Origin of the sequence: Roseomonas elaeocarpi (genome assembly GCF_042433915.1) — a bacterium.
GTDB classification, from domain to species: Bacteria; Pseudomonadota; Alphaproteobacteria; order Acetobacterales; family Acetobacteraceae; genus Roseomonas; species Roseomonas elaeocarpi.
Map to the genome: position 1 here is coordinate 1 of NZ_JBHLUN010000007.1, position 57,671 is coordinate 57,671.

Genomic DNA, 57,671 nt, shown 5'->3' on the forward strand with positions numbered 1-57,671 from the left:
GCCCGTGGACCTGCACCTGCGCGGGCTGGAGGCGATGGGCGCGCGCATCGACCTGGCGGAGGGCTATATCGGCGCTTCCGTCGAGGGGCGGCTCAAGGGCGCGCGCATCGTGTTCCCGCAGGTCTCAGTGGGCGCCACCGAGAACCTGCTGATGGCGGCCACGCTGGCCGATGGCACCACCGAGCTGATCAACGCCGCGCGCGAGCCCGAGATCGGCGACCTCGCCGCCTGCCTGATCCGCATGGGCGCGCGCATCGAGGGTATCGGCACCGACCGGCTGACGGTCACGGGTGTGACGCGGCTGGGCGGCGCCACCCACCCGATCCTGCCCGACCGCATCGAGGCCGGCACCTTCGCCTGCGCCGCCGCGATCACCGGCGGCGACCTCCTGCTGGAGGGCTCGGCGGTGTCGCACCTGGGCGCCTGCGCGCGGGTGCTGAGCGAGGCGGGCGTGGACCTCAGTGACGAGGCGGGCGGCCTGCGCGTGCGCCGCACCGGGGGCTTGCGCGGCGTGGACGTGATGACCGAGCCCTTTCCAGGGTTCGCCACCGACATGCAGGCGCAGACCATGGCGCTGATGAGCGTGGCCGATGGTGCCTCGATGGTCACCGAGACGATCTTCGAGAACCGCTTCATGCACGTGCCGGAGCTGGTCCGCATGGGCGCGCGCATCAACGTCCATGGCTCGTCGGCCATCGTGCGCGGCGTGGAGCGCCTCTCGGGCGCACCCGTCATGGCCACCGACCTGCGCGCCTCGGTGTCGCTGATCCTGGCAGGCCTTGCCGCCCGCGGCGAGACCACGGTGAGCCGCGTCTACCACCTCGACCGCGGCTACGAGGCCGTCGAGCACAAGCTCGCCGGCGTGGGCGCCAACATCGAAAGAGTGCGGGGGGAGTGAGAGGGTAAGGTCGGCTTCTCGGGCGCGCCGGTGGCCAGCCCCGGGAAGGGGGGAGAAGGAATTCTCCCCCTCCCCGGACCCCTCCGCCCCCATCTTTTTCCGGGACGCTGCCGCAGGAGCGTGGTGAGCGTCGTGCGCTCCGGCTCATTGAGCCGGAGCGAGGGACGCGTCAGCTAGGGCCGACAGTAAGCTTCGCTTCTTTTCAGCAGCGCCGGCGGCCGCCGTACCGCGACCGGCTTTCACCCTTCCCGCGGCAGCGTTCCGAAAAAAAGATGAGTGGGGGTTCGGGGGAGAGAATTCCTTCTCTCCCCCGGGACAGCACGACGCCGGACGGCTTGCTGTCCCAGACCTTTCCGCCCGAAACCCCAGCGCCGTTTTCGTGACGCGGGGAGGCATCAGGCCGTCCGGTCAGCGCGCGAGGCGGCGGGCGAGCTTCCGGCTGAATTCGCCGCGCGGCGGGTCGGTCAGGCGGGCCAGGGCGAAGGGGCCGTGACGGACGCGGGCGCGCCAGTCGCTGAAGCTCTCGAACCCCGCCCGGCCGTGATAGCGCCCGTGGCCGGAGCCGCCGACGCCGCCGAAGGGCAGGGCCGGGAAGGCCACGTGGTCGATGACGCGGTTGGTGACGATGGCGCCGGAGCGCGTTTCGTGCGCCAGGCGCGCCTCCTCCGCCGCGGTGGCGCCGAAGAGCGACAGCGCCAGCGGAGCGGGGCGCGCCGCCAGCCAGCGCAGCGCCGCGTCGAGGTCCGTGCATTCCACCGCGCCCAGCACCGGGCCGAAGCGTTCCTCCGCCCCGTCGCCGCCCAGCCGCAGCGGAGTCGGGCCGGGGGCGAGGGGTTCGGTGCCCTCCGCCTGCGCCGCCTGCCGCGCGCGCTGCACCGGGGCGACCTGGCTGTCGGCTGCGATGCCGGTGGCGAGGCAGGCCGCGCGGAAGGCCTCGCGGCGGTGGCCCACCAGCAGCACCGTGTCGGGCGCCACGCAGGTCTGGCCGGCATTCACCGCCTTGGCCACCAGGATCGCCCGCGCCGCGCGCGCGAGGTCGGCGCCCGGCAGAACGAGCGCGGTGCATTGCCCGCCGAGCTCCAGCGTCAGCGGCACGAGGTTCGCCGCCGCCGCCGCCGCGATGCGCCGGCCCGTGGCGGTGCCACCGGTGAAGACGAGGTGATCCCAGGGCTGCGCCGCGAAATCGGCCGCGACGGCGGCGTCGCCCTGCACCACCTGCGCCACGGCGGGGCCCCAGGCTTCGTGCAGGATCTCGGCCAGCAGGGCGGCGGTGCGGGGGGCATGCTCGCTGGGCTTGAGGGCGACGCGGTTGCCGGCGGCCACCGCCTCGAGCGCCGGCCAGAGGGCGAGCTGCACGGGGTAGTTCCAGGGCGCCATCACCGCCACCACGCCCTTGGGCACCGGCTCCACCCAGCTGAGGCAGGGCTGAAAGGCGAAGGGGGCGAGCACGAAGCGCGGCCGGGCCCACCAGCGGAGCCAGCGGCGGGCGCGGCGGGCGGCCTGCAGCACCACCAGCACGTCGGCCAGTAGCGTGTCCTCGGGCGAGCGGCCGCCGTAGTCGGCGTCGAGGGCGGCCACCACGTCTTCCGCCCGGCGCGACAGGGTGTCGGCCAGGGCGCGCAGCAGGCGGCGGCGCTCGGGGATGGTGAGGCGGCCGGGGATCGCGCGGAGTGCGGCCAGCGCCTCGGCGGGCGAGGGGCCGGCGGGCGGCAGGGCCGGTGCCACGCCGGCCGGGGATGCCGACGCCGTGCTGGTGGAGGATCGGGCTCCGTTCGCGGTGCCTTCGCGCGCTCCGGACGCTGCGACGGCGGCCTCATCCGGTCCGGCGGATGCCGCGTCAGGCTCGCCCGAGCCGGCGGTCGTCACGGCATCGGGCGTGGTGCAGGGCCGACCCGGCAAGGGGGCGGCCGCGGAACCTCCCGCCGCCTGCGCGCTCATGCCTCGTTGCTGGCGGAGTAGGCGCGGCCCTTCCAGCCTTCCTTGCGCCCCATGGCAGCGCGGATCAGCGCCGTCCACTGGATGGCCAGCGCCACCAGGATCGCGGCCGGGTGCAGCGGAATGGTCCAGGACGGCTCTCGCCCGCGCCAGGTCACCAGCGAGCGGAAAGCGTAGCTGGCCACCAGCGCCACCGCGGCGCCGGGGGCGGGCAGCAGCAGCCAGGGCAGGACGTGGCCGCCGAACAGCAGCACCGTCCAGACCGGCAGGCCCGACGGCGTCGCCATGCCCTCTCGCGCGTTCTTCAGGAAGCCGCGCCAGGCCTCGCGGAAGTTCCGGTACATGCGGCAGGAGGCCAGCGTGGCGCCGTCCACCACCTCGGTCCGGTGCCCTTGCGTGCGCAGGCGCCGCGCCAGGGCGAGGCCGTCATGCAGCACGCCGCGCACCGCGGCATGGCCGCCGGCATCGGTGTAGGCGTGGCGGTCGATCAGGATCAACTGGCCGCAGGCCGCGGCGAGCGAGGGGTGCGCGGTGAAGGCGCGGCCGCCGCCGGGCAGGTAGCCCTGGAGCAGGAGGTTGATCACCGGCACCGTCAGCGCCTCACCCAGCGTGCCGATCTCCTGCCGCGGCACGCCGGTCACCAGCGCGATGCCGTGCTGCTGCGCGTGCGCGGCCATGGCGCCGGCGGCGTGGGGGAGGAGGCGGACATCGGCGTCGATGAACAGCAGGTGCGTGCCGCGCGCGGCCTCGCCCAGCCGGGCGCAGGCATGGACCTTGCCGGTCCAGCCGGGCGGCAGCGGCGGGGCGCGCAGGAGGCGCAGGCGCGGATCTTCAGCGGCCAGGCGCTCCACGATCGCGGCCGTGCCGTCGCGCGAGCCGTCGTCGATCACCACGACCTCGACCGCGACACCCGTGGAGGCGAGGGCGGCTCGGACGCAGTTCTCGATGTTGGCGGCCTCGTCGCGCGCCGGGATCAGCACCGACACCAGCGAACCGTCGAGCGCCCGGTCGCGCAGCACCGGCTGGTGCCACAGGTTCACGGCGGCCATCAGCAGCGGCAGCAGCGCCAGGATCAGCGCCACCGCGATCAGCAGGGTGGTCACGGCGCGTCGTGCCGCGCGTCGAAGCTTCGGCCCGTGACCGTCGCGCGCAGGTGACGCCACAGGTCGTAGATGCCGCCCATTCCTTCCCGCCCCTGTACCAGCACGGTGAAGCGCTCGGTGTCGCGCGACAGCGCATCGGCGGCAAGCCGGTCCATGGTCACGGTCAGGGCATCGCGCAGCCGCTCCGCCCGTGCCTCACGGCCGAGGGCGAGGAGGTCGGCGGCCAGGATCGGCGTGCCGAAACCGGCCAGCATCTCGGGCTTGCGCTCGCTCCAGAAGGGGTATTCCAGCGCCAGCGGCAGGAAGCGGGCATTCGGCGCGATCTCGGCCAGGCGGACGAGGCCGGGCGTGATGCCGACCGGGCGTTCCCGCACGTCCTGGAAGCGGCCCGGGGCGTTCATCCACAGCGCGTGGGCCGGGTCCGCCAGCACGCGCCCGGCCACGCGCAGGAAGGCGACGGCGCCGCGCGAGGAGCCGGTCTCGATGCCGAAAACGCCGATGCGGCGCATGAAGCTGTAGCGGCGCAGCGCCGCGGCCTCCATCGGGATGAACATGCGCCGTTCCGGCAGGGCGCGGGCGGCCAGCATCATGAAGGCGACGCCATCCCACCAGGACGGGTGGTTGGCGAAGACCACCAGCGGGGCGTCCGGCGGCCCGGGATCGGGCAGGCCCCAGCGCGGCAGCCGCAGCGCCCGGACGTGGCGGCGCAGGAAGCGGCTGAACATCAGATGGAAAAAGTTGAACCGCCGCGCGTCGAAGAGGGTGACCGGGTCGTCCTTGCCCGGGGCCGGAGAGGACGAGGGTGAGGAAATGGAGGCCGGAGTGGGGGAGGGTGATCGGTACCGCGCGCCCGACGCGCCGTCGGGAGACGTGCCTGAGGAAGTGCCGACGGGAACCGGGCCGGTGGGGGACACGGTTTGGGGCGCGACGGGCGACACGATAGGCGACGCGACGGGCACCGTGGCCGAAGACGCTCCGGCAGCTGCGGGCGGCGCCCCGTTCGCGGCGGGGCGGGCGATCGGCGGGAAAGGCGCGGCGGCGGCACGGCCATCGGGCGCCGTGTGCGCCGCCCCCAGGCGCCTGTCCCGCGACCGCCCGAGCAGCACGGCCCGTTACTCGGCGGCCTGCGGCACGCGGACCGGGATGTCGCCCTCGCGCCGGCCGGCATGGTCGGCTTCCTCGCTCATGCCGCGGCCGCCGAGGTCCGCATCCATCGCGTCGGCGGCGATCCAGCCCGACATCATCACCATCGGCATGCCCGGCCCCGGATGCGCCGCGCCACCCGCGAGGTAGAGGCCCTTCACCGCCTTGGAACGGTTGCCCGGCTTGAAGGCGCCGAGGAAGGTGCCGTGCGAGGCGAGCCCGTAGATCGCCCCGTTGAGCACCTTGTAGCGCTCGTGGATGTCCTGCGGGGTGAGGGCGCGCTCCACCACGATGCGCTCCTCGATGTCCTCCAGCCCCGCGGTGCGCTTGAGCTTGTCGAGGATCACCTGCCGGTAGGCCGGGAACATCTTCTGCCAGTCCTGCCCTTCGCGGAGGTAGGGCGTGTGCACCAGCACGTAGAGCGCCTCGCCCCCTTCCGGTGCCACGCCCGGATCGCTGCCCGAGGGCGCGGCGAGGTAGGCGGTGGGATCGGGCGCCGGGATGCCCTTCTTGTAGATCGCGTCGAACTCTTCCTCGGCATCGCGCGAGAACACGAAGTCATGGTGCGCGAGGTGGTCGTAGCGCTTGTTCAGCCCGAGGTAGAGCACCACGCCGGAACAGGCCGGCTCGAAGCCCTTCTTGGCGTACTTCCGGCCCGTGTCGCCGCCCACCAGCTCCTTGTAGGTGCGGATGGCGTCCATGTTGGAGATCACGGCGTCGCAGGGGATGCGCTCCGAGCCCACCATCACGGCCTTCACCGCGCCGTCCACCACCTCGAAGCCGGTGACCTCCGAATTGGGGCGCAGGTCGGCGCCGAGGTCGCCCGCCAGCTTCGCCAGCCCTTCCGCCACGGCGCGGGTGCCGCCCACCGGGTACCAGACGCCCTCGCTCGCCTGCATGTCGCCGATCGAGCACAGCACCGCCGGCGCCATGTAGGGGTTGGAGCCGACATACTGGCAGTAGTGGTCCAGCATCTGCGCCAGCCGCTCATCCGGGACGTGGCCGCGGATCACCTTGGCGACGTTCTGGCCCATGCGCAGGCTGAGCACGTCCTTCATGGTGCCGGGCTGGAGGTTGTCCTTCCAGTTGATGGTGTCGAAGAGGTCCTCCACCGGCTTCCAGAAGAAGAACTTCTCGGATACGCCGTGCAGGTGCTTCGCGACCTTCTGGAAGCGCTCGTAGCCCGTGCCCAGGCCGCGACCCGGCGCGAAGGCTTCCATCGCGCGCGCCATCGGCTCGACACCTTCGAGCAGGTCGATCTGCGTGTTGTCGTCAAAGAAGCAGCGCCACTGCGGGTCGAGGCGGATCAGCGGCAGCTCGGTCTGCTGGTCCCGGCCGGCTTCCGCGAAGATGCGGCGCAGGACGCGCGGCACCGTCAGGATCGTCGGCCCCATGTCGAAGCGGAACTGCCCGCTGCCGTCCGGCGCGTCGAGGTGCAGCACCGCCGCCTTGCCGCCCAGCCAGGGGTTCTTGTCCAGCACCGTCACCTGGTGCCCGCGCGCCTGCGCCACCGCCGCCGCCGCGAGCCCACCCAGGCCGGAGCCCACCACCACCACGCGCGCCATCGCCGCTTACTCCCCCACTCAGGCCGGCACGGCGGCGTCGAGCGCCCCGTGCATCCGCGTATCGACACCGTGCAGTCCGAGGTCGCGCAGGCACAGGTCAGTGCTGATGCGCGCCCCCTCGTAGATCACCGGCAGGCCCGAGCCCGGATGCGTGCCGCCGCCCACCAGATAAACGCCCTCGGCATCGCCGAAGCGGTTGCCGGGGCGGAAGCAGAGCATCTGGCCGAGGTCATGCGCCAGGTTGAAGGTCGCGCCGTAGCCCACCGAGAACTCGTCCTGCCAGTCCTGCGGCGTGACCATGCGTTCGTAGCGGATGCGCGGACGCAGGTCGCCGACGCCCAGCTTGGCCACGCGGTCGAGCGCCAGTTCGCGGTAGCGCGCGGCCTCCACGCTCCAATCGGCGCCGCCGCGCAGGTTGGGCACCGGGATCAGCAGGTAGAGCGCCGAGTGGCCCGGCGGCGCCATGCCGCTGTCCGAGGCGCCGGCGTTCTGCAGGTAGACCGAAGGGACATCGGGGATGATGCCGTCGCCGATCTCGCGCAGGTTGCGGGCGTAGTCCTCGGCCAGCAGGATCGTGTGATGGGCGAGTTCCGGGAAGGTGCCCTCGACGCCCAGGTAGAGCATGAAGGTCGAGCAGGAATAGCGCGCCTTCTCGATCTTGCGGTCCGACCACTTGCGGCGCAGCGCGTCGGGGATGAGGCGCGGCACGGCATGGGCGAAGTCGGCGTTCAGCACCACCGCGTCGGAAGCGTGGCGGCGGCCGCCGACCTCGACGCCGCGCGCCTTGCGGCCCTCGAAGGCCAGGGCCTCCACGGGGCTGTTGAGCCGGATCTCCACGCCCAGGCGCTCCGCCACGCGTGCCATCGCCAGTGCCACCGCGCCGCAGCCGCCGCGCGGGTGGAAGACGCCGTGCTCGTATTCCAGGAAGCTCAGGATGGTGAAGAGGCTGGGGCAGCGATACGGGCTCATCCCCAGGTATTTCGTCTGGAACGAGAAAGCGAGGCGCGTGCGCGGGTCGCGAAAGAAGCGCCGCATGTCGCCATCGACGGAGCGGTTCGGCCTGAGGTGCGGCAGGGCGCCCATCATGTCGCGCCGCATCACGTCGGCTGGGCTGTTGAAGGCGCGTTCCAGCACCGGGCGGAAGGCCGCGAGCTTGCGGCGATTGTCGGCCAGGAAGCGGGTGAGGTTGCGCGCGTCGTGCGGGTCGAGCTTGCTGATCTCCGCTTCCATGCGCGCGAGGTCGGGCGTGGCATCCACGGTGACGCCGCCCGCGCCTTCCTCGAACAGGAGGCGGTACTGCGGATCGAGGCGGATCATCTCCACTTCTTCGCGCAGCGTCGCGCCGCACTCGCTGAAGATTTCCTCCAGGATGCGCGGGTACAGGAAGAAGGTGGGGCCGAGGTCGAAACGGTAGCCGCCCGGGGCGTCCAGCAGCCGGTTGCGGCCGCCCACCACCCCGTCCCTTTCCCACACCGTGACGCGCACCCCGCGCGAGGCCAGCAGCATCGCGGCGGCCAGCCCACCGGGGCCCGCGCCGATCACCGCGACCTCGGGCCGGTCGCGTCGGATCGAGGGGGCGTAGAGGGGGGCGTTCATCGCGGGCAAGTCGATCCGGGCGGGGGTGTCACAGGCTGATGAAGCATGTTCGTCCGATGCGCGACTTCGCAAGGATCACAGCTTCGCGTGCCGATGATGCGCCGCCGTTACGACAGGCTACCCTACGCCTCCTCGAACAGGGCGCGGAGCGAGGCGGGCGGGGGTGCCGTGCCGGCCGCCCAGGCCGCGATCCCGGGTGCCTCCTCGGGCCGCAGCGCGCCGAGTGCTGCGGCCTGGCCCAGCACCGGGCCGAACTTGAAGCCGTGGCCGCTGGTACCGCAGACCACGGTGGCGCGGGCGCCCAGCGGCTCCACCACGATGCGCTCCTCCGGCGCGACGTCGTAGTAGCAGGCGCGGGCGCCGAGCACGCGGTGGCGCGCCGCGTCGCGCAGGCGCGGGCGGGCGAGGGTCAGGATCTCCTCCGCCTCGGCCGCGCTGGCGTCACGCCGGTCCTCCGCATCGCCGCGGCAGGAAAAGCGGTGGTCGCCCACCTTCAGCGCGGTGCCCGCCACCGGCGGCACGGCGTAGAAGCCGCCCGCCGCCGACAGGTCCAGCAGCATCGGCGCCGCGGCCCAGCGGGCGCGCTGTTCCTCCGGCGGTTCGAGGTAGACCACCACCTGCCGCGAGGGCGTGGCGCGGGGGCGCAGCTCCGGCCGCAGCCGGGCGGTCCAGGGGCCGGCGGCGAGGACGAGGCGGTCGGCCTCGATCACCTCTCCCCCGTCCAGGGTCAGGCGGGCGCGTTCTCCGTCGACCTCGCGAACGGTGGCGGTGCGGAAGGCGACGCCCAGCGCCGCGAGGTGCCGCGCCAGCGCGGCCACGATGCGGTCGGCCAGCAGCACGCCGCCAGTGGGCACCCAGAGCGCCGCGGCGAGCCCGTCGGGGCGCAGCATGGGGAAGCGGTCGGCGAGGCCGGCGGGGGCGAGGTCCTCTGCCAAGTAGCCGTCGCCCAGCAGCGTCTCGCGGCTGCGGGCGAGCCAGTCGGCGGGGGAGGCGGCGGTGCCGTCCTGCGGGCCGAGGGCGGCGAGGTCGGGGTTGCCGGGACCGGAGTTGTTAAGGTCGGAATGGCCTGGGCCTGGGCCTGGGCCTGGGCCTGGGCCTGGGCCGGGGCCGGGGCCGGGGCCGGGGCCGGGGCCGGGGCGAGGGTCAGGGCCAGGACTGGCGGGTACGAGGGCGCCCGGCGCAGCGGTGCCGGCGGTGGGGCGGTGCGCCGGGGGCGCGGCGGCCGGGGTGCCCGGCGCCTCCCACCCGCTGGCGGCACGGTGCTCCGCGTTCTGCGGCGCGACCGGCACGTCCGACAGGGCCAGGGTTCCGGTGGGGTGGTAGGGCGCCTCGCCGATCTCGCGGAACAGGGCGGTCCAGGCGCGGTGCGCCTCGTCCACCATGCGCATGTAGCCGCGCTCGGCGCCGTAGGCGTGGCGGATCAGCCGGTGCTGGTCCACCGAGGCCCCGGCCGGGTTTGGCAGGGCGGACTGGTCCACCACGGTGACGGCGCAGCCCTGGCGGTGCAGCGCCCGGGCGGTGCAAAGGCCCATGATGCCGCCGCCCAGCACCACGACGCGCGGGGCGCCAAGGCCAGGACGGGGGCCGGGTGCCGGCGGACGCGGCGTCATCGCGGGATCAGCAGCCGCAGCCCGTAGGCCACCGCACCCACCACCACGACGCCCAGGACCCAGAGCAGCACGAACCAGCCGAGGCGCCGCCAGCCGCTGCCGGCTCCGCTCCCGGCGTTCGCCGGCGCGCCGTCGCCCTGGCCGCGCGGCCAGCCGGCACCGTCAGTGGTATCCGCCATCAACCGTCACCTTGCCCCGGAACAGGTAGTACACGTAGCCCGTGTAGCACAGGATGATCGGGATCAGCACCGCGGCCCCCGCCAGCAGGAAGACCTGCGAGGAGCGCGGCGCCGCGGCATCCCAGATGGTGATCGAGGGCGGCACGATGTGCGGATACATGCTGACGCCGAGGCCCAGGTAGGTCAGCAGGAACATCAGCAGCATCAGCACGAAGGGCTTGGCATCGGCCCAGAGCCCGTTCTTGTCGGCCCGCTCCACCGCGCGGAAATAGCCCCATGTCAGCGCCGCCAGGATCACCGGCACGGGTGCCGCGTAGAGCATGTTGGGGAAGCTCAGCCAGCGGGCGCGGAAGCTGGCCTGCAGGAAGGGCATGGTCACCGACACGGCCAGGATGAAGACCAGCAGCACCACGCCCATGGAGCGCGCCTGGGCGCGGGCGCGGTCATGCAGGCTGCCCTCCGTCTTCCACATCAGCCAGCAGGAGCCCAGCACGCCGTAGCCGGTGATCAGCGCCAGGGCGGTCAGGATCGAGAAGGGCGTCAGCCAGTCCCACCAGCCGCCGGCATAGGCGCCGTTCTCCACCCGGATGCCTTGCACGAAGGCGCCCAGCGCCACGCCCTGCGAAAAGGTCGCGACGTAGGAGCCCCAGGAAAAGGCGCGGTCCCACCAGCGCTGCTGCCAGTCATTGGCGGCGCGGAAGCGCATCTCGAAGGAAACGCCGCGGAACACCAGCGCCAGCAGCATCAGGATCAGCGGCATGTAGAGCGCGGGCAGAATGGTGGCGTAGGCCAGCGGAAACACCGGCAGCAGGCCCACGCCGCCTAGCACCAGCCAGGTCTCGTTGCCGTCCCAGACGGGGGCCACGGTGTTCACCGCCACGTCGCGCTCCTCCTTGGAGCGCAGCACCGGGAACAGGATCCCGATGCCGAGGTCGAAGCCGTCGAGGCAGACGTAAAGGAACACGGCGGCGGCGATCAGCACCGCCCAGATCGTCGCCAGGGTGTGCGCGTCGAGCATCGGTTCTCACTCCGCCGGCTGGATCTGGGGACGCGGGTCGACGCCGTGCCGCGTCGAGGGAGCGGGCGTGGTGCCGGCCGAGCGGATCGGCTTGTCGGTCGGCGGCCCCGCCTCGTGCGCCTTGGGTGCCTGCGCGAACAGGCGGAACAGGAACCAGATGCCGGCGCCGAAGACCACGAAGTACACCAGCGCGAAGGCCGCGAGCGAGGCCGCCACCGCGGGCGCCGCGATCGGCGCCACGCTGTCGGCGGTGCGCAGCAACCCGTAGACCGTGAAGGGCTGGCGCCCGGCCTCGGTCACGATCCAGCCGCAGGTCACGGCGATGAGGCCGGCGGGGCCCATCGCCACCGCGGCGCGGTGCAGCCAGGGGTTCTCGTAGAAGCGGCCGCGAAGCCGCATCACCAGGCTCGCGGCGCCCAGCGTGATCATCAGCACGCCCAGCCCCACCATGATGCGGAAGGCGAAGAAGACCAGCGGGATGTTGGTGGGCCAGTGGTCGCGCGGCAGGTCCTTCAGCCCCGGAACGTGGCCGTTCCAGCTGTGCGTCAGGTACAGGCTGGCGACGTGCGGCACCTCGATGGCGAGGCGCGTGCGCTCCTGCTCGGCCGAGGGGATGCCGAACAGCACCAGCGGCGCGCCGTCATGGCTCTCGAAATGGCCTTCCATGGCCGCGAGCTTGGCAGGCTGGTGCTCGAAGGTGTTGCCGCCATGCAGGTCGCCCAGCACCAGCTGCAGGGGTGCGAGGACGCAGAGCAGCCACATCGCCATGGAGAACATCAGCCGGGCGCGCGGATTGGCATCCCGCGTGCCGAGCGCCTCGTTGCGCCGCTCACGCAGGACGTGGAAGGCGCCGACCGCGCCCACGATCAGCCCGGTGGTGAGGTAGGCGCCGGTGACGGTGTGGGCGTAGCGGAACGGGAAGGAGGGGTTGAAGATGATCGCCCACCAGTCCTCCGGGTGGAAGGAGCCGTCGGCCGCCACGCTGTAGCCCGCCGGCGTGTGCAGCCAGGAATTGGCCGACAGGATCCAGAAGGCGGACATGCTGGTGCCGAAGGCGACGAGGCAGGTGGCGGCGAAGTGCAGCCGCTTGCCCACGCGCTCGAGCCCGAACAGCATCACGCCGAGGAAGCCGGCCTCCAGGAAGAAGGCGGTCAGCACCTCGTAGCCCATCAGCGGCCCGATGATCGGCCCTGCCTTCTGCGACAGCACCGACCAGTTGGTGCCGAACTGGTAGGACATGACGATGCCCGACACGACGCCCATGGCGAAGGCGATGGCGAAGATCTTCAGCCAGTAGCGGAACACGTCGAGGTACACGGCGCGCCCCGTCCACAGCCACAGCCCTTCCAGCACCGCCAGGTAGGAGGCGAGGCCGATGGTGAAGGCCGGAAACAGGAAGTGCCAGACCACCACGAAGGCGAACTGGAAGCGCGCCAGGTCGAGCGCGCTGGGAAGGAGGGAGTCGATCATCGGCGTTGCCTCCGCGGAAGCAGGTCACCCGGACGGGTCCGGGATGCGCAAGTGAAAATCGTGGGGCGCGGCGGGGTGGGGCGCCCCCGTCGCCGCGCCGGGATGGCGGAGTGGCGCGTCATGACCGTTCCCCGTCCGCCGGCGACGCCCGGCGCCCGCGGCCGAGCGAGATGATCTTGTCCTTGGCGTCCAGCAGCCGCGTCACGCGCGTGCCCAGCGCCAGCAGGGCCGCCAGCCGGTCGGTGTCCACCTGCCGCATGTCCTCGTACCAGGTGGTCAGCCGGTCGATCAGGCCGTGCATCTCGGCCATGCGGGCCTGGGCGTGCTGCTCGGCGGCGCTGTCGGGCTGCTGCATCAGCAGCTCCCGCAGCACCGACAGGGTCGGATCGACCTCGCGCTTCTTCCGTTCCTCGGCGAGCGTGCGGAGGATCTGCCAAACGTCGTCGGGCGTGGTGAAGAAGTCGCGCCGGTCGCCCGGCTGGTGGCGCAGCAGCACGAGGTTCCAGGCCTGCAGCTCCCGCAGGCCCATCGACACGTTGGAGCGCGACACGCCCAGCGCTTCCACGATCTGGTCGGCCGAGAGCGGCGCGTCCGAGACGTAGAGCAGGGCGTAGATCTGCCCGACCGTACGGTTGATGCCCCATCGGCTGCCCATCTCACCGAAGTGCAGCACGAAGGACTGGATCAGCGGCGGGAGGTTCACGTTCCGATGGTTCCCGTAATTTCAGAAATTTCTGAAATAACGATATTGGCCGAAGGAGCCGGAATGCAAGTTCCCGCTCCGTCAGACCGGCATCAAATCGGTGGCAGTTGTCCCGTGGCGCCGGCCCGCCGCGGGGCCGCACCGGGCCTTCCGGCCGTCAAAGAATGTGGGAAGCGCCGTTGCTGCCGATGGGCTCGCCCCGGGGATGAGGGCGGCGGTAAAGGTTCCGTCACTGCCGGAACCGTCGCGCCGCCGGGCGCGCAGCGCGGTCCCGGCGCAAGGGGCGGCGAGGACACGCGCGAAACTGTTTGGAGCCGCCGCGGCCCCGGGGTGTTCAGGCCGGCCGCCGCGTCGGTGCCGTGGCGGCGGGCGGGTTCAGCCCATCCAGCCGGCCGGGGCCCAGAGCAGGGCCGTCAGCACCAGGCCGGTGACGGCCACGATGCTTTGCAGCACCGACCAGACCAGCACGGTCTGGCCCAGACGCAGGCCGAAGAATTCCCGCACCATCCAGAAGCCCGCGTCGTTGACGTGGCAGAAGAACACCGAGCCGGAGCCGATCGAGAGCACCAAGAGCGAGGTCTGCGCCGCCGTCAGCCCGAAATCGCCCACCAGCGGCGCCATCAGCCCCGCGACGGCGGTCGTGGCCACGGTGGCAGAGCCCGTGGCCTGGCGCAGGCAGACGGCGATCAGCCAGGCCAGCAGCACCAGCGGGATGCCGGTGTCGTGGGCGATCTTGCCGAGTGTGCCGGTGATGCCGGCCTCCACCAGCACCTGCTTGAAGCCGCCGCCGGCGCCGATGGTCAGCAGCAGGATGGCGATCGGCGGCAGGGCGGCGCGCATGGCCTCGCCCACCTCGGCGCGGCTGGCGCCGCGGCCCCAGCCCAGCGCCAGCGCCGCCACCACGACGCTGATCGCCAGCGCCATGATCGGTTCGCCCACCGTGAGCAGGGCCGCGCGGACGGGGCCTTCCCCCAGGGCGATCTGTGCCACGGTGCGGCACAGCATCAGCGCCACCGGCAGCAGCAACACGGTCAGCGAGAGCGTGAAGGAGGGGCGCGCCGCACCGCCGACCCAGGCGGCGTCGTGCCCGCCGTCCCGCGCGGCGCCGTCCCGCCCGGCCTCCAGCAGCGCCGGGTGTCGGCCGATGAACCGGCCGTAAAGGGGGCCGGCCAGCGCCACCGCCGGCACCGCGATCACGAGGCCCAGCACCAGCGTCAGGCCCAGGTCGGCGTGCAGCTGCGCGATGCCGATCAGTGGTCCGGGATGGGGCGGCACCAGGGCGTGCAGCGTGGTCATGCCGGCCAGCGCCGGGATCGCGACCTGCATCACCGGCAACCGGGTCTTTTGGGCCAGCGAGAAAATGATCGGGATCATGAGCACCAGCCCGACCTCGAAGAAGAGGGGCAGGCCGATCAGCATGGCCACCAGCGCCAGCAGCCAGGGCAGGCTTCGCGCGGTCGCGTGCTGCAGCACGCCGTCCACGATGCGGTCGGCCGCGCCGCCCGCGGTCAGGATGCTGCCCAGCATGGCGCCCAGCGCGATCACCACGCCGATGTCGCCCAGTACGCCGCCGGCCCCATGCTCGAAGGCCGGGGTCAGCTTCTCGAAGGGCAGGCCGACGACGGCCGCGAAGACGCCGGCGCCCAGCATGATCGCGAGGAAGGCGGCGATCCGGCCCCAGGCGATCAGCAGCACGATCACGCCCAGGGCAAGGGCCACGGCGGCGAGAAGCAGGGTATCGCCGCCGTTCCAGGCTGCCGTCATCACGTCCACTCCGCTGGGATGCAGGGGTCATCCTGCGCCGGCGGAGGAGCGTCAAATCAGGGCAGCAATGCGCGCGGGCCGGTTGTCAGTCCACCAGAACACGGATGCGCATCGGGTGGGGCGGGAAGGCGCCGCCCGGTGCATCCGCCGGACCGCGGCCCCCGCCCGGTGCGTCAGGCCGCCGCGGCGAGCGGCGCGGGGGTTGCCCCGGCCGCGACCTGTTCCACCACGCCCACGAGGCGGGCCAGGTCGCCGTCCACGCGGTGCACCATGTCGGCCGGCATGGCGTCGAGCTCGACCTGGAGGCGCACCAGCGCGCCTTCGCGCCGCAGCGACATCCGGTCGGGCAGCAGGCCGCGCTTGCTGAAGGCTTCCAGCGCGCGGGGGAGGAAACCGACGGAGGGCTCCGCCAGGAGGTTGAAGGCGGCGGGGCGAACGGGTTCGGACATGGAAAGGACCTCGGGGATCATCGGCGGGGAGGGTGGGGACGCAGTATCCCGGCCGCCTCCGCCCCTTCCGCGCGGGAAGGGTCCCTTCGGGGAACCTTGCGCAGAGGCGGTCAGGCGACCGGGCGCGTAATTCGCCGAATGATGATCCGAAGCGTCATGCCCCCAGCCTAGGCACCAGCCGGGGTGGCCTGCAACCCCCCTTCTTCCGCCGCAGCCTCCTCGGTGGATTTGCGCCAGGGCGAGGGGATCAGGATGCCCAGCTCCTCGAAGCGGGCCTGGATGCGGCGGTTGAGCTCGCGCGCCACGGGGGCGCGCTGCGACGGGTCGGTCTTGAGGCGGGCGCGCAGCACCACGCCGGTCTCGGCCAGCTTCTCCACGCCCATCACGTCCATCTCATCGCGGATGGCATGGCCCCAGCGCGGCTCGGCGCGCATCTCCTTGGCGATCTCGCGCAGCACGCGCCCGACGCGGTCGGTGTCCTCGCCGTAGGGCAGCGAGAATTCCAGCATCGCGAAGGCGAAGTCGCGGGTCATGTTGGTGACCGAGGTCACGGCGCTGAAGGGGATGATGTGCACCGCCCCGTCCACCGCGCGCAGCCGGATGGAGCGGATGGAAAGCCGCTCCACCACGCCGGTCAGGGCGGGCGAGCCCAGCGTCACTGTGTCGCCCACCGCCACCGCATCCTCCAGCAAGAGGAACAGGCCGGTGACCACGTCCTTGACCAGGGTCTGCGAGCCGAAGCCGATGGCGACACCCACCACCGAGGCGCCGGCGATCAGCGGCGCCACGTTGACGCCGATCTCGCTGAGGATGTTCAGCATGAGGAAGATGACGATCACGATCATCAGCGCCGTGCGCATCATCGGCAGCAGCGTGCGCACGCGGGCCGAGCGCGCGGCCTGGCCTTCGCGGGAGGCCTTGGCCAGCTGTCGCGCGATGGCGGCGTTGGCGACCTCCCACACCGCCAGCGCGATGGCCAGCGTCAGGCCGATCGACACCAGCCCGCCGATCACCCGCGCGCCCAGGCGCCCCTGCGTGAACCAGGCAAAGGCGCCGATGCCCCAGGCTTCCAGCAGCACCAGCCCCGCGACCAGGGTGATCAGGCCGCTGAGCACACCGTGCAGGATGGGGGTGTAGCGGTTGGCCCGTTCCTCCAGCCCCGGGTAGCGGTGCGAGAATTCCGGTCCGACGTGGAAGCCGCGGTCCACCAGCCGCCGCACGGCGTAGTCCAGCCCCTTGGCCACCGCCAGGATCAGCAGCGTGGCCGCGGTGCCGCGCAGGAGGCGGCCGAAGCCGTCCTCGATCTCCAGCGCCCAGACGCCCCACAGCGCCAGCAGCCACAGGATGGCGACCACGTGCCAGATCTCGGCCAGGCGGTTGCGCAGGGCGCGCCCGGCGCGGCGGCTGCGGCCCGGTTCCTCGCCATCGAGCAGCGGCGGGGCGCGCAGCAGGTCGGCCACGGCGCGGCGGTTCTGCAGCACCACGATCACCAGCAGCAGCGACACCAGCAGCATCACCACGCGAATGATGCCGTCATACACCGCCCAGGGCACGCCGAACTGCAGCACCGCCTCGGCCACGCCGTAGCCGAACACCGCCAACCCCACGATGCGGCGCAGCCACACGGTGATGTAGGCCGCGGTCTCGTCGGTCATGCGGATCAGCCGCAGATGCGCCGAGGCCGGCGAGAACAGCATACGCGAGGCGATCATGATGGCGCGCACGAGCACGTAGGCGTTGTTTAGCGTCAGCATGATGAGCTGCGTGGTGGGCAGCGGGTGCACCACCTCGATCAGCCCGTAGCTCACCACCGCGAAGCCGCAGACCGGCACGAGGTCGAGCAGCAGGCGCGCCAGCACGATCGGCACGCGGCGCAGCCAGCTCCACTTGGCACCGGGCTCCGGCGCCAGCGTGTCGAGGCGGCGGCGCGGGCGGTGGAGGGCGTGAAAGATCCCGACCTCGGCCAGGATGCCGAGGCCGAACACCAGCGCGAGCTTCCAGGACGCGTCGGCGATGCGCGTACGGCTGACCGGGTCGCGCGCCACGCCCGAGGCCCAGGAGGCCACGGCCGGCAGGTCCGACAGGACGCGGGTGCCCGCGGTCACCTGCTGCGCCGCGTGCTGCAGCCGCTCCGACAGGCTGGACAGGAGCTGCGACACCAAGGTGCTGGGCACCACGATCGCGGGCGCCGCCGGCGCAGGGGCGGGTGCGGGTGCGGCGGCGGTGTTGCCGGGCGGCGTTTCCGGGGGCGGCGCGTCGGCGGCCGGCGCGGCCTGGCCCGTGCCCGCCTGCGCCGGGGCTGCCGGGGCGGCGCCGTTCTGCGCCGGGGCCGTGCCGGTGGGCGCCGCGGCGGCCTGGGCAGGGGCGGCGGGTTGGGCCGCGGGGCCTTCCCGATGGGCGCGGGCGTTGCGCTCGGCGGCGGCCAGGGTTTCCAGGCTGCGGATCAGCTCGGCGCGGCGGTTCTCGTTGCGCAGGATGTCCAGCATCCGCTCGGCCTCGCCCGGCGCGGCGCCGGGCTGGGCGGCCGGGGGAACCGTGGCGGGCGCGGCCGCCGTCTGGGCCCGTGCCGTACCGGTGGCGCCGGGCCAGGGGTTCGCGGCGAGGAGGAGCAGCGGGAGCAGCAGGAGAAGCCTGTGCGGAAGGCGGCGCATCATGCGGCCTTGGACCCCGGCGGCGGCGCTCGGTCAATCCGCCTTCGCTGCGCCGGTCCGGGGTTGTCGCGCGGCCGGTGTCGCCTGGGTGGCAGGGCACCGGCGCATGGCCGGCCGTGCCGCCGGTGCCGTCGGTCCGTGCCGGCTGCGGCGGAAGGAAAATCCGTTGCGCCACCGCTCCGGCACCCCAGATGGCAGGGCATGATCACGCTGCTCACCATCCTTGTCGGCATCGCCATGCTGGCGACGCTGGGCGTCCTGTTCGCGGGCATGCTGGGCATGGTGCGGGGCAATGGGGACGGGGCGCGCTCCAACGCGCTGATGCGCTGGCGCGTGATCCTGCAGGGCGTGGCGCTGGGGCTCTTCGCGCTGCTCCTGCTGCTGATGCGCAGCCGCTAGGGATCGCGGCGCCGGCCGGGCGCGCAGGGCCGCTCACGCGCCCGCCGGGGCTTCGCGCCGGCCGTCGGGCGATGCACCGGGGCGGCCGGGTCAGCGGGTCCGGAACAGGGTCGGCCAGTCGCCGGGTGCCGCGCCGCCGCACTGGTTCTGGTAGCTCAGCGCCGTCAGCCGGAACGCGCCGCGGCTCCAGACCCAGCTCTCGCTCGATCCGCAATCGGCGAGGCCGCGGCCCTTCGACACCGTCGTCAGGGTGCCGCTCGCCGGGTCGAACTCCGGGTCCACCATGTCCGGCCCCTCCGTCGCGTCCTCGGGCAGGCCGGGCAGCGCGAGCTTCACCGGGACGGGCGATCCGCCGCCGCGCGGCAGCACGGCCACCACCGAGGAACCCTGGTAGGCCGCCATGTAGCAGGGGCGGATGGCCAGCGCCCGCGTCGCGTCGAGCGCGAAGACCTCCGGCGGGTCGCGGACGTCGCAGCTCTCGAAGGCGACCGATCGCAGGCTGCGGGCCTGGCGCAGCAGGCTCGCCGTTTCGGCGCGCGTCAGCGGCGGGGGCGGGGTCCAGGCCGGTGCGGCCGGAACCGGGGGCGCCGCGGGCACCGCCGCCGTGCCCCGGGGCGCGATCAGGGCCGTCGCCGTTCCGGGCCGGCCTTGCACGGCGTCCACCAGCAGCACGGCCGCCGTGAACCCGTCCAGCGGCACGGTGCGCGGGGCGTCGTCCCCGGAGGGGGCCGCGTCGAGGGCGATGGACTGGGCGTTGCGGGCGGCCGCGACGAAGGCATCGACCGCGGCCGGATCGCTGGTGGACACGGCGCCGTCCTTGCTCGTCCAGGCCGGGGCGGGAAGCGGGAAAGGCTTGCCGTCGAGCCGGAGGGCGGCGGGATCGACCGGGTCCTCGGCTGCCAGCGTCAGGGTGGGCGGGGCATCGCCGGCCGGCCGGATCAGGTCGAGCTGCGCGCTGGTGGCCTCGTCGAAGCCGCGGGCGACGCAGGCGCGGGTGTTGTCGCAGGCCACGAACCAGTGGCCGAACTGGCGGTAAACCGGAACCGCGGGCGGCGGCGCCGCGGCCGGCAGGAACAGGATCGTGGCAAGCAGCAGCAAGCGGCGCATGGTCGGGTGGTCCTCGGCAGCGGTGGACACGGTGTTCCGCTTCGCCGCGTCGTGACAACAGGGCAGGGCGAGGCCGGGCGCGTGGCCCTCGCCTTGCCAGGGCCGGATCGCGCCCTTTATGTTCGGGCGCAAATCTGCCTCACGCGGTGCTGGCCCGACCCGTCGCGGTGGCCGGGGCCGGTCACGCCTCCTCCGCCGGGGTCACGGTCCGCCACGGACCTGGCCCCCGCCTTCGTTTGCTGGAACGGTCCGATCACATGAAGCTGCTGGTGCCCGTCAAGCGGGTGGTCGACTACAACGTCAAGGTCCGCGTGAAGGCGGACGGCTCGGGCGTCGAAACGGCCAACGTGAAGATGTCGATGAACCCCTTCGACGAGATCGCGGTCGAGGAAGCGGTGCGCCTGAAGGAGCGGGGCATTGCCACCGAGATCGTGGTGGTCTCGGTCGGCCCCACCCAGGCGCAGGAACAGATCCGCACCGCGCTGGCCATGGGCGCCGACCGCGGCATCCTGGTGGAACACCCTGAGACGGTGGAGCCGCTCGCGGTGGCCAAGATCCTCAAGGCCCTGGTGGCGCGCGAGCAGCCGGGCCTGGTGGTGATGGGCAAGCAGGCGATCGACGACGACATGAACGCCACCGGCCAGATGCTGGCGGCGCTGCTGAGCTGGGGCCAGGGCACCTTCGCGTCCAGCGTCGAGGTCGCGGGCGACACCGCCACGGTGAAGCGCGAGGTCGATGGCGGGGCGGAAACGGTGCAGCTGCGGCTGCCGGCGGTGGTGACGGCCGACCTGCGTCTGAACGAGCCGCGCTACGCTTCGCTGCCCAACATCATGAAGGCGCGCAAGAAGCCGATCGAGACGATCAGGCCGGCCGACCTCGGCGTCGACCCGGCCCCGCGCCTGACGCTGCTCAAGGTCGAGGAGCCGCCGACGCGCCAGGCCGGCGTGAAGGTCGCCAGCGTGGCGGAGCTAGTGGCGAAGCTGAAGACCGAAGCCAAGGTGATCTGATCATGACCGTTCTCGTACTGGCCGATCACGACGGCACCGCGATTTCCCAGCCCACGCGCTCGGCCGTCGCGGCCGCGATGCCGTTGGGCGAGGTCCACCTGCTGGTGGTGGGCCCCGCAGCCCTGGCCACCCCGGCCGCCGCGATCACTGGCGTGGCCCGGGTGCTGGTGGCCGAGGATGCCGGGCACTTGCTGGCCGAGCCCACCGCGGCGCTGATCGTGTCGCTGGCCGCGGGCTACACGCACCTGCTCGCCCCGGCCTCGGCGGTGGGCAAGAACGTGATGCCGCGCGTGGCGGCGCTGCTCGACGTGCAGCCGGTCAGCGACATCTCGGGCGTGGTGGACGGCAACACCTTCGTGCGGCCGATCTATGCCGGCAACGCGCTGGCGACCGTGCGCTCGGCCGATGCGGTGAAGGTGCTGACGGTGCGCGCCGCCTCCTTCGACCCGGTGGATGCCGCCGGCGGCGCGGCCGCGGTGGAAACGGTGGCCGTGCCCGCCGATCCCGGCCTGTCCACCTTCGCGGGCGCCGAGATCAGCAAGGGCGAGCGGCCCGACCTGACCGCGGCGCGGATCGTGGTGTCGGGCGGGCGGGCGCTGGGCTCGGCCGAGAACTTCCACCTGCTGGACAAGGTGGCCGACCGGTTGGGTGCCGCGGTCGGCGCCTCGCGCGCCGCGGTGGATGCGGGCTACGCCCCCAACGACCACCAGGTGGGCCAGACCGGCAAGATCGTGGCGCCGGAGCTCTACATGGCCTTCGGCATCTCGGGCGCGATCCAGCACCTGGCCGGCATGAAGGACAGCAAGGTCATCGTGGCGGTCAACAAGGACGCCGAGGCGCCGATCTTCCAGGTGGCCGATTACGGGCTGGTGGGCGACCTGTTCACCGTGCTGCCCGAACTCGACGCCGAGCTGGCGAAGGGCTGAGCGCCGTGAGCGGCACCACCCGGGAGGAGTCCGCGGCGCCCGCCCCAGAGGTCCGGACGTTGGGCGTCGTGGGCGCGGGGCAGATGGGCGGCGGCATCGCCCACGTCGCCGCGGCCTCGGGGCTGGAGGTGGTGCTGTTCGACGTCCAGGTCGGGGCGCTCGACAAGGCGCGCGCCACGGTGGCGCGCAACATGGAGCGGCAGGTCGCCAAGGGCACGCTCGACGCCGCGGCGCGCGACGCGGCGCTGGGGCGCATCGCCCTGGCGCCCGAGATGGCGGCGCTGGGTGCCTGCGACCTGGTGGTGGAGGCCGCGACCGAGCGCGAGGAGCTGAAGGCGCGGATCTACCGCGACCTCGCAGCCCACCTGCGCGCCGACGCGATCCTGGCCACCAACACCAGCAGCATCTCGGTCACCCGGCTGGCGGCGGCCACCGACCGGCCGGAACGCTTCGTGGGGATGCACTTCTTCAATCCCGTGCCGGTGATGCAGCTGGTCGAGGTGATCCGCGGCATCGCCACCGCCGACGCGACCGTGGCGGCGGTGGAAGCGCTGGCGGCGCGGATGGGCAAGACCACGGCGGTGGCCGAGGATTTCCCGGGCTTCATCGTCAACCGCATCCTGTTGCCGATGATCAACGAGGCGGCCACGGCGCTGAACGAGGGCGTGGGCACGGTGGCCGCGATCGACACGGCCATGAAGCTCGGCACCAACCAGCCGATGGGGCCGCTGCAGCTGGCCGACTTCATCGGCCTCGACACCTGCCTGGCGATCCTGCGTGTCTTGCAGGAAGGCACGGGCGACCCGCGCTACCGCCCCAGCCCGCTGCTGGTGAAGTACGTCGATGCCGGCTGGCTCGGCCGCAAGTCGGGCCGGGGCTTCTACGACTACCGCGAGGACCCGCCGCGCCCGACCCGCTGAGGGGAGGGGCGCCGCCGGGAAGGGCGGCCCAGGGTCCAGGGGTGCCGCGATCCGGGACACTGAGATCAGGGGCGCCGGGAAGATGCCGGCCGCGTGGCCGGCACCGCGCCCTTCAGCCGGGGCCGCGCTTCAGGTGAAGCTGACCTTGGCGTTCTCGCCGCCCTGGGGCGGCTCACCCGTGGTCACGGCCTTCACGTAGCCCCAGGCGTGCAGCACCTTGGAGGACGGCGCGTCCCAGTACTCGGCGCCCTCGACCTCCACCGCGATCACCACCAGCGAGGGGTCCTCCGGGCCTTCGGGGAACCAGACGCGCATCCCCTCGCTCCAGAGCGACTTCTGCTTGGCCAGGTCCTTGAAGGCGCGCGCCTTGCCGAAGAGGCTCACGTAGTCCTGGCTGGCGGGCTCGGCGTAGCTCAGCAGGACGCGCGGCTCGGCGCCGATCTCCTCCACCACCGGCGAGCCGTCCTTGGCGAAGAACCACAGGGTCGACTCGAAGCTTTCCTGCTGCGCCCACATGGGGCGTCCCCGGAGGCGGCCGGCGCCGTCGAGGGTCACCATGGTGGCGACCTTGATGGACTTAATCATGTCCCAGACCTTGTTCTGGGCCGCGCGGTCGTGACGGGTGTCGGTCATGGTCGCTCTGTCTCCTCTGGAGCGGCTCCGGCGGACGGGCGGTCGCACCGGGCGCGGGTTCCCACGCTCCGTGACCCTGCTGCCCTGACGCCGCTGCTCTGGGCGCTAACGCCGCCCCCCGCGCGGGGTTGTGCGCCCGGCCCGATGAGTGGGCGGGGGCGATCTTAAGCGGGTGTTCACCGGGACGGCGTCACATGCCGCCTGCATGAAGCAAGAACAGCTCCTTCAGACCCTGGCGCGGCACAAGGATGCCCGCTGGCGGCCCGCGACCTTTGCCGAACGGGGAGCCTGCGTCACCTTCACCACCCCCACGCTGCTGGGAAGCCGCGTCCACATGAACGACGACGCGGTGGGCACAGGTGGGCTGGAGCTGATGGTGCCCAATCCTTCGGGCGGCGAGGGCGTCTACGTCCTGCCCTGGGGGGCACTGCCCGATATCTACGCGCTGACGCTGCACGACCGGCACGCCTGGCGCCGGCTGGCGCAGACGGGCTCGGTGACACCGCCGCAGGTCCGCGCCGTGCTGCGCGAGGTCGCGGTCGCGGGCTATGCCGGGCGTGCCGCGGCGCGCGCCGCGGCCGCGGCGGCGGAAGCGGAGCAGGCCTCGCGCGAGGTCACCCGGCGCGCCCTGATCTACCGGCTGCTGCAGCAGTCGGGCGCGCGCTTTCCCGACCAGCCCGGCGCCGCCGGCGGCGGGCTCGCCGCGGCGCTGGAGCGGATGACCTCGGTGGCCGCCTGGCCCGAGCAGATCTACGCCGCGATCGGCACGCTGGCGGAACTGCTGGAGCCGCTGGGCCTGCCGGAGGACCGCGCCGGCGGCCGCCTGCCGCAGCGGCTGCTGGACCTCCATGCCATGTCCAAGGCCATGCGCGCCGCCACCACGAACACCGAGGATGAGCGCAACTGCGTGCTGTTCATGACCGACGCGGTGCGCCACCTCATCTCGCTGGCGCGGCCGGCGCTGACCGCCGGGCGCACCCTGATGGAGGATGCGGCGGATCTGTTGGCGCAGTGGCTGCGTGACCCGGTGCCCGTGCAGCGCAAGGCGGCCCAGGCGGAATGGCTGCTCGATGGGTGGGAGCTGGTGCTGGCGCTGTGGCAGGTCGGTGGCCTCGCCTCGCTGCGTGACCTGGTGAGGCTGGTGCCGATGATGCCGGTGGAGGCGGAGGAGCTGGTGCCCCTTGCGGAGCGCGTGAACCTGCCCTGGGCCGACGAGTTCCAGCGCCGCATGATGACGCAGGGGCGCGACTGGCGCGCTTCCGCCGTGCTCGACGTCAACCGGCGCAACGAGCGGCTGCGCGCGGTGGCCGCCTGATGTCGCAGGGGGAAAGCGGGACGGCGCCCGTGAAGGAGGCCGCGCGGGAGCCGGTGCTGTCGCGCGCCGACGTGATGGCGCTGTCGGCCGCGGTGGCGGAAAGCCCGCCCGAGCAGCTGACCCGCATCGTCGCGGTGCTCGACGCCATGCCGGACCGCGAGGCCGCCAACGCGGTGCTGGACGTGGCGCGCACCCGGCTGCGCACGCTCGACCCGCGCCGGCGGCTGACGCTGCCGCGGCTGATCTTTCTGCCGCTCGACGGCGCCATCGTGGATGCCCGTCTCTGGCGCCCGGGCGAGAGCCGGCTGCCGCGCTCGATCCTCCTGCCGCTGGCCAGCGCCATCCTGCCCATGCTGGGCGACGATGCCCGCCGCTTCGCCGAGGCCCTGGCCGGGCTGCACCGCGACGAGCACCCGCGCATCCTGCAGATCGGCGAGCAGGTCTGGCCGCGCGCGGCCGAGGCGCTGCGCCGCGTGACCGAGCCGCCGGCGGACTGGCCCTGGGGCAAGGAACACTTCATCCCCTTCGCCCGCTTCTCCGCCACGGTGCTGGTGCAGGGCGCCGCGATCATGCGGGCCGTGCATGCCGCCAGCGGCGGGCCGCCGGACATCCTGGTCCGCTACGCGCTGATGGGAGTGTCGCGCTCAGGTGTTGAGCCGATGCTGGCTGCCATGGCCACGCTGCTGACCGTGTCCCGACGGCCGGCCACCGTCTGCGCCATCGCCGGCAGCCTCTCGTCACGCTCCAGCGTGCCGGCGCAGGCACTGCTGGTGGAAAGCGTCGAGCGGCGGGTGGCGGAGCTGAACTACCTGAAGATGGAGCTGCTGCCGGAGCGGCTGGAGATCCTGGCCGCCATCCTGGAGAACATCAGCGAGGTCATGGGCGCGCGCGCCCCGCAGTGGCGCCGGCGGCTGCTGGGCTGGCGCCACGCGGTGGAAGCCTCGTGCCGCACGACCTATGGCGAGTACGGCGCGGCGCAGATCCTGGAGCCCGCGCAGCGCTTCCGCGACGGCAGCCCCACGGATGCCGAGGTCACGACGCTGGAAGAAAGCGCCCTGGCGCTGCGCCGCTTCGAAATGGCGTCGCGGCTGCTGGGCAGCGACGCCGCCTGCAGCAACGCCCGCCGCACCCTGCTGGGCGACCTCACGGACCTCGCGGTGGGGGTGGCGCCCGGCGCCAGGGTGGAGATCGCCCGGGTGGTGGAGATCCTGGCCGGGCCGGAGCTGGGCTGGGATTTCCTGGAGATCGGCCCCTGGCCGTGAGGCGGCTGGTCCTCAGGCGCCTGATTTCGAGGTGGCGGGCGCGCTTTCCATCCCGTCCCGCCATCGGCGGGGCAGGGTGCCCGGCCGCTGGGGACGCGTCGCCGGCGGACGGCCTCAGGCGCCCAGGCGGATGACGCGCAGCAGGACGCGCCGGCCGCGCGTGTAGTTGAAGCCTTCCACGCTTCCCACGACCTCCAACCGCTCGCCCGCCGCGGCCGCCGCGGCGTCGAGCCCCGGCTGCTCGCGCGCCTCGACGGCCAGGAGGCGGGTTTCGCCGCGCGCCCGGCCTTCGCCCAGGAAGCGCGCGGCCTCGGCGCCGTCGTCCAGCAGGCGGACGGGCGTGCCGAGCGCGAAGACGGCGGAGGGCTCGTGGAAGCCCAGCAGCCCGACGCGCCCGCGCGGCACCCCGCCCGGCACGGTTGCCGCCGCCCGGTCCAGCGCCGCCGCCAGGTGCGGCGCCACCCAGGGCGCCTCGAGGCGCGGCAGCGTCGCCTGCATCACCACCCATTGCAGCGGAATGGCCCAGAGCACCGCGGCGAGGCCGGCGCGTGCCCAGCCGCCCTCGCGGGCATGGTGGAGGACGCGCCAGGCCAGCACCGCCGCGAAGGGGATGCCCAGCAGGCTCCAGCCGTCGACGCGGTGGTCCGCGAGCCAGAACACGGCCGGCGCCGCCACCGCGAGGCCCGCCGCCACGCCGAGCAGCGCCAGCCAGCCCAGCCCCGCCAGCCAGCGCGGCGGGACGCGGCGCAGCGGGTCCATGGCCCAGGTGGCGCCCAGCAGCATCAGCGCGGGAAACACCGGCAGGACGTAGTGCGGCAGCTTGGTGGACACCGCCTCGAACACGATCCAGTTCGGCACCGCCCAGGCCAGCAGGAAGCGCGTCGCCGGCTGCAGCCGCGCCTTCCAGGCGCCGGGGATGGCGCGCAGCACCAGGAAGGCACCCGGAAAGGCTGTCAGCCCGAAGATCAGCAGGTAGGTGCCGGGCGGCGCGCCGTGCGCCTCGGCGGAACTGCCCACCTTGCCCAGCATGTCGTGGCCCACGGCCTCGGCAAAGAAGCGCCCCTCGGTGGCAACCCCGATCGCCACCAGCCAGGGCACGCAGACCAGCAGCGCCAGCGGCAACCCCCAGAGCGGGCGCAGCGCCCGGAACCAGGGTGCGCGACGATCGGTGACAAGGAGCGTGATTCCCGTCAGCAGCGGGATCATCGGCCCGATCGGGCCCTTCAGCAGGATGCCGATCCCCAGCACCACCCAGAACGCCGCCGCGTGCCGGCGGGTGAAGGTGTCGGGCGACAGGTAGGCGCGGCCCAGCAGCCCCATGGTGGTCGCCACGGTGGCGAGCAGCGCCGCGTCGGTCTTGGCGATATGCGCCTCGACGCAGAGCAGCACCGCCGAGGCCAGGAGTGCGGCCCCCAGGAAGGCGGCGCGTCGTCCCACCAGCGCGCGGCCGAACTGGAAGGTGGCCAGCACCGCCAGCCAGGCACCGAGCGCCGAGGGGATCCGGTAGGTCCAGATGCTGTCCTGAACCGGGAGGCCCGCCGCCCCCAGCACCTCCGCCGAGGCGGCCTGCGCCCAGTAGATGCCCACCGGCTTCTTGTTGCGCTCTTCTTCCTGGTTGCGGATGCGCACCCAGTCGCCGCTCTCGACCATCTGGCGCGAGGCCTGGGCGAAGCGGCTCTCGTCGCGGTCGCCGGGCGGCAGGGTGAAGAAGCCCGGCAGCCAGAGCAGCAGGCAGAGCAGCGTCAGCCACAGCCGCGGGCGTCGGGTTTCCGGCAGCCTGTCGAGGAATTGCGGCACGGCGTGAGTCGCTTCCGTTGCGCGCGCCGCGGCGGCCGGTCCGGCACGGGTGCGGCGCGAGGGGACTGAAACTGCCCGGGCGCGCCTCCACGCGGGGTGAATGGCGGGTCCCGGCGGGCGGCGGGCGCGGCGGCCTCTAGCACGCGGACGCGCGGGGGGACATACGGGGCGTGACATGGCCAACCCTTCCGACACTCCCCCCGGCAAACCCCCGGGCAACCCCCCGGGCGGTTCCCGCCCGCCCCGCCGTTCCGGCCCCGGCGCCGCCCCCGGTGAGAACCGTGGCGGCGGCGGCCGGTCCGGCGGCGGGCGATCCGCGCCGGGGCGACGCGCAGAACCTGCCAACCCCGTGCGCCAGGGCGCGGCCGCGCTGATCGAGGCGGTGCTGGAACGGCGTCGCCCGCTGGAAGAAGCGCTGGACGCCCTGCCGGCGATGGAAGCGCGCGACCGGGCGGCGGCGCACCGCATCGCCTCGGCGGTGCTGCGCCGCCTCGGTTCGATCGACGCGGTGCTGGAGCCGCTCTTGCGGCGCGAGCCGCCCGACATCGCCCGCGCGGCCATGCGCATCGGCGTGGCGGAGCTGCTGGTGCTGGGCACCCCCGCCCACGCCGCCGTGTCGGCCGCCGTGGCGCTGGTGCCTCAGCCCTTGCGCGGCCTGGTCAACGCCGTGCTGCGCCGCGTGGCGGCGGAAGGGGCGGAGGCCATCGAGGCGCTGGACGGGGAACGGCTCGACACGCCGGGCTGGCTCTGGGGCTCCTGGCACGCGGCCTACGGCCCGGCGGTGCGCGCCATCGCCCGCGCCCACCGGCTGCCGGCGCCGCTCGACCTCAGCCTCCTGCCCGGTGCCGCGGTGCCCGAAGGCGGGGTGCTGCTGCCCACCGGCACGGTGCGGCTGCCCGCCGGCACCCGCTTCACCGATCTCGCGGGTGCGGGGGAAGCGCGTTTCTGGGCGCAGGATGCCGCGGCCGCCCTGCCGGCGCGCCTCCTGGCGGCCCGCGCGGGCGAGCGCGTGGCCGATATCGGCGCGGCGCCGGGCGGCAAGACGGCGCAGCTCGCCTCGGCGGGGGCGCGGGTGACCTCGGTGGAAAAGGACGCCCGCCGCGCCGAGCGGCTGCAGGCCAACCTCGCGCGCCTGGGGCTGGAGGCCGAGATCGCCGTCACCGACGCCACCGCCTGGCGCCCGGCCGAGCCCTTCGACGCCATCCTGCTCGACGCGCCTTGCTCCGCCACCGGCACCATGCGCCGGCACCCGGACGTGCCCTTCCTCAAGCGTCCCACTGACGTGGCCTCGCTGGTGGCGTTGCAGCGGCCGCTGATCCAGGCGGCGGCGGCGGCGCTGCGCCCCGGCGGGCGGCTGGTTTTCGCGACCTGCTCCCTCCAGCCGGAGGAAGGCGAAGGGCAGGTGGGCTTCGCTGCCTCGCTCGGCCTCCGGCCCGACCCGGTGACCCCCGATGAACTGCCCGGTCTGGCCGAGGCGCTGACGCCGGAGGGGCATGTCCGCACCCGTCCCGACCTTTGGGCGGAGCATGGCGGGCTGGACGGGTTCTTCGTGGCGCGGTTCCGCAAGCCGGAGTGATTGGGGGCAGGCTGGTCCGGGCGAGCCCGCAGGGTGTCCGCCCGGCCGGTCGCGTGTCAGTCGGGCCGGCGGCCCCTCTGCCCCGCCGCGCCCGGCCACGGCGGGGCGAGCCGGAACCTCCCCACCCGGCGGCGCGCGGGTGCGGCGCGTCGCCACACCTTGTTGATGCGCGGTTAAAGGCGATGTCACGAGGTTGCCCCGCCCGGCACCCGCTGGCAAAACTCGCCACCGTGTCCAGACCAGTCCGCATCGCCCCGTCGCTTCTCGCCGCCGATTTCGCCCGGCTGGGCGAGGAAGTGCGCGCCGTGGAGGCCGCCGGCGCCGACTGGCTGCACCTCGACATCATGGACGGCCATTTCGTGCCGAACATCTCCTACGGCCCGCAGATCCTGAAGGCCCTTCGGCCGCATTGCGGCCTGCCCTTCGACGTGCACCTGATGATCGCGCCTGTGGACCCCTACCTCGCGGCTTTTGCCGAGGCCGGGGCCGCGGTGATCTCGGTGCATGCCGAGGCCGGGCCGCACCTCCACCGGTCGCTGCAATCCATCCGCGCGCTGGGCTGCAAGGCGGGCGTCGTGCTGAACCCGGCGACGCCGGCCGCGGCCATCGAGCCGGTCTTGGACATGCTGGACCTCGTGCTGGTGATGACGGTCAATCCCGGCTTCGGCGGGCAGTCCTTTCTCCGCTCCCAGCTACCAAAGATCGCCGCGATCCGGCGCATGATCGACGCCTCCGGCCGCGAGATCGCGCTGGAGGTCGATGGTGGGGTTACTGCGGAGACCGCGCGCCCCTGCATCGAGGCCGGGGCCGACACGCTGGTGGCCGGCACCGCGGTCTTCGCCAAGCCCGATTACCGCGCGGCCATCGAGGCCATTCGGGGGGACGCGATCCGAGGCACCGGCAGCCGGGGAGTGGCCGCATGAGCGACTGGATGCGCGGCGCCCGGCGCACCATCGCGGGGCTGAAGCCGATCCGCGTTCCCGACGCCCCGGCGCGGGCCTTCCGGGACCTGTGGCCCGGCGACGCGGCGCGGGGGCAGCGGCTGCTCAAGGGCGAGTTCGAGTATCTCGGCACCACCCGCGCCCTGTTGCCGGCCGAGGCGGCGCGCAGCGTTCCGGGTGCTGCCGAGGAAATGCGCGGCGGCAGCCTTGCCTGGCGCTCGGCGTTGCATGGCTTCGCCTGGCTGCGCGACCTGCGCGCGCTGGGCACCGACAGCGCCCGGCTGCGCGCCCGCGCGCTCACCCAGGACTGGCTGGGCCGCACCGGGGCCGAGCCGCTGGCGGCAGCGCCCGAGATCACCGGCGCGCGGCTCTCCGCCTGGCTGGGCCACTGGGACTTCCTGGCCGCCACCGCCGAGGACGGCTTCCGCCGGATGCTGATGCAGCGCCTGGCGCATGATGCGCGCGGGCTGGTGGCGTCGCTGCCGGCCGATTGCGGTCATCGCGGCGCGCTGGTGGCGCTGAAGGGCGCGCTGGCCGCGGCGGTCGCGCTGGAAGAGGAAGCCTGGCTCGCCCGCTGCCTGCGCGTCCTGCCGGGCGAGCTGGAGCGGCAGTTCCTCCATGACGGTTGCCATGTCGAGCGCTCGCCCGCCATGCACCTGGCGGCGCTGCAGGACCTGATCGAGCTGCGCAACCTCCTTCATGGCGCCGAGCTGGAAGCCCCGGCGCACCTGGCGCTGGCGCTCGACCGCGCCGGGCCGGCGCTGCGGGTGTTCCGCCACGGCGACGGCGGGCTCGCCGCCTTCAACGGCACCAGGGGCGAGGCGGCGACGCTGCTCGACCTCGTGCTGACGCAGGCGCAGACGCGCGGCCGCGCGCCGCTGATCCTCCATGAGGGCGGGTTCCAGCGCCTCCAGGCCGGGCGGACGCTGGTGATCGCCGATTGCGGCGCGCCCCCACCGGGCCGGACCAACGCCACGCCGGGTGCCCTGCCGCGCGGCGCCGACCGCCTCCATCACGCCGGCACGCTGAGCTTCGAGATGTCGGTCGGGCGCGACCGTCTCATCGTCAACTGCGGCGCGGCGCCCGCCGCCGAGGGCGAGTGGCGCGACGCGCTGCGCTCCACCGCCGCGCATTCGACCCTGGTGCTGGCCGACACCAACAGCGCCGAGCTGCGCGAAGAGGGCCTCGGCCGACGTCCCGAACATGTCGAGGCCGACCGGCAGGAGGCCGAGGGCGCGCAGTGGCTCGACGCCACGCATGACGGCTGGAAGCGCACCCTGGACGCGATCCATCGCCGCCGGCTCTGGCTGTCGGAAACCGGCGATGACCTGCGCGGCGAGGACGTGGTGGAGGGCGAGAACCCGCCCGGCTTCACGATCCGCTTCCACCTACACCCGGCGGTCGAGGCCTCGGTCGTCGACGAGGGCAAGGGCGTGATGTTCCGCCTGCCCTCGGGCAGCCAGTGGCGGCTGCGCGCCGAAGGGGCCAGCCTGTCGCTGGAAGAAAGCCTCTACGTGGCGGGCGAGCCGCGCCCGACCCAGCAGGTGGTGCTGGAGGCCGAGACCGGCACCACCAGCGTGCAATGGGCCATCCGCCGCGTGGCGGCCGCGGAGGGGTGAGCGGGCGGGCAGCCCCGGCGGTGGCCCCAGGGCTGAAACCCAGGTTGGAGCCGGGGGTGGTACCGGAGGCGAACGCTGTGCCGGCCGGCGCGCCGGTGCTGTTCGTGGCCAACGTCGATTTCGCGCTGCGCCACTTCCTGCTGCCGCTGATGCGCGAGGCGCGCGCGCGCGGCTACGAGCCGATCGGCGCCTGCGCGGAAGGCCCCCTGTTGGAGGTGGTGCGCGCGGAAGGCTTCCGCGTCGTGGCCGTGCCGATGGCGCGATCGCTGTCGGTGGGGGCGAACTGGCGGGCGCTGCGGGCGCTGCGGCGGCTGATCCGCGAGGTGCGGCCGGCGCTGGTGCACGGGCATTTCCCGATCAGCGGGCTGCTGGCGCGGGTCGCAGCGCGGCTCGAGGGCGTGCCGCGCGTGGCCTATACGGGGCACGGCTTCCTGTTCAACCAGCCGGGGCCGCTCTGGCGCCGCTGGCTGTCGCTGTCGCTGGAATGGTTCGGCGGCAAGCTCACCGACGTGTTCATGACGGTCAGCGAGGAGGAAGCGCGTGATGCCCGCCGCCTCGGCATCGCGCGCCACGCGGTCAGTTGCGGCAACGGCCGCGACCCGGCCGTGTTCCACCCCGACCCGGAGGCGAGGGCGGCGCTGCGGGCCGAGTTCCGCACGCCCGCCGAGGCCTGCGTCGTGGTGGCGGTGTCGCGCCTGGTCCGCCACAAGGGCTACCCGGAGCTGCTGGCCGCCATGGAGGCGGTGCCAGGTGCCACGCTCTGGGTGGTGGGGGAGCGGCTGAGCAGCGACCACGGCGAGGACATGGAGCCCTTCTTCGCCCATGCCGGGCGTATGCTGGGGCCGCGCCTGCGCCGGCTGGGCTATCGGCACGACGTGGCGCGGGTGCTGGCGGCGGCCGATATCTTCACCCTGCCCAGCCATTTCGAGGGCCTGCCCATGTCGGTGATCGAGGCGATGCTGTCCGGCCTGCCGGTGGTCAGCACCGATATCCGCGGCCCGCGCGAGATGGTGGTGGAGGGCGAGACCGGCTTCCTGGTGCCGCCGCACGAGGCCGAGCCGCTGGCCGAGGCCCTGGCGCGCCTCGCGGGGGATCCGGCGCTGCGGGCACGCATGGGCGAGGCCGGGCGGGCGCGGGCCCTGCAACTCTACACCGAGCGCCACGTCGTGGGCCGCACGCTGGACCTGCTGGGGCTGCCGCCCCGCGCGGGTGCGGCGTGAGCAGCGTGGGCACGACGGGCAGGGCAACCGGTGCGGAAGGCACCGTCGGGGCCGCTGCCGCGCCGGCCGGGCCGGGCCGTGCGTTGAACCCTGCCGACCCAGGGTGTGCGTTGAACGGTGCGCCGGGCTCCGCGTCCGACCCCGCGCCCGACCGCGGCCCGGATCTTGGGCGATCCGATCCGAAAACCGCGCCGGGCGGGCGCTGCGCGGTGGGCGTGGTGCTCTACAACCCCGACCTCGCGGTGCTGTGCGGGTTGCTGGAAGCCGTGTCCGCCGAGGTGGAGGAGGTCTGGCTGTTCCGGAACTCGGTGCTGCCCCCGGGCGCCGAGGCGCGGCTGCGCGCCGCCTGCCGGTCGGGGCTGCGGCTGCTCAACGACGGCAGCAACCCGGGGCTGGGCATCGCCTACAACCGCATGGCCGAGGCCGCGCGGGCGGCGGGCGCGGCGGAGCTGCTGATCTTCGACCAGGACTCCTCGCCGCCGCCGGGCATGCTGCAAAAGCTGCGGGCCACGCGCGCGGCTCTGCGCGCGGCGGGTGAGCGGCCGGCGATCGTGGGGCCGCTGGCGGTCTCGGCGGATGACGCAGTGGGCTTCAAGCCGCCGCGCAGCTTTCCCAGCGCCGCGACGCGGCCGCACGGCACGGCCTGGCCGGCGGAATTCGTGATCTCCTCGGGCTCGCTGCTCGACCTCGGCGCCTTCAGCGCCGTCGGCGGCTTCCGCGAGGACTTCTTTATCGACGCGGTGGATATCGAGTGGTGCTTCCGCGCCTGGGCGGCCGGCTGGTCCTGCTGGATCGAGGGCGCGGTGCGGATGCCGCACCGTCTGGGCCAGGGCACGATCCGCCTGCCGGTCGTGAACATGCGCCTGACGCGGCAACCGCCGTCGCGCCTCTACACCTACGTCCGCAACCAGGTGGCCATGCTGCGGCTGCCGCACACGCCGCGCCGCTGGAAGCTGCGCCTCCTGCCGCACATGGCGGTGCAGGCGGCGGTCTACCTCGCGGCCTCGCCGGGGCGGCGCGCCACGGTGCTGCGGGCGTTTCGGCAGGGCCTGTCGGACGGGCTGCGCGGGCGCCTCGGGGTGGGGCGACGCGGCGGGTTCTGAGGTCGCGTCCCCTGGCGGTCGGGGCGGAACCCCTGGCCGGAGCGTTTGCCGCCTGACACGGGCGACGTCGTTGCGGCAGAGCCTGCCGAGCCCGCGACGGTGCATGGCCGTGTCGCCGGTGCCGCGTCGCCGCACGCGCGGTGAGGGAATCACCCTCCCGGGGATCGCCCGCCACGGGCTGGGACGATAATCTGCCAGCCGTTACGTCCCGACCACGTCGGCGCGACGGCCGTGGGGTCCGTTCATCCCGCCGGACGATCCCGCACCGTCGCGGCAAGCAGAGCCCGCGCTCCAGAGAGTCCGCATGATCACCCAAGCAGAGCTCGCCACCGCCTTCCGTCTCGTGCTGGGGCGTGATCCGGAGGCCGGCGAGGCGGAGCAGGCCATGGCGGAAGCGGGCGATCTCCAGGCACTTGGCCGCTGGCTGCGGGCGCGTGCCGCCGTGTCACCCGACGACCTGCGGCAGCGGCAGCGGGCGCATTTCCTTCGCCGGCGGCTGGAGCACCTGCGGGAGGAGATGGGCGAGGTGCGTGGCGAGGCGGCGCGCTGGCGCAGCGAAGCAGAAGGGGCGAAGGCCGAGCTCGCCGCGCTGCGCAGCAGCCCGAGCTGGCGGGCGCTGACGCGGGCGCAGGACGCGGTGCCGGTGCCGCTGCGCCGACCGCTGCGGCGCTCCGCCCGGTTGCTGTGGTGGACGGCCACGATGCAGCTGCCGCGTCGCTTCGGCGAATGGCAGCGCGCGCGCCAGCCGGCGGCGCCCGCGCCGATGGCTGGCACGACGGTTGCCCCGGTGGTTGGCCCCGTGGGTAGCCCTGTGGGTTCCTCCGTGGTTTTTCCTGGCGGCGCCCCGGCCGGCACCGCGCGTCCGGCGGCCAAGCCGGTGGCCCTGATCATCGAGAACCGCTGGCCGCAGCCGGACCGGGATTCTGGCTCCGTCGACATGCAGAACCTGGTCGAGGCGCTGCTGGCTCTGGGCTACGACCTGTGGTTCGGCGCCGACATGGAGCACGACCTCGCCTCGCCCGATCGGGACGCGCTGGCCGCGCGCGGCGTCCGCTGCCTGGGCAGCGATGATGCGCCCAGCATCCGCGAGTTCCTGCGGCGCGAGGGTTCCGCCGTGTCGCTTTGCGTGCTCAGCCGCGTTTACGGCGGCGGCCGCTTCGCGGAGGACGTTTGGCGGCACTGCGCGGATGCGCGGGTGGTGTTCAACTCGGTCGACCTGCACTTCCTGCGCGCCGAGCGTGAGCGCAGCCTGGGCAACAGCGACACCGCGCCGCCGCTCGCGGCGATCGAGCAGGTGCGTGCGCGCGAGGAATTCCTCACGCGCGAGTGCGACGCGACCATCGTGGTGTCCTCAGCCGAGCGGCAGATCCTGCAGGCCAGCTTCCCCGAGGCGTTGGTGGTGGAGATGCCACTGGCACGTCGGGTGCAGCCGCGCCGCAACGGCTTCGCGGCGCGTCGCGGCATCGGCTTCATCGGCGGCTTCGCGCACCTGCCCAACATCGACGCGATCCGCTGGTTCCTCCATGAGATCTGGCCGCTGATCCTGCGCGACATGCCGGATTGCGCCTTCAGCATCGTGGGCGCCGACCTGCCGGAGGATGTGCTGCGCGGCGTGCCGGGCGAGGTGCGCTACCTGGGCCACGTGCCCGACGTCGCGCCCTGGTTCGAAGAACTGCGCCTCACCGTGGCGCCGATCCGCTTCGGGGCGGGCGCCAAGGGCAAGGTCGCTTCCTCGCTGGCGGCGGGCGTGCCCTGCGTCACCACGCCGGTGGGCTCGGAAGGGATGCACCTGCGCGACGGCCGCGACGTGCTGGTGGCCGCCACGGCGGAGGATTTCGCGGCGCGGGTGCGCGAGGCCTACAGGGACGAGGCACTGTGGTCGGCGCTGTCGCGCGGCGGGCAGGAGCATGCCGCGGCGCAGCTCTCGATCGCGGGCTGGCGGGAGCGGCTGCGCGAGATGCTGTGGACAATCGACGCCCTGCCCGAGGAGGCGCCGGCTCAGCGGTAGCTGTGCCGCATCCACTCCGCCGTGGCCTCGAGGGCTGCCAGCCACGGCGTGCGCGGCACCCAGCCGGTGGCCTCGCGGATGCGGCGGATGTCGAGGATGCTGACCGGCACGTCGGTGGCACGCGCCGGCTTGTGCACCGGCACGATGCCGGGCTGTTCGAGCACGGCGGCGATGTCGGCGATCACCGCGTTGACGCTGCGCCCTTCGCCGGAGCCGACGTTGAACACGCGCTGCGGGCCATCGTGCGCCGCCACCGTCACCAGCGCCTCGGCCACGTCCTCCACGAACACGAAGTCACGCACCACCTGGCCGTCGCCCCAGACCTCGACCGGCTGCGCCGTCATCATCCGGTGCATCAGCGCCGCCACCACGCCCTGCCGCCGCGTCGGGCTCTGATAGGGGCCGAAGGGATTGGCCACGCGCAGCACCGCGTAGTCGAGCGCGTGCAGGTGCCGGTAAAGGTAGAGGTACTTCTCCACCGCGAGCTTGCTGATGCCATAGGCAGAGATCGGGTCGGTGGGCGCGTCCTCGGGGATCGGCGTCGCGCGGGGGATGCCGTAGACCGTGCCGCCGGAGCTCACGAAGACCAGCTTGCGCACCGCGGCCGCGCGGCAGATTTCCAGCAGGTGCAGCGTCGCCACGGCGGAGGCGCCGAGGTCCGCCACCGGGTCGATGTTGGCGCTTTCGGGGGTGGAGCCGCCGAGCAGGTGGAACACCACCTCGGCGCCCTCGACGGCGCGCGCCAGGGCCGCGCGGTCGGTGAAGTCGCCACCCAGCCAGGTGATGCCCTCCAGCGCCTCGGGAAAGGACTGCCTGCGGCCGAAGCCCAGCACCCGCATCCCATCCGCCGCCAGCCTGCGGCACAGGTGCGTGCCGATGAAGCCGCCGCCGCCCAGCACCACGCAGCTCGTCCCGGGGGGCAGGCCGCCGGTGCGCCGCGCGGCGGGCGGGATGGCGGACGGGGTGGGCATCACGACGGGGCCCGCAGCGCCTCTTCCATCTGGCCGATCATGCGCGCGAAGGTGAACTCCGCCGCGACCGCCTGACCGCGCAGCATCAGCCGCTGCCGCAGCGCGCCGTCCGCGCCCATCCGGTTGATCGCGCGCGCGAGGTCCGCCGCGTCGCCCTTGCGGAACAGCAGCCCGGTCTCGTTGTCGCGCACGATCTCGGTGTTGCCGCCGGCGCGCGAAGCGATGGTCGGGATGCCTTCCGCCAGCGCGTGGATCAGCGTCAGCGAGAAGGGCTCGTAGAGCGAGGGGAAGAGGTAGACGTCGTGGTCCTGGAACAGCGCGAAGAGCGCGTCGTGGGCCACCGGTTCGCGCCGCTCGATCTCGTGGGCAAAGGGGCTGGCGGCGATGCGGTCGTTGAGCAGGCGCAGGTAGTTCTCGTCCTGCGTATCGCCCAGCAGGGTCAGCCGCACCCGCTCGATGCCGGCGCGCCGCAGCGCCTCACGATCCAGCTGCGCCAGCGCGTCCACCGCGGTGTCGGCGCCCTTGAGGTCCACCAACCGCCCGGCAAACAGCAGCCGCAGCTCGCCCGGTTGCACGGTGCTGGTGCGGTCGCGGTATTCCGCCGCCGGGCGCGGCGACTGGTGGACGCCGTTGTGCACCACGACCTCGCGCCGGAAGCGGAAGCCGGCGGCGTGATGAAGATCGCGCATGAACTCCGCCCCGAAGATGGCAGAGGCGCCGAGGCGGTGCCGCGGCTCCCGCACCGGCGGGGGGTGGGAGGGCGAGGGCGCCGGGTGCAGCAGGGCCCGCAGCCAGGCCTTTACCCCCGTGGGGGCGGGCCGCACCGGCGCGGGCTCCGCCGGCTGCGCCGGGTCGAAGGGCTTGTCGCCGAAGACGTGGTCGCGGAAGAACTCCCCCATCCACTGGCCTTCGCGCATGTTGATGAGCCAGTTGTCAGTCAGCATCATCACCACCGGCCGCCCCGTCGCCTCCAGCGCCCCGAGGAAGACGGGATGAAGGAAGAACAGGTTCCAGGCGAAGATCACGTCCGGCCGCGCCTGGTCCAGCGCGGCGTCGAGCGCCGCGACGTTGCCGGCGTTCAGCGCGTCGCGGTCGGCCTCGGTGCCGGTCCAGGGGGAATAGATGTTCTCGCCCACCATCAGCCGCAGCGTGCGCAGCACGGTCTGGCGCGGGTAGTCCGCCACCTTGCCGCCGAAGCTGCTGGTCAGCACCGTGACCTCGTGGCCCGCCTCCGCCATGGCGGAAGCGACCTCGAAACACAGGCGCTCGTAGCCGCCGACGACGTTGGGCGGGTAAAGGTTGCTGACGAACAGGATCTTCATCGAACGTCGGGTCCCAGGGCGTCCACGAGCGCCCGGTCCTGGGCGAAGGCACTGTGTTCGAGGCTGTCGGAAGGATGGCGGCGGAACCAGGCCATCAGCAGCAGCACCGGCCGCGTCAGCAGGTGCCGGTCGGTCACCTCCGTCAGCGCGCGGGCGCAGGCCCAGTCCACCGGCGGCGCGTCGGGCCGGTCCCAGATCGCGTGGAGGAAGAAGGCGGTGACCGCCGCCCATTCGAGGCGCACGCGGTCGTGGCTCTCGCTGATCGTGTTGCTGTCGTGCATGCGGTAGCGCAGCAGCTTCTCAGGGCTCAGCACGATGCGGCGGCCGCGCGCGAGCAGCCGCAGCGCGAAGTCGAGGTCGTGGGCGTAGCGCAGCGGGGCGAAGCCGCCGACCTCCTCCACCAGGCTGCGGCGGAACACGAAGTTCGAGGTCGTCATCAGGAAGTTGCCGTTGATCAGCGCCGCCGCCATGTCGCCGGAGCGTTCCAGCTCCGCCAGCGCCTCGGCGTGCCAGGCATTCTCGATGGCGGCCCCTTCGCCGTTCATGAAGCTGATCGAGGAGGCCGCGAGGTCCGCCCCCGCATCACCCTCCAGCAGCGCCACGAGGCGGTCGAGGCGCCCGGGCTCGAAGCTGTCGTCGGAATTCAGGATCGCCACGTAGTCGCCGGTGGCGCGATGGATGCCGGCGTTCAGGGTCGCGTGGGCGCCGCGGTTGGGATGCGACCAGAAGACGATGCGCGGGTCGGTCCGCGCGAGACCCGCCATCACCGCGGCGGAATCGTCGCGCGAGCCGTCGTCCACCACGATCAGCTCCCGCAGGACCGGACCCTGGGACAGCACGCTGCGGACGGCTTCGCCGATGTATCGGGCGTGGTTGTAGAGGGGGATCACCACCGAGACACGGCCCGTGCCGGGGGCGGTTCCCGCGGCGCCGGCCGGGCCCTGCGCGACCGTGGGCGTTTCCGGCCCGGCGGAACGGCCGGTCAACTGCGCCTTCAGGCGATCAAGGATCATGCGTGGCGCTTACCTGTCATCGGCTGTGGTTCCGGTTTCCTCGCATGGTCATCCGAGGCGTCGTTCAGGGCCCGGTCGGACATCGCTGCCGGACACCGCTGGAAGAAGGGCGGCGGTCCTTATCCCCCATCGCGGGCGGGCTTGGCTATGGGGCGCCGGGGAAGCAGCCCCGTGCTCCGGGATGGTTCCGGAGACATTGTTCTGCATGGTGCCACCCTGCCGCGTCAGCCCGGAACATGGGAGCAAAGATCGGGCCGGTTCATGGCCAGGAAGTAGCGGCCGAGCAGCTTGTCCTCGGTCCAGATGCACAGGTGCGGATGTTCCGGCTGCGGCTGGCTGGAATCGAGTCGCAACAGGATGCGGAAGCCCGCGTCCCGCAGCCGCGGATCGTTCAGCGAGGCCGCCACGTCCGGGCGCGGCTTGGTCACGATGCTGGTGTCGGCGAAGGGCAGGTTGGTGTCCAGCCAGACCTTGGGGGCGCCGTCCTGCAGCTGCATCAGCGCCCAGCCGTCCAGCATCAGCACCTGGTCGCCGTAGATCGCGTCCACCTGGCCACCCTGCCAGGTGCGCGGCGGGATCGGGCCGCCCACGGCGACCGTGGGCTGGAAGGAGACCTTCGGCTGGCCGCCGAGCGGGCAGGCCGCGTCACCGCCTTCGGTCAGCAGGAAGGCCCGCACCGTGGCCGGGTCGGTGGCGCGGAAGGCCCCCACCCAGCCGGTCATGCCCGGCGCGGCGTCGATGTTGACGGAGTTCACGCGCGACCCATCAAAGCCGCTGAGGCCGAAGCCCACGATGCGGCTTGACCCGTCGGCCAGCAGGATCGTGCGGCGCGGGCCGAGGGCGGGCACGCCGACCTGCCCCTGGGCCCGCCAGCCGCCATGCACGGGGTCGTCCACCACCACCGCGGTGTCGAGGCTGCCCCGGCATTCACCAGCCGGCAGGAGCCGCACCCGCTGCGCCAGCGGCTGCCCGAGCCAGTTGGCCCAAGGGGCCGCGTAGATCGAGGTGCCCACGGTGCTGAGGTTCTGGCGGAGCTGCAGCGGCACCTCGGGGCCGGGATAGATCTGCGCCAGCAGCTCCTCGTCCGCCACGCCGGCCAGCACCGCCGGAAGGGCCGCGGCGCGGTTGCCCGCCAGCAGTTGGGCCGAGCGCGCGAAGGAGCCCTGGCTCAGCGCCACCGTGGCCGCCAGCAGCAGCATCACGGCGTGCAGCGGCGTCGCGGCGAAGTCGGGCCAGGACGTTGCGGCGGAGGCGCACGGGGATGTTGCGGCGGAGGCGCACGGGGATGTTGCGGCGGAGGCGCACGGGGATGTTGCGGCGGAGGACTGCGCGGTTGCACCGGCGGGGCCTTGCGGCGGCATCCCGGCGGCGGTGCCGCAGCGGCTGCTGCCCAGCAGCAGCAGGCAGCACCAGAACAGCATCACCGGCGTGGCGTAGCGGCTGGTCATGGCCGAGAAGATGCCGAAGCTGACGCGGCCCGTGGCGGTCAGCAGCGCCATGCTCAGCGCAAACAGCGCCAGCGCCAGCAGCGCCCCGGCCGCCGGCGGCAGGCTGCGCCGGTGACGGAGCCCGTCGAACAGCAGCAGGAGCAGCAGGATCAGGCCCGCGGCGCCGGTGAGCATCGCCACGGGGGTGCTGCGACTGCCGGTGAAGTAGCCCAGCGCTTCCGCGAAGGGGGCGCCGATCTCCACCACCGTGTAGGCGAGGATGCCGTGCAGGTGCGGCAGGATGTCGGCAGGGCTGGCGTGCTGGGGCGGCGTCTCGTAGCCGATGAGGTAGACGCCCAGGATCAGCACCGCGCCCAGCGCCAGCACCGCGACCTGCCGCCAGGGCCGGCCGAGCCAGATGGCCAGCGCTACGGCCACGAAGGGGGCGAGCACCCCCGACGAGAAGGTGAAGGCCGCCACGAAGCCCAGCAGCAGCACCGGCAGGGCGCCCAGAGGGCCCGGGCCGACCCGCACCAGCGCCGTGACCGTGGCGGCGGTGGCCAGCAGCACGCCGAAGAACTGCACCTGGAAGCCCCAGGTGAAGTTCTCGAACTGCACCGCCCAGAACATCGCCAGCAGCGCCAGGCCTGCGGCACCCAGGCGCTGCGGCCCGCCGCGCAGCCCGGCCCCGACTGCGAGGCGGAAAAGCAGCCAGGCCATGCCCAGCTGCATCGCGAAGCCCGCCGCGAGGTCGAGGATGTTGCGCTCGCCCAGCAGCCAGCGGTCCGCCACGAAGATCAGGCGGGGAAAGAACAGCCGGTGCTCGTTGTGCTGCGACCAGAGCCAGCCCAGCGTCAGCGGCCGGTTGCTGGCCAGCTGCACCCACTGGTCCATGATCGGCAGCGGCGTCCAGCAGCGCACCACCATCACGGCGGTGGAGATGAGGGCGTAGAGGCCCGCCAGCATCACCAGCCCCGGCAACAGCCACGCCGCCACGCCCCGGCGCCCGACGGCCTCGCGGCGACGGGTCGCGGTGCCGAGCGGAGCGACGGGCTCCGAAGCCTCGTAGGCGGGCCGCAAGCTCAGATCTGCCGCCCCGCCAGCCGCTGCACGAGGCCGGGCGGGATCCGGGTCATCATCGGCGCGGGACTGTCGCGGTGCGGCAGGGTGGCCACGCCCGTCAGCGCCACGCCGTGCTCCGCCATGAACTGCGCCAGCGCCGTGGGCGTGGGCAGGTTCACCACCGTGGAGCTGTCGCGCATCAGCACCGGTTGCGCGACCTTGATCCAGGAATGGCCCGAGCGCTCGCAGGCGATGAAGTAGAGCCGCTCGATCGCGTGCGCCGGCGTGTGGTCGAGCTGCGCGCCTTCCTCGGGGAAGTCCTCGAAGCGCAGCTTGAGGTCGAGCAGCGGCTTCAGCGCCGCGGGGCGGGCCCAGAACATCGAGCCGGACGGGAAGTCCAGCGCCCGCGTCGGCGACAGCGTCACGCCCATGCGCGCGGCGAGCGCCTTGCCGGCCTCGAAGTTGCCGTTCCAGCCCAGCCAGCGGCGGATGGATTCGTAGTGCTGCGGCGCCACCATGCCGAGCTCTGGCAGGCGGGCGAAGGCGTCGAGGATGGAGCGCACCACCGCCGGCGAGCCCAGGAGGTTCTCGAACAGGAAGGAGCGCCAGGGCTCCAGGAAGTGCGCGTGGGTGGACACCTTGGAATGCAGGTGCAGCACCAGGTCGTAGTCACCGTAGCGGTCGGCGAAGCCCACCAGCTTGGGCGCGATGTCGCGGCCGCGGTTCGGGGTGACGCGCACCTCCACCGTGCCGCCGGTCCAGTTGTTGAAGGTGGCCTCGATCTCGCGCCGCTTCTCCTCCGTGTCGGTGGAGATCATCAGGTCCGCGCCGTTGGGCAGGTTGCGGAGGTAGTACAGGACCTCCCGCCCGATCGCGGTATGGAAGAGGTGGCACATCACGCCGATGCGCGGCGCCGGGCCATCGAGCGGCGCGAAGCCGAAGGGCACGGCCGCGCTGAAGTCGAGCTCGGCCGGGCGGCTGGTGTTGGGCTCGGTCGCCGGGGCGGGCAGGACGGGCTTTTCCACCCGCTTCGCATCCTTGGGCGGCTCGGGCCGGCGGCGCACGACGGGGATGGCGTCCACGATGCGCTCCACCGTGCGGGTGAAGACCTCGGGCGCGCATTCCTGGCGCACCTTGTCCAGCGCCGCGCGGCGCACCGCTTCCCACAGCGCCTGGTCGTTGAACAGGCGCAGGCAGGCGGCGGCGAAGTCGGGCGCGGTGTCGGCCACCAGCACTTCCCGCCCGTCCTGCCAGCCGAGCTGCTGCGCGATCAGCCCGGTGACCACCATCGGGATGCCCAGCATCGCCGCCTGGTGCACCTTGTGCGGGATGCCGGCGGCGAAGCGCGTCGGCACCACCAGCACGCGGGCGCGCGCCAGGGCGGGCGGCAGTTCCGGCACCATGCCGACGAGGTCGAGCGCCTCGCCATCCAGCGCCTTCACCGCGGGCGACTTGTTCTGGCCCACCACGGTCAGGCGGAAATTCGCGCCAAGTTCCGTCCGGATGTTGGGCAGGATCTCGCGGGCGAACCAGAGCACCGCGTCGGCGTTGGGGGCACTGTCTTCCTGGATGGCGCCCAGGAACACGATCTGGTCGCGCTCGGCATAGCCAGTGGAAATCGGCTGGTCGTCCAGCGCGTGGCCCAGCACCGTGACCTCGCGCGCGCCGTAGTCCTCCAGCGTGGCCTGCTCGGCCGGCGCCACCGAGATCACGGCGTCGGCCAGCCGCGTCAGCGCGACCTCGCGCGCCACCATCTGGTGCCGCTCCAGCGCGCCGGCCGGCTGGCCCTCGGCCTCCTTGTGCTGGAGGTTGCGGGTCACGAACAGCGCCTCGGCGTCGTAGATCACCCGCGCATCGCCGATCAGGTCGCGGTGGTGGCCGATCGCCTGCTCGAAGGTGTCCATGTTGGGCGGGCGGCACACGATGATGGCGTCGAAATGCCCGCGGCGCGCTTCGAGGTAGGGGCGCACCTGCGTGCCATCGGCGGCGATCAGCACCTCGATGCGCTTGTCGAGCGCCCGGCGCACGCCGTGCCAGGTTTCCGGATGGCGATGCATCGGGAACAGCGCGACCTGCGCGCCGGCGGCCACCAATTCATGCAGGAAGCGGTTGGCGCGCGGGTAGCCGGTGCCGAGCTCCACCTTGGGCACGCGGTCCTCGAAAACGAGGATGCGCGGCGCGTCGGAACGCGCGGTGCGCGCCGCGATGGTGTTGAGCGGCGAGTTCGGGAACTGCCCCGCCAGCCATTCCTTGTGCCGTTCCCGGAAGATCCGGTGGTTCGTGGCCTGCAGCGCCAGCGCCTCGGAGGAGCCCGAGGAACTGCCGAACTCGTAATGGAGGATCGCCACCTCCGGATCGAACACCACGCGGTGACCGCCTTCCCACAGGCGCAGGCAGTAGTCGGTTTCCTCGTAGTAGGCAGGGGCGTAGCGCTCGTCGAAGCCGCCCATCTCCCGCCACAGCTTCGCGGGTGTCAGCAGGAAGGCACCGGAGCAGTAGTCCACGTCGCGCTGGAACATGAAGTCCGGCGCGTTCGGGTCCTCGCCGCGGCCGTAGCCGGAACACGCGCCGTCCTGCCACACGATCGAGCCCGCTTCCTGCAGCGTGCCGTCGGGCAGGATGATGCGCCCGCCCACCGCGCCGATGTCGTCGGCGGATTCCAGCGTCCGCACCGCCGAGGCCACGGCGCCAGGCAGCAGCTGCGCGTCGTTGTTGAGCAGCAGGATGTGGCGCCCGCGCACCGACTTCGCCGCGAGGTTCACGGCCTTGAGGAAATGCAGGTTCGAGCCGTTGCGCACCACCGTGGCGCCCTGAAGACGGTCCAGCAGCGCCCCGGTCTGATCGGTCGAGCCGTTGTCGATGATGACGACCTCGACGCTGGGCCCTTCGCCCGACAGCGTCTCGATGATCGAGGCGAGGCAGCCGAAGGTCAGCTCCGCCTGATTGTAGAGAACCAGGATGATGCTGACGTCGGGCTGCGCCGCCCGCGGCAGGTGAAGGTCGCCTGAACCGGCCAGGAAGGCATCGAGGCGGGCCTGCAGCAGCCCGCGCATCGCGGCCTTGAGCGGCGTGGTGGCGGTGACCTCCGGCGTGGTGGGGGCCTGCGCCTCGGCCTCAGCCGCGGGCGCGGGCAGGGCGGCCAGCGCGGCCGGCGGCGGCGTCAGCGCCGGCATGGCGATGCCCATGCCGGGCGGCGTCAGGCCCTGACGGCGCAGCAGCCGCGTCGCCACGCGCAGCGGCCGCGTCAGCCGCCAGGAGGTCGAGTTGACGTAGACCTGCATGATCGCCGCGGCCTGCGCCTGCACGCTGGCCAGCGCGGCCTGCGCCTCGGCATGGACGTTGCGCAGGTGGTTCTCCGTGGCGCGCTTCGCGGCCTCGGCGTCGCGGTGCACGGCTTCCGCGTTGCGGTTGGCGGCGTCGCGCTCGTCCTCCAGCTTGCGGATCGCCACGCCGTGCTCGTGCCGGTGGTGCCGCATGTCGGCGGTGAGCTGCATGGCCAGCAGGTCGCGCGCGTTGATCACCTGGTCCCGCGCGGCGAGCGCCGCAGCGCTGGCGGCGGTCAGGTTGCCGAGTTCCGCCAGCATGGCGTCCTTGGACGCCAGGACCTGCTCCTTGGTCCCCAGCAGCGTGTCGCGCCAGGCGATCTCGGTCCGCGCGGCTTCGGCATTGTGCGTGGCGGCGGCGATCTGCTGCGTGAGGTTCTGCGCGTGCGCCTCGGCATTGCGCAGCTGCTCGCGCAGGTTCAGCACCTGCACCTGGCGCTGGAACACCTCGCCGCGCGCCGAGATGCGGCGGCGGAAGGAGGCGGCGGCCTCGCCTTCCAGCGCGAAAAGGGCGCGCAGGGCGGGCGCCTGATCCGGGCCTACGCCCAACACGCCAAGGCCGTTGGAATGGTTGAACTCGAAGGACGGGAAGCGGGCGCTCAGGTCCTTCCACAGGCGCCAAACGCCGAACTCGCGCTCGCGCACGTTGGTGTCGTGGAAGATCACCACGCCGCGCGACGACAGCGCGGTGCGCCAGGTTTCGAAGTCGTGCTCCACCGCCTCGTAGCTGTGCAGGCCATCGATGTGCAGCAGGTCGATGCCGGCGCTTCCCGTGGCGCCCGCGTCGGGGAAGTAGGCGCGCGCCTCGTCGAAGGTCATGCGCATCAGCGTCGAGAACTGGCGGAAATGCTCGGCGTTGAAGGCGGCGACGTCGGCGTAGACGTCCTCGCCGTACATGCCGGCATGCGGGTCACCCTGCCAGGTGTCCACGGCATAGGCGCGGCCGCCCGGCACCAGCGCGGCCATGGCCTGGCAGAAGCCGAAATAGGAGTTGCCGGAATGGGTGCCGAGCTCGACCAGGTTGGTGGGGCGCAGCGCCTTGACCAGCCAGAAGGCGAAGGGGAGGTGGCCCACCCAGGGATCGGGCGGCACGATCCGCATCGGATCCCAGGAGATCTCATCGCCGAGGCCGAGCTCTTGTTCCCAGTTCTGCATGATGAAACCGGCTCCAGGTCCCTGGTCGATGATCCGGACGCCGCCCTCGGACGGGCGGCACCCCGCCGGGGGGTATAGCCATATCCTCCGGGGGCGCAAAACCGCGCGCCCGCCCCCGGCAGGGGCACCGGGGCTCGCCCGCCTCGTGCAGGCCCGTGCGGATCAGTGTTCCGGCGGCGTCCGGGCGGTTCTGCCGGGGGCGAAGCTGAAGTGCTTGTGCCCGAGATAGCTGGTGAAGACCGGCGCCACCACGCCGATCATGTGCGCCACCAGCCCGGGGTGGAAGCGGAAGTCTATGGCCGGGAACAGCCAGTTGTTCAGCCCCACCGAGATCAGCCAGACCTGCGCCGCGGCCACGAGGTTCACCAGGGCGAAGCGGGTGTATTCCCGCGACCAGTGCGTGCCGCTGCGCGCGAAGACCAGGCGGCGCGACAGGGCCCAGGCGGTGGTCATGCCGCAGAGGTAGGCGGCCAGCACCGCCCATTCGTAGGGCATGAGCTGGCTGAAGCCGATGCGGCTGGCGACGTTCACCGCCGCGGCCAGCCCGCCGGTTACCAGGAAGCGGATGAACTGCTGGTCCCACAGGCGACGGAGGTGGTTGCCGCCGGCAACGGGGGCGGCCGCGCGGCCTTCCGGTGGCCTGCCCGGAGAATGGGCCGTGGGTTGCGCGGTGCCGTCGCCCCCCTGCGTGCCGCCCGCCGCTGGGCTACCCGGGGCCGACTTACCCAGGGCTGCTCTACCGGACACGGGCGGCCATTTCCTGCGCCACGCGGACGCTTTCGCTGATGCCGCGGTCCTCGGGGTAGTAGGTCGAGGTATCGGCCACCTGCAGCCCGCGGATCGCCGTTTCGACCGGCGGCAGCATCTCGAGGTATCCCGGCGGGCAGACCGGCTGGGCGTGGCGCAGCCGCCCCACCGCCGAGGCGAGGCGGTCCGCATCGGTCACGGCGGGGTTGATCATCTTGAGGTAGTCGAAGGACTCCCGGATCAGCGCCTCGTCGCTCCACGCGAATTTCGGGTGCGTCACCGGCATGTAGTAGGGCGTGAACACGATGTGGTCCGGGCCGAGCGGACGGAGGTTGCTGAACTCCACCAGCCCCGGCACCTCGATGCGCGGATCGTTGGTGTTGACCCAGAAGTCCTTGGTCACGGCGCGGCGCAGCTTGTGCACCACGCAGCACACACCGATGTTCTGCAAGCTTCGGTACTGCGCCTTCACCGGCTCGGGCAGGGCGGGCACGAGGTCGGGCAGCAGCACCAGCGGCACGGTGCTGATCACCGCCGCGAAGGGCCGGTGCGCGCCGTCGACGGTGATGCCGGACACGGCGCCGTTCTCCGCGTCGATGCGCTCGACCCTGGCGCGCAGGTGAACGCGGCCACCCATCGCCTCGATGCGCTCGACCAGCCGCTTCATCAGCGTTTCCGAGCCGCCCTCGATATAGCCGAGTTCTTCCTGGAAGATGGAGCGGCGCGAGGTGCCGACGCGCTTGATGCGCGTCCACAGCCAGGCGGCGGACACGTCGTGCGAGTGCTCGAAGAACTTGAGGGTGAAGAGCTTTTCCCACAGCACCTTCCACACCCGCTCGCCGCCCCAGGCGCGCACCCAGTCGTCGGCGCGCACGTGGTCTAGCTTGCGCCAGTCGGAGCGCTTGGTGGAGGTGAAGGCGTGCAGCCCGTAGCGGATCTTGGAGACGAGATCGAGGTGCGGGAAGCGCAGCAGCGACACCGGGTCGCCCCAGGGATGCAGCTTGCCCTCGAAGAAGTAGCCCATCGAAGTCGGGCGCCAGCGCAGCTGGTCCTCGATGCCGAGCTCCCGCATGAGCGCGAAGGTCGGCTGATCCGACTTGCAGATGAAATGGTAGAAACGCTCGATGCTGAGGCCGTCGAGGTCGAAATGCGCCGCCATGCCGCCGGGGCGGTCGTCGCTCTCGAAGACCTCCACGCGGTGCCCGGCCTTGAGCAGGTGGTAGGCGGCGGCCAGGCCCATGGCGCCCGCGCCGATCACGGCCACGTCGGTCATCTCAGAATTCCAGCACCACCGCGGCGTAGGGGCCGGGTCCGTAGGTTTCGCGCACCGCCTCGGCGAAGGGCGTGGGGCGCACGTCGAAGATCTCGTGCCAGGGGATCAGCTCGAACTCGTCGGGCGTCACCAGGGCGCGGAGCTGCTTGGTGGTGAAGGGGGCGTTAGGCTTCACCGTGCCGTAAGCCTTCAGCAGCGACCAGAAGCTCCAGTACGGGATATGCAGGATGCGCGCCTTGGCGCCGGTGGCGCGCTTGATCTCGCGGATGATGTCCACGTAGTCCACGCGCTCTCGCCCTGTGATGTTGTAGGCACCCTCCCGCTGGTCCTGGAGGCAGCGCAGGATGATGCGGCAAAAGTCGCGGGCATAGAGCGGCTGGCGCATGTAGCGGCCGTGGCCCGGGATCGGGAACACCGGCACGCGCTGCATGAAGCGCGACAGCCAGCCCAGGTGCTTGCGGTCGAAGGAGCCGAACATCAGCGTCGGGCGCAAGACGCAGTGCCGGATGCCGGCCGCCGCCACGATGGCTTCCTGCTGCTTCTTGCTCTCGGTGTACCAGTCGCGCGCCATGGAGTTCACGACCGAGGACGAGATGTGCACGAGGTAGGGCACCGCGTGCCGCTTCATCGCTTCGAGGGCGCGCTCGGTCGCCACGATGTTGTTGCGGCGGAACTCGTCTTCGACTTCGCCGCCGATCTGCGCCTGCAGCATCACCGCGGCGGCGGCGCCCGCGCAGCCGTCTTCCCAGGCGCCGGGCTCGGCCATATCGGCCTCAATCACGGTGATATCCGGGTGAAGCTCGCGCAGGATGCGGGTGTTGGCCGGATGCTTGTCCACGGCGACGAGGTTGCGGAACCCCGCATCCTTGAGCAGCACCACGAGGTTCTGCCCGAGCAGGCCGGCGGCGCCGAACAGGACGATCTTGCTGTCTGGGTTCAGCATGGCGTCACATCTTGGTCCGGCGGAACACGGCGTCGGGCAGGTTGCGCACCACCGTCATGATCGGGCTCCAGAACCAGGGCGTGTAAAGGATCGCCGGGCCACCGCGATCCATGGCGCGGCGGATGTCGCGCGCCACACGCTCCGGCTTCGCCCAGAGCGGACCGCCCCGGTTGGCGACGCCCGCCGTCATCGGCGTGTCCACGAAGCCCGGCTGCACCAGCACCACGGAAACACCGGACTTGCCGAGACGGTGGCGCAGGCCTTGCACGAAGACGCGCAGGCCGCCCTTGGCGCTGCCGTAGACGTAGTTGCTCATCCGTCCCCGGTCGCCGGCGACGGAGCCGATCACCGCGATCGTGCCGTGGCCCTGCGCCGCCATGCGGTTCGCAAGGTGCGTCAGGATCGAGGCGGGGCTGAGGAAGTTGTTGCGCAGCTCGGCCAGGGCGGCGTCGGCATCGGACTCGCTGCGGCTCTGGTCGCCCAGCGTGCCGTGCGCGATCAGCGCGGCGTCGAGGCCCTCCAGCGCCGCCTCGGCCTGCGCCACCAGGGCGGCGTGCGCGCCCTCATCCGCGAGGTCGGCCGTGGCGGTGGCGACGGTTCCGGCGCCGCGGGCGCGCAGGTCGGCGGCCACCGCATCCAGCCGCTCGGCATTGCGGGCCACCAGGAACAGCCGGGCGCCGTCCGCCGCGAAGAGGCGGGCCACGGCCTGCGCGATGGCCGAGGTCGCGCCGAAGATCACGATGCGTCTCATGCGTCCGTTCCAGCAGGCCCCGCGACGCGACGCCAGAAATTGGAGGAGAAGCGCGGGTCCACCTGGGCGGCGAAGCGCCGCCACTCCGGGTAGCCGCGCCGGAAGTCACGCGCCGAAACGCGGCCGTCCTTGGCCGGGTAGACGCGCCCGCCGGCCGCGGCGGTGACGGCGTCGAGGCGGTCGAGCAGGTCGCGCGTGGCGGTGCCGCGATTGGGGAAGTCCAGCGCCAGCGTCACGCCCGGCATGGGGAAGGACAGCATCCCCGGCGATCGGCGTTCCCCCAGCGTCTTCAGCACCGCCAGGAAGGAGCCCTGCCGCGCCGCGGCGATCGCCTCCAGCAGCGCCGGGATGGCCGTCTCGGCGGCCTCGGGCGGCACCACGCACTGGTACTGGAAGAAGCCGCGCGCCCCGTAGATGCGGTTCCAGTTGCCGATGGCGTCCAGCGGGTAGAAGACCGGCTCGTAGGCGGTGATGCGCGGGGTGGAGGGCCGCTTGGCCCGGCGCCAGTAGAACCCGTTGAAGGCGCCGATCGTGGCGCCGTTCAGCACGAAGCCCGGCAGGTCCACCGGCACGCGCAGCTTCGGTTGCATCACCGGCGGCGGCGCGGGCTCGGCGCGGCTGACGTGGCGGGCACGGCTGAAGATGCCCCGGCCCAGCGCCGGGCCGCGCGCCAGGCAGTCGACCCAGGCCACGGTGTAGTCCCATTCCGCGAGCGACTCCGCGCTCAGTTGGTGGAACTCGCGCAGCGTGTCGTAGCGGATGTCCTCCGCCTCCAGCCAGAGCGAGGGCACGGGCTTGAGCTGGATCGCCGCCGCCAGCACCAGCCCGGTCAGCCCCAGCCCGCCCACGGTGGCGGCGAAGAGTTCGGCATTCTCGGTGGGCGAGCAGCGCAGCACCGTGCCGTCGGAGCGCAGCAGGTCCAGCCACAGCACGTGGTTGCCGAAGCAGCCGGCGCTGTGATGGTTCTTGCCATGGACGTCGTTGGCGATGGCGCCGCCGACGGTGACGAACTTGGTGCCCGGCGTCACCGGCAGGAACCAGCTGCGGCCGGGCTCCGCCGCGCGGCCCAGCAGCAGCAGGATCTGCGCCAGCGTCACCCCGGCCTCGGCCTCGATCACCCCGGCCTCCCGGTCGAAGCGGAGAAAACGGTCCAACCCGGCGGTGTCCACCAGCACGCCGCCGCCGTTCAGGCAGGAATCTCCGTAGGAACGCCCCTGGCCGAAGGGCAGCACCGGCGCCTCGGCGGCGAGGCGGGGCAGCAGTTGCACGGCCTCGTCCCGGAAGCCCGGGCGGATCACGCGCTGGGCCAGGCGCCGGACGCGACCCCAGGACAGGTAGTCCTCGCGCAAAGGGTGGTCGGGCACGGTCAGTAGCGCGCCAGCAGCATCAGCACGCCGATCAGCCCCGCCAGGACCAGCGACAGCGGGTCGCGCACCGCGAAGAGCACCGGGTCGTCGTTCATCTCGCCGCGCGTCGCCAGCGCCCAGGTGCGGCAGATCCAATAGCCCAGGATGATGCAGACCAGCCACATCCAGCGAGGGTGCGGGTAGAGCAGGATCGGCGAGCCGAAGCCCACCAGGAAGATGAAGAAGGTAGACATGGCCGAGAAGCCGCTGGCCGCCCCCATCGCCATCAGCCAGGGCGCGTCGCCCGGCCGGTAGGCGCGGCCGGGCGCGGAGGTGGTGCCCTCGGCCGCCATCACCAGGCACTCGCTGTGGCGCTTCACGCAGGCGAGGCTGAGAAAGAAGAACATCGAGAAGGCCAGCAGCCAGGGCGTGACCGGATGGTGCAGCGCCGCGATGCCGGCCAGGATGCGCACCGTGAACAGGCCGGCCAGCGTGATCACGTCCAGCATCAGCACGCGCTTGACGTGAAACGAGTAGGCCAGTGTCACGGCGACGTAGAGAAGGGCGACCTCGGCGAAGGCCACCGGCATCCACAGCATCGGCAGCCCCGCCAGGATCAGCAGCACCGGCACCGCGACGACGCCCTGGCGCAGCGGCAGCGCGCCCGAGGCCAGCGGGCGGAAGCGCTTGGAGCGGTGTGCCCGGTCGGCCGCGAGGTCGAGCATGTCGTTGACGAGGTAGGTGGCCGAGGCCAGCAGCCCGAAGCTCAGGAAGCCCAGCGCCGAGAGCGGCAGGTCGCCCAGGACGTTGCCGCCCAGCAGCGCCGCCACGAAGAGCAGCGCGTTCTTGGCCCATTGGTGCAGGCGCAGCGCCTTGATCCAGGTGCGCGGGCCGGGCGAGGGGGCCTCGAAGACCGCGACCACCTCCACCCCCGGTCCCATGGCGCGCCGCAGCCGCGCGACGTCGCCCACCGGCACCGCCGCCCCGCAGGCCTGCCAGATCACCACGTCCTTCAGGTGGTCGCCCACGTAGGCGAAGCGCTCGCCCACCAGGGCGCGGATCGCCTCGAGCTTGCGGGCGCCGGACAGGTTCACCGTGCCGTCGCTGCCGCGGGCATAACCGAAGATGCCGAAGTGCCGGGCCAACGGCCGCACGATCCGCTCGTCGGCCGCCGAGAACAGGTGCAGCGGCACGCCGGCCGCGTGCTGCTCGCGCAGCCAGCGCAGCAGCGGCTCGTTCACCGGCAGGGTGGAAAGGTCAGCCTCGACATGTTCCATGATGCGGCGCTTGAGGTGCGCCTTGCCGCCCAGCAGCCAGAAAGGCAGCAGCACCAGCGTCCAGGGGCGCTGCCGCAGCATCAGCAGCACCACCTCGAGCAGCGTGTCGGTGCGCAGCAGCGTGTCGTCCAGGTCCACCACGATCGGGCGCGGCGCCGGGCCCAGGTCGGCGCCCGGCGCCTGTTCCGGCAGGGTTGCGGATACGGCCGAGGCAGGCGAAACGCGAGGCAGCGGCGCCGGGTGGCTTGCAGTCTGATCCATCCGGGCGGTGCCGATCACTTTGTCTGTCCCCCGTCGCCCGTGACCGGGCGCGGCGTAAGGCTCGGGAAAGGGTGCGGGGCCTGGCGGCCTGCCCTGACAGGGCGGGTGCCGGTGCGGCGGCGCCTATAGGCGATGCGCCGGGCGCGTGCAATGCGTCCGTTACACGACCGCCCGGAAGCACCACGCGCGGGCCGGTTCAAGGGTCGCACCGGGACGTCGCCCAAAGTGCAACCCGAGGAGTGCGCCAGGGGGTGGGCCAGAGGGTGAACCAGGGGGTGAGCCAGGGATTGACCCGGGGCATGGGCCAGAGGCCCCGCCGCGTGGCGAGCCGAGGCGCCGCCGGGAGGGTGAGCCCGCGGGCATGGTGGCGCCGGGCTCAGGGCGGGACCTCCGCCGTGGGATAGAGCGTGCAGGTCTGCACGCGCCCGGCGCCGCGCATCTCCAGCTCCACCCCGTAGCGGCCCGGCATGCCGGCCACGTCCACCAGCGCCTCGAAGCCGATGCGGTTCAGCTGCTGCTGGCCGAAATACACGCCGACATCGGGCCGCAGGCTCGTGCGCACCGGAAAGACGTGCGCCACGCCGTCGGGCTCGGTCAGCACCAGGCGCATGGCCTCGGGGTCCACCGCCGCGGGCAGTTCCAGGAAGCCCCAGCCGGCCAGCCGGCGGCGGCCGTCGAGGCGCATCGGCCCGCTGCGGGGGAAGTCATGTCCGTCCAGCGTGTCGAGGAAGCACTTGCCGTGGCCCGTCAGCAGGGGGCGCTCTGCGGGTTCCTCGCGCAGGGGCGGCGGGAAGATCAGGGCGCGCACCGTTTCCGACTGCGGCAGCCGCACCGCCCGGAAGCCGACATCCACGGCGTTCTGCCACAGCCAGCGGCTGCCGCTCGAACCCAGGATCGCGAAGGACACCGGTATGCGCCCCTCGTAGAGCCCGGCGCCGGGCAGGGTCAGGCTGAGGAACTGCGTGGTGTCGCCGACCACGGGGGAGATCAGGAAGCCGGCCTCGGCCATACCGGGCACGAAGCGGTATTCCTCCTGCTTGCCGTTGATCAGCGCGACCCGCACCCGCAGCTGCGGCGGCTTGTAGAGCATCGCGACCAGGCGCCCCAGCAGGGTGGGCTTGACCGACACCCTGGCCCAGAGCGCCGTCTGCCCGCCCGGCAGCGCGATCGGCTGGCCCATGGCGTAGCGGCCGGCGCCGAGCAGGTCGCCCAGCATCGGCGGCGGGCGCTCGGCGGCGGGGCGTCGGCGCAGCAGGGCGCGCTCATGGCTCAGCGCGACCGCCTCGTAGTTCACCAGCAGGTCCGGCCAGCTCAGCCCGTCCTCCAGCGAGGGAAGGCGGTCGTCCACCGGCTCGATCGCGAACAGAAGGTTGTCGGGCGCCCCGGAACCTTCGAGGTGCCGGCGGTTCGCCTCGGCCAGTTCCGGCAGGTAGGCGGAATAGCTTTGCAGCACCGGCCGCGGCGACCAGCGCAGCCCGTGCGCCAGCAGCACCGATTGCCCGGTGGAATAGCTGTCGATCGTGCCCTGCAGCGGCGGCAGGGGATTTTCCCGCCGGATCTGGGCCAGGGTGGCGTCGAACTGCTGCCCGAAGGGATCGCGGCTGCCCAGCCGGGCCAGGCCGCCCCGCACGGCGTCGCGGTAGGTGGTGGCGAGGTAGCGGGAGGGCGTCGTCCCCGGCTCCGGCCAGACCAGCGCGGCCCAGCAGAGCAGCCCCACAGCGAGGCCCAACCACGGGCCGCGACCGGTCCGTCCCAGCACCAGCAGCCAGGGCAGGATGGCCAGGCTGACGCCGGTGATCACGACGTGGCCGTCGTGCCGCACCAGCCCCGCCTTGAATGCCAGGAACAGCAGCGCGGCGAGGCCGAGCCACAGGGCCGCCTCGCCCAGCCAGTCCCGCGATGCCGGAGCCGCCGTTCCGAAGGAGGCGGTGCCGGCAGGCCACCGGATGTGGACCGGCAGGTTGAACAGCAGGATCAGGATCGCCGCCGCCGCCGCCAGGAGAACCTGCCAGAACGGCCCCTCGACCGACATCGCCTCGGTGTAGCCGCTGATGATCGGCCCCTGCGCCAGGAAGAAGCCCGGCAGTGCCAACGGCGGCTGCCCGGCCAGCCACCAGAACAGCGGCATCGCTACGGCGAACAGCACCGCCATCGCCACCGCCGGGCGCCAGCGCCGGCGCAGCAGCAGGAGCAGGACCACCAGCCCGAGCACGGCCCCCGACGCCGCGGCAAAGGTCCCCTTGATCAGCGGCAACAGCGCGAGGCTGAGGATCAGCAGCACCAGGCTCGCCACCGCCATCCTGGGCGAGGCGGTGGGGCGAGGATCCGCCGGTGGGACGGCGGGACGCGGCGCCCCCGCCACGCGGCAGGCCAGAACCAGGAACAGCGCCGGCAGCAGGAAGAAGAGCGGGTCGCGCAGCCAGGCCGTCGCCAGGAACACCGCCAGCACCAGCGCCGCCACCCTGCCGCGCCGGGCGCTGAGCACGCAAAGCCCGCCCGCCATCGAGACCGCCAGCAGCAGGCTGCTCCAGAGCGCCAGCGTGTCGGTCGCCGGGTGGTACTGCAGGGTGTAGTCGGCGGCGTAGGGGCCGAAGGTGAAGACCAGGTCCCGGCCGAAGACCAGCCCCTGACCGACGGCGGCGTTCACCGCGAAGGCCCAGGCGCTGTCCAGCCCGGTCTGCGGCATGAGCGGCAGCAGCGGAACAAAGGCCACCACGCAGGCGAGAAGGATCAGCAGCCCGGACAGCACGTCCCAGGCCTGGCCGAGCCGGCCGTGCCGGCCCCGGGTGGACGCGTCAGACATCTGCATGGAAGTGTTCAGGCCGGGAGGCTCAGGTGGGGCAGGACGTCAAGGTGACCGGATGGCCTCGTGGACCGGCTGCCATGGGCGACGACGAAAGCACGATAGGGGTCCCGTTCGCGTCTGGCGAGACGCCGGCGTGCCTTGCACCCGTCGCGGGCAGGGGTGTCAGCCCGTACCCGCCGCCGTGTGGCCGGCTTGCCACGGCCGCACCCGCCGCGTCCGCGCCGCCAGCTCGTAATGGCCGCCCATGCGGGCGAAGTTCGGGCCGTAGAAGGGGTCGTTGTCCAGCACCGGGCCCCAGCGCTCGCGCATCACCGCGATCTCGCGCTTGAAGCGCTCGATGGTTTCGGGTCGCAGGTCGGAGCCGCGGGAGACGGACTCGAGGTGGTAAAGCTCGGCCAGCGGCGTCCACACGATGCGGTAGCCCAGGGCGCGGATCTTCAAGCAAAGGTCCACGTCGTTGAAGGCGACCTTCAGCTTCTCTTGATCGAAGCCGCCGGCTTCCTCGAAGACGGAACGTCGCAGCGCCATGCAGGCGGCGGTCACGGCCGAGGCTTCGCGCGCCAGGCGCAGGTGGCCGAAATAGCCGGGGTCGGAGCGCAGCGCGGTGGAATGGAGGTGACCCGCCACCGCCGGGTCGCCGCCAACACCCAGGATGACGCCCGCGTGCTGCACCCGCCCGTCGGCGTAGAGCAGGCGCGCGCCCACCGCGCCGATCTCGGGCCGCACGGCGTGCGCCACCATCGCCTTGAGCCAACCCGGCTCGATCACCTCGATGTCGTTGTTGAGCAGCAGCAGGATCTCGCCCCGCGCCTCGGCGGCGGCCTGGTTGTTCAGGGCGGCGTAGTTGAACGGCCCCTCGATCCGCAGCACCCGCACGCGCGCATCGGCCGAAAGCTCGCGGAACAGCGCCAGCGTTTCCGCCTCCTCGCTGCCGTTGTCCACGATGATGACCTCGAGCGCCGGGTAGTCGGTGCGGTGCAGCAGACCCTCGACGCAGGTGCGCAGCAGCCCGGCGCGGTCACGGGTGGGGATGATGGCGGACACCAGCGGCAGCGGCGCGGGCAGGGGGCGGCGCACCTCCACCCAGGCCGGCATGTCCTCGAGGTTGCCCACCACGGCATCGCCGACGCCGGTGCGGCGCAGATGCTCCGCCACGGCGCGGCGGGCGCTGTCGGCGCAGCGGGCCAGCGCGCTTTCCGAGAAGGACTGTTCCGACGCGCCCTGGCGCCAGTGGTACAGCACCGCCGGGATGTGGCGGATGCGCTCGGGCGTGGTCCGTTCCGTCGCGCGCAGCGCCAGGTCGTAGTCCTGGCTGCCTTCGAAGCCGACGCGCAGGCCCCCGATCTCCTCCAGCAGGCTGCGCCGGTACACGCCCAGGTGGCTGATGAAGTTCTGGCCCAGCAGCAGCTCGGCGTTGAAGTCCGGCTTGAAGTAGGGGGCGGAGCGGCGGCCCCGGCCGTCGATCTTGTCCTCGTCGGAATAGATCATGTCGGCGTCGGGGTAGGCGCTGATCTCGGCCGCGACCTCGAACAGCGCGTGCTCGGGCAGGAGGTCGTCATGGTCCATCAGCGCCACGAACTCGCCGGTGGCGAGCGCCAGCGCCGAGTTGGTGGCGGCGCTGATGTGGCCGTTCTGCTCGCGCCGCATCACCTTGATCCGCTTGTCCGCGGCCGCGAGCTCCTGCAGCAGCGCCCAGGCGCGCCCATCCGGCGAGGCATCGTCGGCGACGCAGAGCTCCCAGTGCGGGTAGAGCTGCCGCTGCACCGAGGCCACCGCGGCGCGCAGCAGCGCCGGGTCGGTGTTGTAGGCGGGCATCACCACCGAGATCAGCGGCTTACGCGCCAGGCCCGGGATCGCGGCCCGGATCGCGGCGCGGTCGGCCTCGGTGATCGTGTCGTTCTCGCGCACCCATTGCGGGTAGGCCAGGATCGTGGCGCGGCGGTGCGGCTCCAGCAGCCGGGTGACCAGCTCCGCCACCGGCCGCACCCGCATGGCCAGGATCACCGCCCGGCGCAGCGGACGGTGCAGGGCGGGGCGCCGGCGCAGCTCCCGACGGGCGGCGGCGGCGATCTGGCGA

At 72.8% G+C, this 57,671-nt stretch carries 42 protein-coding genes (1 of these 42 running past the window's edge); 13 read left to right on the plus strand and 29 right to left on the minus strand.

What is annotated here, in order from left to right; genetic code table 11:
* Window positions 1-898, plus strand: an 898-nt coding sequence (gene murA, locus ACFFGY_RS10155) for a UDP-N-acetylglucosamine 1-carboxyvinyltransferase (RefSeq protein ID WP_377044373.1), incomplete at its 5' end; no start/stop codon positions are given.
* 408 nt (window positions 899-1,306) lie between these two features.
* Here the strand turns inward: murA and ACFFGY_RS10160 are convergent.
* The 13 genes from ACFFGY_RS10160 to ACFFGY_RS10220 form a co-directional block, all read right to left on the minus strand.
* Window positions 1,307-2,623 (minus strand): aldehyde dehydrogenase family protein, encoded by a 1,317-nt coding sequence (locus tag ACFFGY_RS10160; protein WP_377044374.1) that lies wholly within the window; start codon window positions 2,621-2,623, stop codon window positions 1,307-1,309.
* A 209-nt stretch (window positions 2,624-2,832) separates the two neighbouring features.
* Window positions 2,833-3,936 (minus strand): glycosyltransferase, encoded by a 1,104-nt coding sequence (locus tag ACFFGY_RS10165; RefSeq protein ID WP_377044375.1) that lies wholly within the window; start codon window positions 3,934-3,936, stop codon window positions 2,833-2,835.
* Window positions 3,933-4,661 carry a lysophospholipid acyltransferase family protein gene (locus ACFFGY_RS10170; protein ID WP_377044376.1) on the minus strand — a complete coding sequence of 243 codons (729 nt, stop codon included), beginning with the start codon at window positions 4,659-4,661 and terminating at the stop codon, window positions 3,933-3,935. The genes ACFFGY_RS10165 and ACFFGY_RS10170 overlap by 4 nt, the downstream gene beginning before the upstream one ends.
* A gap of 387 nt (window positions 4,662-5,048) precedes the next feature.
* A complete protein-coding gene (locus ACFFGY_RS10175; RefSeq protein ID WP_377044377.1) occupies window positions 5,049-6,644 on the minus strand; it encodes a phytoene desaturase family protein in 1,596 nt (531 codons plus the stop codon).
* Window positions 6,645-6,662: 18 nt separating this feature from the next.
* Window positions 6,663-8,240, minus strand: coding sequence for a phytoene desaturase family protein (crtI, locus tag ACFFGY_RS10180; protein ID WP_377044378.1), 1,578 nt, complete (start codon window positions 8,238-8,240; stop codon window positions 6,663-6,665).
* Window positions 8,241-8,362: 122 nt separating this feature from the next.
* Complete coding sequence (locus ACFFGY_RS10185) at window positions 8,363-9,850, minus strand: FAD-dependent oxidoreductase (RefSeq protein ID WP_377044379.1); 1,488 nt, start codon at window positions 9,848-9,850, stop codon at window positions 8,363-8,365.
* The gene (locus ACFFGY_RS10190; RefSeq protein ID WP_377044380.1) at window positions 9,847-10,029 is read right to left on the minus strand and encodes a DUF2474 family protein; all 183 of its coding nucleotides are present in this window, start codon (window positions 10,027-10,029) and stop codon (window positions 9,847-9,849) included. Before ACFFGY_RS10190 ends, ACFFGY_RS10185 begins: the two co-directional genes overlap by 4 nt.
* Window positions 10,013-11,047 (minus strand): cytochrome d ubiquinol oxidase subunit II, encoded by a 1,035-nt coding sequence (gene cydB, locus ACFFGY_RS10195; RefSeq protein WP_377044381.1) that lies wholly within the window; start codon window positions 11,045-11,047, stop codon window positions 10,013-10,015. The genes ACFFGY_RS10190 and cydB overlap by 17 nt, the downstream gene beginning before the upstream one ends.
* A gap of 6 nt (window positions 11,048-11,053) precedes the next feature.
* The gene (locus tag ACFFGY_RS10200; RefSeq protein WP_377044382.1) at window positions 11,054-12,517 is read right to left on the minus strand and encodes a cytochrome ubiquinol oxidase subunit I; all 1,464 of its coding nucleotides are present in this window, start codon (window positions 12,515-12,517) and stop codon (window positions 11,054-11,056) included.
* Between the two features lie 118 nt (window positions 12,518-12,635).
* Window positions 12,636-13,220, minus strand: a complete 585-nt coding sequence (locus ACFFGY_RS10205) for a GbsR/MarR family transcriptional regulator (RefSeq protein ID WP_377044383.1) — start codon at window positions 13,218-13,220, stop codon at window positions 12,636-12,638.
* Between the two features lie 375 nt (window positions 13,221-13,595).
* A complete protein-coding gene (locus ACFFGY_RS10210) occupies window positions 13,596-14,984 on the minus strand; it encodes a GntP family permease (protein WP_377044384.1) in 1,389 nt (462 codons plus the stop codon).
* Window positions 14,985-15,157: 173 nt separating this feature from the next.
* Window positions 15,158-15,433 carry a hypothetical protein gene (locus tag ACFFGY_RS10215; protein WP_377044385.1) on the minus strand — a complete coding sequence of 92 codons (276 nt, stop codon included), beginning with the start codon at window positions 15,431-15,433 and terminating at the stop codon, window positions 15,158-15,160.
* A gap of 167 nt (window positions 15,434-15,600) precedes the next feature.
* On the minus strand, window positions 15,601-18,087 hold the full coding sequence (locus tag ACFFGY_RS10220; protein WP_377044386.1) for a mechanosensitive ion channel domain-containing protein: 2,487 nt from the start codon (window positions 18,085-18,087) through the stop codon (window positions 15,601-15,603).
* A gap of 198 nt (window positions 18,088-18,285) precedes the next feature.
* On the opposite strand from ACFFGY_RS10220, the gene ACFFGY_RS10225 reads away from it, so the two are divergent.
* Window positions 18,286-18,483 (plus strand): twin transmembrane helix small protein, encoded by a 198-nt coding sequence (locus ACFFGY_RS10225; RefSeq protein ID WP_377044387.1) that lies wholly within the window; start codon window positions 18,286-18,288, stop codon window positions 18,481-18,483.
* A gap of 90 nt (window positions 18,484-18,573) precedes the next feature.
* On the opposite strand, the gene ACFFGY_RS10230 is transcribed toward ACFFGY_RS10225, so the two are convergent.
* A complete protein-coding gene (locus ACFFGY_RS10230; RefSeq protein WP_377044388.1) occupies window positions 18,574-19,722 on the minus strand; it encodes a DUF1176 domain-containing protein in 1,149 nt (382 codons plus the stop codon).
* A 125-nt stretch (window positions 19,723-19,847) separates the two neighbouring features.
* Here ACFFGY_RS10230 and ACFFGY_RS10235 point away from each other — a divergent pair, with 125 nt between their 5' ends.
* Genes ACFFGY_RS10235 through ACFFGY_RS10245 form a run of 3 tightly spaced genes read left to right on the plus strand, consistent with a single transcriptional unit; the run spans window position 19,848 to window position 22,443 of the window.
* Window positions 19,848-20,597 (plus strand): electron transfer flavoprotein subunit beta/FixA family protein, encoded by a 750-nt coding sequence (locus ACFFGY_RS10235; protein ID WP_377044389.1) that lies wholly within the window; start codon window positions 19,848-19,850, stop codon window positions 20,595-20,597.
* Between the two features lie 2 nt (window positions 20,598-20,599).
* Window positions 20,600-21,523 (plus strand): electron transfer flavoprotein subunit alpha/FixB family protein, encoded by a 924-nt coding sequence (locus ACFFGY_RS10240; RefSeq protein WP_377044390.1) that lies wholly within the window; start codon window positions 20,600-20,602, stop codon window positions 21,521-21,523.
* A 5-nt stretch (window positions 21,524-21,528) separates the two neighbouring features.
* The gene (locus ACFFGY_RS10245) at window positions 21,529-22,443 is read left to right on the plus strand and encodes a 3-hydroxybutyryl-CoA dehydrogenase (RefSeq protein ID WP_377044391.1); all 915 of its coding nucleotides are present in this window, start codon (window positions 21,529-21,531) and stop codon (window positions 22,441-22,443) included.
* 129 nt (window positions 22,444-22,572) lie between these two features.
* On the opposite strand, the gene ACFFGY_RS10250 is transcribed toward ACFFGY_RS10245, so the two are convergent.
* On the minus strand, window positions 22,573-23,076 hold the full coding sequence (locus ACFFGY_RS10250; RefSeq protein WP_377044392.1) for a pyridoxamine 5'-phosphate oxidase family protein: 504 nt from the start codon (window positions 23,074-23,076) through the stop codon (window positions 22,573-22,575).
* A gap of 205 nt (window positions 23,077-23,281) precedes the next feature.
* Here ACFFGY_RS10250 and ACFFGY_RS10255 point away from each other — a divergent pair, with 205 nt between their 5' ends.
* A complete protein-coding gene (locus ACFFGY_RS10255; RefSeq protein ID WP_377044393.1) occupies window positions 23,282-24,391 on the plus strand; it encodes a hypothetical protein in 1,110 nt (369 codons plus the stop codon).
* A 29-nt stretch (window positions 24,392-24,420) separates the two neighbouring features.
* Window positions 24,421-25,653: a hypothetical protein gene (locus ACFFGY_RS10260; RefSeq protein WP_377044394.1), complete on the plus strand. Its 1,233-nt coding sequence runs from the start codon at window positions 24,421-24,423 to the stop codon at window positions 25,651-25,653.
* A 114-nt stretch (window positions 25,654-25,767) separates the two neighbouring features.
* Here the strand turns inward: ACFFGY_RS10260 and ACFFGY_RS10265 are convergent, their stop codons facing one another.
* Entirely contained in the window at window positions 25,768-27,450 is a 1,683-nt protein-coding gene (locus ACFFGY_RS10265) for an ArnT family glycosyltransferase (protein WP_377044395.1), read from the minus strand.
* Window positions 27,451-27,799: 349 nt separating this feature from the next.
* Between ACFFGY_RS10265 and ACFFGY_RS10270 the strand changes: the two genes are divergently transcribed.
* From ACFFGY_RS10270 to ACFFGY_RS10295, 6 genes are all read left to right on the plus strand, one after another.
* Window positions 27,800-29,026, plus strand: a complete 1,227-nt coding sequence (locus tag ACFFGY_RS10270; RefSeq protein WP_377044396.1) for an RsmB/NOP family class I SAM-dependent RNA methyltransferase — start codon at window positions 27,800-27,802, stop codon at window positions 29,024-29,026.
* Window positions 29,027-29,208: 182 nt separating this feature from the next.
* Window positions 29,209-29,949 carry a ribulose-phosphate 3-epimerase gene (gene rpe, locus ACFFGY_RS10275; protein WP_377044397.1) on the plus strand — a complete coding sequence of 247 codons (741 nt, stop codon included), beginning with the start codon at window positions 29,209-29,211 and terminating at the stop codon, window positions 29,947-29,949.
* On the plus strand, window positions 29,946-31,586 hold the full coding sequence (locus ACFFGY_RS10280) for a heparinase II/III family protein (protein ID WP_377044398.1): 1,641 nt from the start codon (window positions 29,946-29,948) through the stop codon (window positions 31,584-31,586). Before rpe ends, ACFFGY_RS10280 begins: the two co-directional genes overlap by 4 nt.
* Window positions 31,587-31,663: 77 nt before the next feature.
* Window positions 31,664-32,806 carry a glycosyltransferase family 4 protein gene (locus ACFFGY_RS10285; protein ID WP_377044399.1) on the plus strand — a complete coding sequence of 381 codons (1,143 nt, stop codon included), beginning with the start codon at window positions 31,664-31,666 and terminating at the stop codon, window positions 32,804-32,806.
* Window positions 32,807-32,916: 110 nt separating this feature from the next.
* Window positions 32,917-33,909, plus strand: coding sequence for a glycosyltransferase family protein (locus ACFFGY_RS10290; RefSeq protein WP_377044400.1), 993 nt, complete (start codon window positions 32,917-32,919; stop codon window positions 33,907-33,909).
* Window positions 33,910-34,213: 304 nt separating this feature from the next.
* The gene (locus ACFFGY_RS10295; protein WP_377044401.1) at window positions 34,214-35,917 is read left to right on the plus strand and encodes a glycosyltransferase; all 1,704 of its coding nucleotides are present in this window, start codon (window positions 34,214-34,216) and stop codon (window positions 35,915-35,917) included.
* Here the strand turns inward: ACFFGY_RS10295 and ACFFGY_RS10300 are convergent.
* The 13 genes from ACFFGY_RS10300 to ACFFGY_RS10360 all read right to left on the minus strand — a co-directional run.
* A complete protein-coding gene (locus ACFFGY_RS10300; RefSeq protein ID WP_377044402.1) occupies window positions 35,908-36,888 on the minus strand; it encodes an NAD-dependent epimerase/dehydratase family protein in 981 nt (326 codons plus the stop codon). The two genes, ACFFGY_RS10295 and ACFFGY_RS10300, sit on opposite strands and share 10 nt — an antisense overlap.
* Window positions 36,888-38,210 (minus strand): glycosyltransferase family 4 protein, encoded by a 1,323-nt coding sequence (locus tag ACFFGY_RS10305; RefSeq protein WP_377044403.1) that lies wholly within the window; start codon window positions 38,208-38,210, stop codon window positions 36,888-36,890. Before ACFFGY_RS10305 ends, ACFFGY_RS10300 begins: the two co-directional genes overlap by 1 nt.
* Entirely contained in the window at window positions 38,207-39,223 is a 1,017-nt protein-coding gene (locus tag ACFFGY_RS10310) for a glycosyltransferase family 2 protein (RefSeq protein ID WP_377044404.1), read from the minus strand. The genes ACFFGY_RS10305 and ACFFGY_RS10310 overlap by 4 nt, the downstream gene beginning before the upstream one ends.
* A 224-nt stretch (window positions 39,224-39,447) precedes the next feature.
* Complete coding sequence (locus ACFFGY_RS10315; RefSeq protein ID WP_377044405.1) at window positions 39,448-41,730, minus strand: hypothetical protein; 2,283 nt, start codon at window positions 41,728-41,730, stop codon at window positions 39,448-39,450.
* Window positions 41,731-41,732: 2 nt separating this feature from the next.
* On the minus strand, window positions 41,733-46,190 hold the full coding sequence (locus ACFFGY_RS10320) for a rhamnan synthesis F family protein (protein WP_377044406.1): 4,458 nt from the start codon (window positions 46,188-46,190) through the stop codon (window positions 41,733-41,735).
* 162 nt (window positions 46,191-46,352) lie between these two features.
* Window positions 46,353-46,937 carry a GtrA family protein gene (locus ACFFGY_RS10325; RefSeq protein WP_377044407.1) on the minus strand — a complete coding sequence of 195 codons (585 nt, stop codon included), beginning with the start codon at window positions 46,935-46,937 and terminating at the stop codon, window positions 46,353-46,355.
* Window positions 46,927-48,210, minus strand: coding sequence for an NAD(P)/FAD-dependent oxidoreductase (locus tag ACFFGY_RS10330; RefSeq protein WP_377044408.1), 1,284 nt, complete (start codon window positions 48,208-48,210; stop codon window positions 46,927-46,929). Before ACFFGY_RS10330 ends, ACFFGY_RS10325 begins: the two co-directional genes overlap by 11 nt.
* A 1-nt stretch (window position 48,211) precedes the next feature.
* The gene (locus ACFFGY_RS10335) at window positions 48,212-49,153 is read right to left on the minus strand and encodes an NAD-dependent epimerase/dehydratase family protein (protein ID WP_377044409.1); all 942 of its coding nucleotides are present in this window, start codon (window positions 49,151-49,153) and stop codon (window positions 48,212-48,214) included.
* 4 nt (window positions 49,154-49,157) lie between these two features.
* Window positions 49,158-49,904 (minus strand): SDR family oxidoreductase, encoded by a 747-nt coding sequence (locus tag ACFFGY_RS10340; protein WP_377044410.1) that lies wholly within the window; start codon window positions 49,902-49,904, stop codon window positions 49,158-49,160.
* Window positions 49,901-51,268 (minus strand): FAD-binding oxidoreductase, encoded by a 1,368-nt coding sequence (locus tag ACFFGY_RS10345; RefSeq protein WP_377044411.1) that lies wholly within the window; start codon window positions 51,266-51,268, stop codon window positions 49,901-49,903. The genes ACFFGY_RS10340 and ACFFGY_RS10345 overlap by 4 nt, the downstream gene beginning before the upstream one ends.
* Before the next feature lie 2 nt (window positions 51,269-51,270).
* A complete protein-coding gene (locus ACFFGY_RS10350) occupies window positions 51,271-52,788 on the minus strand; it encodes a UbiA family prenyltransferase (protein WP_377044412.1) in 1,518 nt (505 codons plus the stop codon).
* 376 nt (window positions 52,789-53,164) lie between these two features.
* Window positions 53,165-55,597 carry a hypothetical protein gene (locus ACFFGY_RS10355; RefSeq protein WP_377044413.1) on the minus strand — a complete coding sequence of 811 codons (2,433 nt, stop codon included), beginning with the start codon at window positions 55,595-55,597 and terminating at the stop codon, window positions 53,165-53,167.
* Between the two features lie 159 nt (window positions 55,598-55,756).
* On the minus strand, window positions 55,757-57,671 hold the 3' portion of the coding sequence (locus ACFFGY_RS10360; RefSeq protein WP_377044414.1) for a glycosyltransferase family 2 protein. 20 nt of this gene lie beyond the right edge of the window; the window shows 1,915 of its 1,935 coding nt (coding positions 21-1,935); its start codon lies off the right edge, out of view — the gene reads right to left on this strand; its stop codon occupies window positions 55,757-55,759.

Excerpts from the sequence above, each read along its gene's own strand:
- ACFFGY_RS10210 (WP_377044384.1), bottom strand. The coding sequence starts at position 14,984 with ATGACGGCAGCCTGGAACGGCGGCGATACCCTGCTTCTCGCCGCCGTG.
- ACFFGY_RS10225 (WP_377044387.1), top strand. The coding sequence starts at position 18,286 with ATGATCACGCTGCTCACCATCCTTGTCGGCATCGCCATGCTGGCGACG.
- ACFFGY_RS10255 (WP_377044393.1), top strand. The coding sequence starts at position 23,282 with ATGAAGCAAGAACAGCTCCTTCAGACCCTGGCGCGGCACAAGGATGCC.
- ACFFGY_RS10355 (WP_377044413.1), bottom strand. The coding sequence starts at position 55,597 with ATGCAGATGTCTGACGCGTCCACCCGGGGCCGGCACGGCCGGCTCGGC.
- crtI (WP_377044378.1), bottom strand. The coding sequence starts at position 8,240 with ATGAACGCCCCCCTCTACGCCCCCTCGATCCGACGCGACCGGCCCGAG.
- ACFFGY_RS10280 (WP_377044398.1), top strand. The coding sequence starts at position 29,946 with ATGAGCGACTGGATGCGCGGCGCCCGGCGCACCATCGCGGGGCTGAAG.
- ACFFGY_RS10200 (WP_377044382.1), bottom strand. The coding sequence starts at position 12,517 with ATGATCGACTCCCTCCTTCCCAGCGCGCTCGACCTGGCGCGCTTCCAG.
- ACFFGY_RS10220 (WP_377044386.1), bottom strand. The coding sequence starts at position 18,087 with ATGATGCGCCGCCTTCCGCACAGGCTTCTCCTGCTGCTCCCGCTGCTC.
- ACFFGY_RS10235 (WP_377044389.1), top strand. The coding sequence starts at position 19,848 with ATGAAGCTGCTGGTGCCCGTCAAGCGGGTGGTCGACTACAACGTCAAG.
- ACFFGY_RS10190 (WP_377044380.1), bottom strand. The coding sequence starts at position 10,029 with ATGGCGGATACCACTGACGGTGCCGGCTGGCCGCGCGGCCAGGGCGAC.
- ACFFGY_RS10240 (WP_377044390.1), top strand. The coding sequence starts at position 20,600 with ATGACCGTTCTCGTACTGGCCGATCACGACGGCACCGCGATTTCCCAG.
- ACFFGY_RS10305 (WP_377044403.1), bottom strand. The coding sequence starts at position 38,210 with ATGAAGATCCTGTTCGTCAGCAACCTTTACCCGCCCAACGTCGTCGGC.
- ACFFGY_RS10335 (WP_377044409.1), bottom strand. The coding sequence starts at position 49,153 with ATGCTGAACCCAGACAGCAAGATCGTCCTGTTCGGCGCCGCCGGCCTG.
- cydB (WP_377044381.1), bottom strand. The coding sequence starts at position 11,047 with ATGCTCGACGCGCACACCCTGGCGACGATCTGGGCGGTGCTGATCGCC.
- rpe (WP_377044397.1), top strand. The coding sequence starts at position 29,209 with ATGTCACGAGGTTGCCCCGCCCGGCACCCGCTGGCAAAACTCGCCACC.
- ACFFGY_RS10175 (WP_377044377.1), bottom strand. The coding sequence starts at position 6,644 with ATGGCGCGCGTGGTGGTGGTGGGCTCCGGCCTGGGTGGGCTCGCGGCG.
- ACFFGY_RS10330 (WP_377044408.1), bottom strand. The coding sequence starts at position 48,210 with ATGACCGACGTGGCCGTGATCGGCGCGGGCGCCATGGGCCTGGCCGCC.
- ACFFGY_RS10340 (WP_377044410.1), bottom strand. The coding sequence starts at position 49,904 with ATGAGACGCATCGTGATCTTCGGCGCGACCTCGGCCATCGCGCAGGCC.
- ACFFGY_RS10215 (WP_377044385.1), bottom strand. The coding sequence starts at position 15,433 with ATGTCCGAACCCGTTCGCCCCGCCGCCTTCAACCTCCTGGCGGAGCCC.
- ACFFGY_RS10185 (WP_377044379.1), bottom strand. The coding sequence starts at position 9,850 with ATGACGCCGCGTCCGCCGGCACCCGGCCCCCGTCCTGGCCTTGGCGCC.
- ACFFGY_RS10295 (WP_377044401.1), top strand. The coding sequence starts at position 34,214 with ATGATCACCCAAGCAGAGCTCGCCACCGCCTTCCGTCTCGTGCTGGGG.
- ACFFGY_RS10350 (WP_377044412.1), bottom strand. The coding sequence starts at position 52,788 with ATGGATCAGACTGCAAGCCACCCGGCGCCGCTGCCTCGCGTTTCGCCT.
- ACFFGY_RS10170 (WP_377044376.1), bottom strand. The coding sequence starts at position 4,661 with ATGTTCAGCCGCTTCCTGCGCCGCCACGTCCGGGCGCTGCGGCTGCCG.
- ACFFGY_RS10310 (WP_377044404.1), bottom strand. The coding sequence starts at position 39,223 with ATGATCCTTGATCGCCTGAAGGCGCAGTTGACCGGCCGTTCCGCCGGG.
- ACFFGY_RS10320 (WP_377044406.1), bottom strand. The coding sequence starts at position 46,190 with ATGCAGAACTGGGAACAAGAGCTCGGCCTCGGCGATGAGATCTCCTGG.
- ACFFGY_RS10250 (WP_377044392.1), bottom strand. The coding sequence starts at position 23,076 with ATGACCGACACCCGTCACGACCGCGCGGCCCAGAACAAGGTCTGGGAC.
- ACFFGY_RS10300 (WP_377044402.1), bottom strand. The coding sequence starts at position 36,888 with ATGCCCACCCCGTCCGCCATCCCGCCCGCCGCGCGGCGCACCGGCGGC.